Genomic DNA, 57,076 nt, shown 5'->3' with positions numbered 1-57,076 from the left:
GTGGTCCGACAGCAGTTGCCAACCGTTTGTTACCCACTCTCGGCAGTGGATCATAACTTTGTGGCGCACCGCATAGCTCGTCGCACGGGAGCACACGGGGGCGCATGGCCGGATCTCGCGGTTGGCGTGCGCGGGGCTCACCGGCGGGCGGGTGACACACTCCCCCCATGACGCAAGCGCTCTCGTTCCCGCGGCAGTACGCCCGCACGCAGCGGTTCTCGCTCGGCGCCCCGCGCGCCTTCACCGTGTCGCCGGACGGCGACCGGGTCGTCTTCCTGCGCTCCCGTTCCGGCACCGACCGCTCACACCTGCTGTGGGTGCTGGACCCGCAGTCCGGCGCCGAGCGGGTCGCGGCGGACCCCGCGGTGCTGCTGTCCGGCGCGGCGGAGGAGCTGTCGCCGCAGGAGCGGGCGCGCCGGGAGCGCAGCCGGGAGGGCTCGGCCGGGATCGTCGGCTACGCGACCGACGACGCGGTGGAACTGGCCGCGTTCGCCCTGTCCGGCCGGCTGTTCACGGCGGAGCTGCGGGCGGGCACCGCCCGGGAGATCGCCGTGCCGGGCCCGGTGGTGGACCCTCGTCCGTCGCCGGACGGCCGCCTGGTGGCCTACGTGGCGGACGGCGCGCTGCGGGTGGTGGCCGCCGACGGCGGCGGGGACCGTGTGCTGGCCGCGCCGGAGGGACCGGACGTCACCTACGGCCTGGCCGAGTTCATCGCCGCCGAGGAGATGTCCCGCAGCCGCGGCTACTGGTGGTCGCCGGACGGCACTCGCGTGCTGGCGGCCCGGGTGGACGCGTCTCCGGTTCGGCGCTGGTGGATCGCCGACCCCGCGAACCCCGGGCAGGCACCGGCCGAGGTGGCCTACCCGGCGGCGGGCACGCCCAACGCCGAGGTCACGCTGGCGCTGCTGACCCTGGACGGCACGGCCACCGCGGTGGAGTGGGACCGCGAGCGCTACCCGTACCTGGCACAGGTGCACTGGTCGGCGGCGGGTCCGCCGCTGCTGCTCGTCCAGACCCGCGACCAGCGCGAGCAGCTGTACCTGGCGGTGGACACCGCCACCGGAGACACCCGGGAGGTGCACCGGGACCGCGACGGAATCTGGCTTGATCTTTTCGCCGGGGTGCCCGCGTGGATGTCCGGCGAGCGCCTGGTCCGGATCTCCGACGAGAACGGCTCGCGGTCGCTGTTCGTCGGCGAACAGCCTTGGACGGGGCCGGAGTTGCACGTACGTGCGATGCTCGGAAGGGATGGCGACGGCATCCTGCTGTCGGCCTCCGCGGGGCACGGGGCCAAGGACCCGGAGATCGGCGAGATCCATGTGTACCGGGCCGACGGGGGACCGGGCGGACCGGTCCGGCTGAGCGACGCGCCGGGCGTGCACTCCGCGGTGCGCGCCGGCTCCGTCACGGTGCTCTCGTCCGCGTCGCCGGGGTCGGCGGCCACGGCCGTGCGCGTGCTGCGGGACGGCGAGCGGGTGGCGGAGATCGCCTCCCACTGCGAGACCCCGGTCCTCACCGCGCGCCCGGCGCTGGTGAGCGCCGGCGAGCGCGGCGTCCCGGCGGCGGTGCTGCTCCCCTCGGGGCACAGGGAGGGCGACGGGCCGCTGCCGGTGCTGATGGACCCGTACGGCGGGCCGCACGGCCAGATGGTGGTGAGCGCGCAGCGCGGCTATCTCCAGGCGCAGTGGCTGGCCGACCAGGGCTTCGCGGTGGTCGTCGCGGACGGCCGGGGCACCCCCGGGCACTCCCCCGCCTGGGAGAAGGCGATCGCCGGCGACTTCGCGGGCGTCACGCTCGACGACCAGGTCCACGCGCTGCACGCGCTGGCCGGCCACTACCCCCTGGACCTCGACCGGGTGGGCATCCGCGGCTGGTCCTACGGCGGCTACCTGGCGGCGCTCGCGGTGCTGCGCCGCCCGGACGTCTTCCACGCCGCGGTGGCGGGCGCCCCGGTCACGGACTGGCGGCTGTACGACACGCACTACACCGAGCGTTACCTCGGCCACCCCGAGGAGGAGCCGGCGGCGTACGCCGCCAACTCCCTGGTCACCGACGCCGGTCTGACCGACCCGGCGGACGAGGTCCGGCCGCTGATGATCATCCACGGCCTGGCCGACGACAACGTGGTGGCCGCCCACACCCTGCGGCTGTCCTCCGCGCTGCTGGCCGCCGGCCGCCCGCACGAGGTGCTGCCGCTGTCCGGGGTCACGCACATGACGCCGCAGGAGGAGGTCGCCGAGAACCTGCTGCTGCTCCAGGTCGACTTCCTCAAGCGCTCCCTGGGCATCTCGCGGGGTTAGGCCCGGTCAGGGGCCGCCCCGAGGCGGGTCCTGCAGGTAGGCCGCCCGTGCCTCGGAGGCGGGGCCGGGCGGTGGCTGCCCGTGGGAGCCGAAGACGGGGAGGACGGCGGTCTGCTCGTACAGCGGCATGGACAGGTTGTCGGCGGCCGCCGGGATCTCCGCCTCCGCGTACGGGTCGCCGCCGGGCACGCCCACCGCGGCCAGGTCCCCGGGGACGAGCAGAAGCGTCACCACCAGGGCGGCGCCCACCGCGAAGGCGGCGGCGAAGTCGTCGGCGCCCGGAGCGTCGATCCGGGAGGTCCCGATCACCGGGACCGCGGTCACGGTCGCCAGCGCGGCCACGGAGATGCCCAGCGGACGGGCGAACGGGGCCCGCGCGAACGCGGCGAGGCCCGCGGCCGCGGCCAGCCCGGCGGTCGCCCAGACCAGCCACTCGTAGGGCGCCCCCAGTTGGGAGCCCACCAGGTAGCCGCCCTTGGCGGTGCGCCAGAAGAAGCCCGGCGGCAGCGGCGGCAGCGGCGCCTGCGGGTCGGAGCGCCGGGAGAACTCCAGGACACCGGCGATGAGCGCGACCACCAGCAGCAGCATCCCCGCCAGCACGCCCGCCGCGGGCCGCGGCGGGGCGGGCGCGTCCTCGCCGGTGCGCCGTACGACGAGGAGCAGCACGAGGGCGCCGGCGATCTGCCCGCCCGCGGTCAGCAGCAGCGCCCCCTGCAGTCCGGGCGGCCCGCCGCCCGCGGAGGGGGCCAGGAGGTACACCGTGGGGGTGCGCAGCGCGAGGGTGACCACCGCGGCCGCCCCGAGGACCCCGACGCCGCCGGGTTTGAGGGACGCGACCGCTGCGGCCACGTAGAGCCCGAGGAGCAGCAGGTCCACGGTGGAGGTCACCAGCGGCGCCCCGCCGACCGGCACCGCGAGTCCCGCCCACACCCTGACGGCGCCCTCCGCCCGGAACTGCACGAGGTCCTGGCCCAGCCAGACCGCCTCGGCGGCCCCCAGGGCGGCGCAGACCGTTCCTCCGAGCCGATACGCCTGCCGCATGGCCACCTCCCCGGCCTTCCGGCAGCACTGTCGTTTGGCCTTCGCAGGGGATACGCAGCGGACCGCCCGAGCGTTCACCGCGGACGCACGGCGGCCGGCCGGGGTGATGCGTGATCACCCCGGCCGGCCCACGGCACCCGCACGGCCGTACGCTGCTCAGCGTGGCACGTTCGTATATCGGTGATGCGTCGGGCAAGTTGCCTGCGTGTAAATGAGTTTCATCCTGAATCCTCCGTATTCGCCGAGGGAATGCGGAAGGTGTCAAGCACGCGTTCACGACAGTATCCAAAACCTTGCCCCAAGATACCGGGGATCTTGTCTCTCGATCGCTTCACCCCCTTGACTGGCCGCCAAATCCATTGCCCAATACCGGCTAGCTAGCCACGGGCGTTCACAGGCGCCACCAAAACTCCTTGGTGCGGGGGCAGATGAGCATGTCCAGTCCGAGCACGGCCGCGAAGGAGCCGGAACCCGTTCCGGCAGAGGCGCCCGCCCCTGTCGAGGGCACCGGGAAGCAACCCTCGGAACTCGTCGGACGCTCCCCCGGTCAGCTCGCCTGGCTGCGCTTCCGGCGCGACCGCACGGGCATGGTCTGCGCCGGCGTCGTCATCTTCTACCTGGTCGTGGCGCTGGCCGCGCCGCTGATCTCCAAGGTGTACGGGAAGAACCCGTACGAGCTGTACGGCCAGGACCTCGGGCTGCTGAACAGCTACGGGATCCCGCTCAAGCCCAACGGCGGCATCGACGGCGACTTCTGGTTCGGGCTCGAACCCCAGCTCGGCCGGGACGTGTTCACCCTGCTGATCTACGGGATCCGCACCTCGCTGGGCATCGCCCTCGCCGTGACCACGGTCTCCGTCGTCGTCGGCGTGCTGATCGGGCTCGTCCAGGGGTATCTCGGCGGGCGCACCGACTACTTCGTTGGCCGGTTCTCGGACCTGATGCTGTCCTTTCCGCAGCAGCTCTTCTTCATCGCCTTCACGCCGGTGATCGTCGCGCTGTTCGTCTCCCCGCGCGACGAGGAGCCGACCTACGTGCGCATCGCGGCACTGGTCATCGTCCAGTTCGTGCTCGGCTGGATGAGCGTGGGCCGGCTGGTCCGGGCCCAGGTGCTGAGCCTGCGCGAACGCGAGTTCATCGAGGCCGCGCGGATCAGCGGCGCCTCGTCGGGGCGGATCATCCGCAAGGAACTGCTGCCCAACATCTGGTCCACGATCCTCGTCCAGTCGACCCTGCTGCTCCCGGTGAACGTCACGGCCGAGGCGGGCCTTTCCTATCTCGGCGTCGGAATCCTGCCGCCCACCCCGGACTGGGGACTGATGTTCCAGCAGGCCGCGGCGTACTACGAATCCGACGTCACGTTCATGTTCTTCCCCGGCATCGCCATGGTGATCTTCGTGGTCGCCTTCAACCTGCTCGGGGACTCGGTCCGGGACGCACTCGATCCCAAGACCGTGCGCTAGGTGTCCAAGCCGCCGCGCCGGGCCCCTGTGGGGGGAGACCGGGCACGTCGGTATCCGCAGTTCGGTTCACTGACAGGCAGGGATCAATGAGAATTCGCAAGGCGCGTCATGCCTCCGCGTTCCTGGCGTTGGGAGCTCTGACGCTGTCCGCCGCGTGCAGCAGCGGTGGCGGCGGGGGGACGGGCACCGGCGGCGGCGAGGGCAAGCAGGCCACCGTGCAGAACTTCGGCATCGGCACGGCCGCCGACTCCAAGGGCCCCGCCCCGGAGGTCCCGGGCGCCGCGAAGGGCGGCACTGCGTACGACCTCGACCAGGCGGGCTTCGACTACCTGGACCCCGGCCAGCAGTACGTCAGCGACCAGCTGTCGGTACAGCTGCTCTACAACCGCTCGCTCACCGGCTACAAGATCGACGCCAAGACCGGGAAGACGATCCTGGTCGGCGACCTCGCCACCGACACCGGCAAGTCCTCCGACGGCGCGAAGACCTGGACCTTCACCCTCAAGGACGGCCTGAAGTTCGAGGACGGCACGCCGGTCACCTCCAAGGACGTCAAGTACGGCGTCGAGCGGCTCTTCGCCGACTACCAGACGCAGGGCCCGCAGTACATCCAGAAGTGGCTCTACGGCGCCGACTACCGCAAGGCGTACACCGGCCCCTACGAGGGCAAGGAGATCCCCGCCGACAAGATCGACACGCCGGACGACAAGACCATCGTCTTCCACTTCCTGGAGGCGCACGCCGACGCGCCCTACGCGGCCGCGATGCCGAACATCTCGCCGGTGCCGAAGGCCAAGGACGACAAGCAGAAGTACAACAACCACCCGGTCGCGACCGGCCCGTACAAGATCGCCAGCTACAAGCCGGGCAAGGAGCTGGTCTTCGAGCGCAACGCCAACTGGGACCCGAAGACCGACCCGATCCGCAACGCCTACCCGGACAGCTGGAACTTCCAGCTCGGCATCGCCGAGCCCGGCCTGACCAACCGGCTCGCGGCCGAGGACGGCAACGACAAGTACGCGGTGAACCTCTCCGGTTCCTCCGACCCGTCGAAGATGCAGACCCTGACGACGGACCCGCAGTACAAGTCGCGGACGGTGAACCAGTACCAGCCGTACGTCGAGGTCATCAACATCAACACCAAGCGGATCACCGACCCGAAGGTCCGCCAGGCGATCATGTACGCCTTCCCGATGACCCAGGTCCAGCAGGCCTTCGGCGGCGGCGCGCAGGGCGAGCTCGGCACCACCCTGCTGAGCCCGACGGTGGCCGGCTGGAAGAAGTACGACCCCTTCGGCAAGCTCGACAAGCCCACCGGTGACATCGAGAAGGCCAAGGAGCTGCTCAAGGAGGCCGGCGGCACCGGCAAGGTCAAGCTCTCCTACGCCTACGCCAACACCCCGCGCTGGCAGAACGTGTCGCTGACCATCGAGAAGGCCCTGGAGAAGGCCGGCTTCGACGTCCAGCGCAAGGCCATCGACCCGACCTCGTACTACACGGTCGTCGGCAAGCTCGACACCCCGTACGACCTCTACCGCACCGGCTGGGGCGCGGACTGGCCCAGCGCCTCGACCGTGGTCCCGCCGACCATGGACGGCCGCAACCTCGCCGACGGCACCAACAACTACTCGTTCCTCAACGACGAGCACGTCAACTCCGAGATCGACCGGATCCTGGCGATCACGGACATCAAGAAGCAGAACGACGAGTGGCGGACCCTGTCGGAGTACGTGCTGAAGAACGACACGTCGCAGATCCCGTTCGTCTTCGACAAGTACTTCAACATCCACGGCTCGGGCCTCGGCGGCGTCACCTACAACGAGGTCTACGGGACCATCAACCCGAACACGATCTTCGTCAAGCAGTAGCCACAGTGCACCCGCGCCGGTCCCGGCCTCTCCCCGGGCCGGGACCGGCGCCCCGACGGAACCGACGGAGAGCCTGACCCATGCTGCGTTTCCTGGTACGCCGTGTGCTGGGCGCGCTGGTCATCCTGCTGCTGATCAGCGCCATCACGTACTTCCTCTTCTTCTTCCTGCCGTCCGACCCGGCACTGCTGTCCTGCGGCAAGAACTGCAGCCCGCAGAACGTGGCCCTGATCCGCAAGAACCTCGGCCTGGACCTGCCGATCTGGACCCAGTACTGGCACTTCATGGTCGGCATCTTCGCCGGCCGGGACATGCCCATCGGCCACTGCCCGGCGCCCTGCTTCGGCTACTCCTTCGCCGACCAGCAACTCGTCTGGGACACCATCGCCGACCGCTACCCGACCACGCTGTCGCTGGCGATCGGCGGAGCCGCCGTCTTCCTGTGCGTCGGCGTCGGTCTCGGCCTCGTCTCCGCCTGGCAGCAGGGCAGGGCCTTCGACCGGATCGCCAGCGGCGTCTCGCTGGTCGGCAACTCCGTGCAGATCTACTTCCTCGGCCCGATCGCCATCGGCCTGCTCGCCTCCAGCTGGCACGTGCTGGACCGCGGACACGACCCCGACTGGTCGCACGATCCATGGGGCTCGGTGCAGGGGCTGATCCTGCCCTGCCTGGTGATGTCTGTGATCTTCTGGTCCAACTACAGCCGCCAGACCCGCTCGCTGATGGTGGAGCAGATGTCCGAGGACCACATCCGGGCCGCCCGCGCCAAGGGCATGTCCTCCCGGTACGTGTTCCTGCGGTACGCGCTGCGCGGCTCCGCCGCCTCCATCATCACCATCTTCGGCATCGACCTGAGCTCCGTCCTCGGCGGCGCGATCATCACCGAGGTCACCTTCGGACTGCACGGCCTCGGCCTGCTCTCCGTGCAGGCGGTGCTCCGCAGCGACCTGCCGCTGGAGATGGCCGTGATGCTGATCGGCGCCACGATCATCGTCGTCTGCAACATCGTCGTCGACGCCGCCTACGCCCTCATCGACCCGCGGATCAGGCTGTCGTGAGCCGGGACGCCTGCCGGCACGCAGAGGAGAAGCACCGTTGAGCATCCTCACCAAGACCGAGGCCGGGCCGCCCGGGCCCGGGGACCCCGCGCCGTCCGGGCCGTTCCTGTCGGTCCGCGACCTGTACGTGCAGTTCGCCACCGAGGACGGCGTGGTCAAGGCCGTCGACGGCCTCTCCTTCGACCTGGAGCGGGGCAGGACCCTGGGCATCGTCGGCGAGTCCGGCTCGGGCAAGTCGGTCACCAACCTGGCCGTCCTCGGTCTGCACAACCCGCGCAACACCACCATCCGCGGCGAGATCGTGCTGGACGGGCAGGAGCTGACGGGCGCCTCCGAGCGGACCCTGGAGCGGCTGCGCGGCCGGAAGATGGCGATGATCTTCCAGGACTCGCTCACCGCGCTCTCCCCGTACTACACGGTCGGCCGGCAGATCGCCGAGCCCTACATGAAGCACATGGGCGCCTCGCGGAAGGCCGCCCGGGAGCGGGCGATCGAGATGCTGGCCCGGGTGGGCATCCCGCAGCCCCGGCTGCGGGTGGACGACTTCCCGCACCAGTTCTCCGGGGGGATGCGCCAGCGCGCGATGATCGCGATGGCGCTGGTCTGCGACCCGGCGCTGGTCATCGCGGACGAGCCGACGACGGCCCTGGACGTCACCGTGCAGGCCCAGATCCTCGACCTGCTGAAGGACCTGCAGCGGGAGACCGGCACGGCGATCGTCATCATCACCCACGACCTGGGGGTGGTCGCCGACACGGCGGACGACGTGATGGTGATGTACGCGGGGCGCTGCGTGGAGCGCGGCACCGTGCGCGAGATCCTGAAGTCGCCCGAACACCCCTACTCCTGGGGCCTGCTGACCTCCATCCCGCGGCTGTCGGCACCGGTGGACCTGCCCCTGTCCCCGATCCCCGGCACCCCGCCCAGCCTGCTCAACCCGCCCTCCGGGTGTCCCTTCCACCCGCGCTGCGCCTTCACCGAGGAGGTCGGCGGCGGGCGCTGCACGTCCGTGCGGCCCGGCATACCCGAGGACGAGCGGCGCGGCTCCGCCTGCCATCTGGGCCGGGAACGGAAGCGGGAGATATTCACCGGGCAGATCCAGCCGCGGCTGAGCGGGGGTGCGCGGTGAGCGCCCCGCAGCAGGACCACGCGCCGGGGGAGACCATGAGCCCGCTGCTCGAAGTGACCGGACTGCGCAAGTACTTCCCCGTGCGGGGCGGCTTCCTGGTCAAGCGCCATGTGGCGGACGTACGGGCGGTCGACGGCATCGACTTCACCATCGCCGAGGGCGAGAGCCTCGGGCTGGTCGGCGAGTCGGGCTGCGGCAAGTCCACCACCGGGCGGCTGGTGACGAGGCTGCTGGAGCCCAGTGCGGGACGGATCGCCTACCGCGGCCGGGACATCACCCACTCCTCGCGCAGGGAGATGGCCCCGATCCGCTCCGAGATCCAGATGATCTTCCAGGACCCGTACGCCTCGCTGAACCCGCGGCAGACCGTCGGGCACATCGTGTCGGCACCGCTGGAGATCAACGGGATCAACCCGCCGGGCGGCCGCGAGAAGCGGGTCCGCGAGCTGCTGGAGACCGTGGGTCTCAACCCCGAGCACTACAACCGCTTCCCGCACGAGTTCTCCGGCGGCCAGCGGCAGCGCATCGGGGTGGCCAGGGCGCTGGCGCTGGAGCCCAAGCTCATCGTGGCGGACGAGCCGGTCTCGGCACTGGATGTGTCGATCCAGGCCCAGGTGGTCAACCTGCTGCAGCGCCTGCAGCGGGAACTGGGGATCGCGTTCCTCTTCATCGCCCACGACCTCGCGGTGGTACGGCACTTCTCGCAGCGCGTGGCCGTGATGTACCTCGGGCGGATCGTGGAGGTCGGCGAACGCCGGGACATCTACGAGCGGCCCCGCCACCCGTACACCCACGCGCTGCTGTCCGCCTCCCCCGAGCCGGACCCGGACGACCGGGACGCCACCGAGAGGATCCGCCTCGCCGGTGACGTGCCCTCGCCGGTGTCGCCGCCGTCCGGCTGCCGCTTCCGTACGCGCTGCTGGAAGGCGCAGGACAAGTGCGCGGCCGAGGAACCGCCCCTGGCCCGCCTGGAGGGGAACCGGGAGGGGCACCTGAGTGCGTGCCACTTCCCCGAGGAGCCGACGACCGCGGCACGGGGCGAGGACATCGTCCTCGACCCCGCACTGGCCGCGCTCGAGGAGACGCCCGCCGACAAGACCCTTTGACCCGGCCCGACCGACGTCTCCGTTCGGAGCCCGGTCCGCGCCCACACCCCTGCACCACCGGGCGCGGGCCGGGTCCTTTTCCGGGGCCCGGTTCGCCTCGGGGCGCCCCGGCGGGCGCCGGCGCGGCGGCCGGGCCCCTTCGGCTCACTCGCCCCGGGCCTCGGGCGGCACCACCGTCTTCTCCTCGGCGAAGTGGCAGGCGCTGTCGTGCGCCGCCGGGGAGTCCACACCGCGGAACACCTCGGGCACCGCCAGTGCCGGCACCTCCAGGGTGCAGCGTTCCCGCGCCTTCCAGCAGCGGGTGCGGAAGCGGCAGCCGGACGGCGGATCGGCGGGCGACGGGACGTCACCGGTGAGGATGATGCGCTCGCGGTGCTCGCGCGCCTCCGGGTCCGGCACCGGCACCGCCGACAGCAGCGCCTGGGTGTACGGGTGGGTGGGGTGCTCGTAGATCTGGGTGTCCTCGCCGGTCTCGACGATCCGCCCGAGGTACATCACCGCCACCCGGTCGGAGATGTGGCGGACGATGGACAGGTCGTGCGCGATGAAGATGTAGGACAGGTCGAACTCGTCCTGCAGCCTCTCCATCAGGTTGACGACCTGTGCCTGTACCGAGACGTCCAGCGCCGAGACCGGCTCGTCGGCGACGATGACCTCGGGGCGCAGGGCCAGGCCGCGGGCGATGCCGATGCGCTGCCGCTGGCCGCCGGAGAACTGGTGCGGATAGCGGTTGAGGTGCTCGGGGTTGAGGCCGACGACGTCCAGCAGTTCGCGGACCCGGCGGCGCCGGTCGCCCTTGGGCGCGACGTCCGGGTGGATCTCGTACGGCTCGCCGACGATGTCGCCCACCGTCATCCGCGGGTTCAGCGAGGTGTACGGATCCTGGAAGACCATCTGGATGTTCCGGCGCACGGCCTTCAGCGCCCGGCCGGACAGCCTCGTGATGTCCTCGCCCTTGTAGAGGATCTGCCCCTTGGTGGCCCGCTCCAGGTGCACCAGCAGCCGGGCCACGGTGGACTTGCCGCAGCCGGACTCGCCGACGACGCCCAGGGTCTCGCCGCGGTACAGGTCGAGGTCCACGCCGTCGACCGCCTTCACGGCCCCGACCTGCCGCTTGAAGAGGATCCCCTGGGTGAGCGGGAAGTGCTTGTACAGCCCGCGCACCTGGAGCACGGGCTCACCGCTGCTGCTCACCGAGGCACTCCCTCCAGAAGTGGCAGGCGCTGCCCCGCCGGGCGCTGACCTGGTACAGCTCCGGCTCATCGGTGGCGCACACGTCGCGGGCCAGCGGGCAGCGCGGATGGAAGGCGCAGCCGGTGGGGATGCGCAGCAGGTTCGGGGGCAGGCCCTTGATCGCGTAGAGCTCCCGGCCCTTCTGGTCCAGGCGCGGGATCGACTCCAGCAGGCCCTTGGTGTACGGGTGCGCCGGGCGCTTGTAGATCTCGTGCACGGGCGCGGTCTCCACGATGCGCCCGGCGTACATCACCGCGATGTGGTCGGCGACGTCGGCGACCACGCCGAGGTCGTGGGTGATGAGGATCAGGCCCATGCCGTACTCGCGCTGCAGCTCCGCGAGGAGCTCCATGACCTGCGCCTGCACCGTGACGTCGAGCGCGGTGGTCGGCTCGTCGGCGATGATCAGCTCGGGCTCCAGGGCGAGCGCCATCGCGATCATGACGCGCTGGCGCATACCGCCGGAGAACTGGTGCGGATACTGCCCGACGCGATCGCGGGCGGCGGGGATGCGCACCCGGTCCATCAGCTCCACCGCCCTGGCCCGGGCGTCCTTGCGGGACATCCCCCGGTGCACCCGGAACATCTCGCCGAGCTGCTCGCCCACGGTCAGCACCGGGTTGAGGGCGGACAGCGCGTCCTGGAAGATCATCGCCATCCTGGCGCCGCGCACCCTGCGGCGCTCCTCGGCGCCCATGGTGAGCAGGTCCTGGCCGCGGAAGAGGATCTCGCCGCGGGTGACGAACCCGGGCGGCGAGTCGAGGATGCCCATGACGGCCTGCGCGGTCACCGACTTGCCGGAGCCGGACTCGCCGAGGACGGCGAGCGTCTGGCGGGGGCGCACCGCGAAGGAGACCCCGTTGACGGCCCGGGCGACGCCCTCCCGGGTGCGGAACTCCACGTGCAGATCGCGTACGTCGAGCAGGGGCGGCTCGTCCCGGGCCGCGGCGGCGGTCGTCGCTCCTTCGTCCATCAGCGCAGCTTGGGGTCGAGGGCGTCGCGCACCGCGTCACCGAGCATGATGAACGCCAGCACCGTCACGCTCAGCGCGCCGGCCGGCCAGAGCAGCATGTGGGGGGCGTTGCGGATCTGGGTGGAGGCCTGGGAGATGTCGATGCCCCAGGAGACGGTGGGCGGTTTCAGCCCGACGCCGAGGTACGACAGGGTGGCCTCCAGGGAGATGTAGGTGCCGAGCGCGATGGTCGCGACGACGATGACGGGCGCGACGGCGTTGGGCGCGATGTGCCGCAGCAGCACCCGGGTGTGGCCGGCACCGAGGGCGCGGGCGGCCTGGACGTAGTCGTTCTGCTTGGCGCTGATCACCGAGCCGCGCGCGATGCGGCCGATCTGCGGCCAGCCGAGCAGCACGATGAAGCCCACCACCGGCCAGACGGTGGTGCCGGTGACGACGGACAGGAAGACCAGTCCGCCGAGGACGATCGGGATGCCGAAGAAGATGTCGCTCACCCGTGAGAGCACCGCGTCCGCCCAGCTCCCGTGGTAGCCGGCGAGGCCGCCGAGCAGCGCGCCGAGCAGGGCGGCGCCGATGGTGGCGCAGACGCCGACGGTCACCGAGGCGCGCGCCCCGTGGACGACCCGGGTGTACACGTCGCACCCCTGGGTGTCGAAGCCGAAGGGGTGGCCGGGCGCGGAGCCCTTCTGGGAGTTGTCCAGGTTGCAGCTGAGCGGGTTGCCGGGGGCGATGAGCCGCGGCCAGACGGAGATGACGACGAGGAAGAGGATGACCAGCGCGGCGATCACGAAGACCGGGTTGCGGCGCAGGTCCCGCCAGGCGTCCGACCACAGGCTGCGCGGCCGGTCCGCGCCGGGCCGGTCGACCGGGACGACCGGCGCCGTGCCGGGGCCGGGCGCCCGCTCCAGGCTGCGCGCCTCGTCCTGGCCCAGCCCCATGGCGGCCCCCGTCCCGCCCGCCGGCTCCACGGCCTCGTCGGGGTGGTTGCGCGGCTCAGGCATAGCGGATCCTCGGGTCGAGGACGGCGTAGAGGAGGTCGACCAGCAGGTTCGCGAGGAGGAAGACGATGACCAGGATGGTCACGAAGCCCACCACGGTGGCCGAGTCCAGCCGGAGGATGCCCTGGTAGAGCTGGTAGCCCACGCCGTGGATGTTGAAGATGCGCTCGGTGACGATGGCCCCTCCCATCAGCGCCCCGATGTCGGTGCCGATGAAGGTGACCACCGGGATGAGGGAGTTGCGCAGCAGGTGACGGGTGATCACCCGGCGGCGCGGCAGCCCCTTGGCGACGGCGGTCCTGACGTAGTCGGCGCGGACGTTCTCCACGACGGAGGTGCGGCTGAGCCGGGTGACATAGGCGAGCGAGGTCAGGGCCAGCACGAGCGCCGGCACGATCAGCTCGTCGAACCGGGCCTCGGAGGAGACCGAGGGCGCGATGAGGTTCCACTTGACGCCGAGCAGATACTGCAGCACGTAGCCGGTGACGAAGGTCGGCACGGAGATGACCACGAGGGTGCCGAGCAGTGTCGCGGTGTCCGCGGGACGGCCGCGGCGCAGCCCGGTGAGCACACCGAGGGTGATGCCGATGACGATCTCGAAGAGGATGGCGAGGACCGTCAGCCGCAGCGTGACGGGCAGGGCGGAGGCCAGCAGCTCGGTGACCGGCCGGCCGTTCCAGGCGACCCCGAAGTCACCCCGGAAGATCTGCCCCATGTAGTGCAGGTACTGCTGCCACAGCGGGTGGTCCAGGTAGAGGTCGTGGCGGATCTGCGCGGCCGTGGCGGGGTCGCAGGCGCGGTCCCCGCAGCGGGCCTGGACCGGGTCGCCGAGCGCGTACACCATGACGAAGATCAGCACGGTGGTGCCGGCGAAGACCGGGATCATCTGCAGCAGACGGCGGATGACGTACCGTCCCATGGGCGTCAGCCGACCTTGATCTGGCTGAAGACGGGGACGCTGAAGGGGTTGAGGGCGACCCGCGAGAGCCGCTGCGACCAGCCCGCGCTGCCGTTCTGGTACCACAGGGCGATCGCCGGGACCTGCTGCGGCAGGATCCGCTCGGCCTCCTTGAAGGTGTCGACGGCCTTGGCGCGGTCGCTCTCGGCGTTCGCCCGGTCGATCAGCCGGTCGAAGCGGGGGTCGCTGAAGTGGGCGTCGTTGGAGGAGGCGCCGGTGTAGTAGAGCGGCTGCAGGAAGTTCTGGATCAGCGGGTAGTCCATCTGCCAGCCGGCCCGGAACGGGTTCCTCATCTGCCGGCCCACGATCTGGTTGCGGAAGTCGGCGAAGGTGCCGACGGGGTCGCCGACGCAGGCGTCGTCCTTGCCCAGCGCGTTGTTGATGCTGTTGCAGACCGCGTCGACCCAGTCCCGGTGGGAGCCGCTGTCCGCGTTGTACGTGATCCTCATGCTGCCGCCGGGGAGGCCGCCGCCCTCCTTGACCAGCTGCCTGGCCCGGGCGGGGTCGTACTCGCAGACCCGGCCGCAGAGCGTGTCGTCGAAGCCGCCCTCCGCGCCGAGCACGGGTGAGGTCCAGTCCCGCGCGGGGATGCGGGTGTTCTGGAAGATCTTCCGGGTGATCTGCTTGCGGTTGATCGCCATGGAGATGCCCTGGCGGAGCTTCTCCGAGTCCTCGCCCGACCAGGCCTTGTCGTACAGCGGGAAGGCGAGGGTCTGGATGATGCCGGCCGGGGTGTTGAGGTAGCGGCCGTCGAGATCGGCCCGCACGTTCTTCAACTGGGCGGCGGGGACGTCGTCGACCAGGTCGAGGTTGCCGGCCTGCAGGTCGGTGTAGGCGGTGTTGCTGTCCGTGTAGACCTTGAGGTCCACGCCGCCGTTGACGGCCGCGTCGTCGCCCTTGTACCCGTCCCACGCGCGCAACTGCATGCCCTGGCCCTTGGTGTAGGACTCGACGCGGTACGGCCCGTTGCCGACGGGCTTCCTCAGCCAGGCGGCGTGGTCGGTGAAGAAGACCCGGGGCAGGGGCATGAAGGCGGCGTAGCCCAGGGTGTCGGGCCAGGTGGAGAACTTCTGGTCGAGCTCGACGGTGAAGTTCAGGTCGTCCTGTCTGGTCAGGCCGGAGAGCTTCCGGGCGACCGGCTTCCCGGATTCCGGATGGACCTTGTCGTAGCCCTTGATGTACCGGAAGAAGGATGCGTTGATCTGCTTGTTCGTCACGAGCGCCGCGTAGTTCCACGCGTCGATGAACGAGGCGGAGGTGACCTTCTCGCCGTTGCCGAAGGTCCAGCCGTCCTTGAGCCTGATCCTGAACGTCCGCTGGTCGGTGGTCTCGATCGAGTCGGCGATGACGTTCTCCGCGGCCGCCGTCCTCGGGTTGTACTTCTTCAGGCCGCGGAAGATCATGTCCAGCACCTTGCCGCCCTGCACCTCATTGGTGTTGGCGGGCTCCAGCGGATTCTGCGGATCGGTCCACGAGGCGCTGAGCACCCCGGAGCCGTCCGTCACACCGCCGCCGTCCCCACCTCCGCAGCCCGTCGCCACCAGGGCGGCCACGGCCGCGCCGACGGCCCACCTCGCCGCGCTCCGTCGCATCGGATGCCTCCTCGGGGAGCTCTACGCCATGAAGGACACGAGGCTCACCATGACATCGCAAACCATGACATATTGCACAGCGGCTCACCGGCCCGCGGGCCGCCCCGAGACGGACAGAGGGTTTTCCCTCTGCGCCGGGCAGTCAACAGGGACCATCCCGATAGTCGGGTTAATTTCGACCAAGCCGATGCTCAAGGCGGTCGGCGTCGCGAAGGGGCACCGAACGCCCGAGGGGCGCCCGCGCGGTGTTCTCGCGGGCGCCCCTCATGGGTGGTGCGGGTGGTGCTCAGTTCACCGCGTGGACGACGTCCTTCTCCTCGGCGAAGTGGCACGCCGACTCGTGCGCGGCCGGGGTGTCGTCACCCGCGAAGCGCTGCGGGATGGCCAGCAGCGGCTCCTCGGTGGCGCACCGGTCCTGGGCCTTCCAGCAGCGGGTGCGGAAGCGGCACCCGGACGGCGGGTTGGCNGGCGACGGGACGTCACCGGTGAGGATGATGCGCTCGCGGTGCTCGCGCGCCTCCGGGTCCGGCACCGGCACCGCCGACAGCAGCGCCTGGGTGTACGGGTGGGTGGGGTGGTCGTAGATCTCGGTGTCGGTACCGATCTCGGCCATCTTGCCCAGGTACATCACGCCGACGCGGTCGGAGATGTGGCGGACGATCGACAGGTCGTGCGCGATGAAGATGTAGGACAGGTTGAACTCGTCCTGCAGCTTCTCCATCAGGTTGATGACCTGCGCCTGCACCGAGACGTCCAGCGCCGAGACCGGCTCGTCGCAGATGATGATCTCCGGGTTGAGCGCCAGGCCGCGGGCGATGCCGATGCGCTGCCGCTGACCGCCGGAGAACTGGTGCGGGTACCGGTTGATGTACTCCGGGTTGAGGCCGACGACGTCCAGCAGCTCCTGCACCTTGCGGCGCCGGTCGCCCTTCGGGGCCACCTCGGGGTGGATGTCGTAGGTCTCGCCGATGATGTCGCCGACCGTCATGCGCGGGTTCAGCGAGGTGTACGGGTCCTGGAACACCATCTGGATGTTCCGGCGCACGGCCTTCAGGGCGCGGCGGGACAGCTTGGTGATGTCCTGCCCCTTGTAGAAGACCTCGCCGGCGGTGGCCCGCTCCAGGTTCATCAGCAGCTTGGCGACGGTGGACTTGCCGCAGCCGGACTCGCCCACGATGCCCAGGGTCTCGCCCTGGTACAGGTCGAAGGAGATCCCGTCGACCGCCTTGACGGCGCCGATCTGCTTCTTGAAGAGGATGCCCTGGGTCAGCGGGAAGTGCTTGACCAGGTTGCGCACCTGGAGGATCGGCTCGCCGCGCTCGACCGGCTTGGCGATCGCGGCCTCCACCGCCGCCACCTCGTCGGAGACGGCCTCGTCGTTCTTGGTGACGTCAGCCATGGATCGTCTCCTTCCAGAAGTGGCACGCGCTGCCGCGGCCCGGCAGTTCGCTGCCGTCCTGCTCGGTCACCCGGTGCAGCGTGGGGACCTCGGTGCGGCAGATGTCCTGCGCCATCTCGCAGCGCGGGTTGAAGGCGCAGCCGGTGGGGATGCGCAGCAGGTTCGGGGGCAGGCCCTTGATCGCGTAGAGCTCCTGGCCCTTCTGGTCCAGGCGCGGGATCGACTCCAGCAGGCCCTTGGTGTACGGGTGCGCCGGGCGCTTGTAGATCTCGTGCACGGGCGCGGTCTCGACGATCCGGCCCGCGTACATCACGGCGATCTTGTCCGCGACGTCGGCGACCACGCCGAGGTCGTGGGTGATGAGGATCAGGCCCATGTTGTACTCGCGCTGCAGGTCCGCGAGCAGGTCCATGACCTGCGCCTGCACCGTGACGTCGAGCGCGGTGGTCGGCTCGTCGGCGATGATCAGCTCGGGCTCGAGGGCGAGCGCCATCGCGATCATGATGCGCTGGCGCATACCGCCGGAGAACTGGTGCGGGTAGTCGTTGACCCGCTCCTTCGCCGCCGGGATGCGGACCCGGTCCATCATCTCGATGGCCTTGGCCCTGGCGTCCTTCTTGGACAGGCCCTGGTGGACCCGGAACATCTCGCCCAGCTGGTAGCCGACGGTGAGCACCGGGTTCAGCGAGGACAGCGCGTCCTGGAAGATCATCGCGATCTTGCGGCCGCGGATCTTCCGGCGCTCCTCGCCCGACATCTTGAGCATGTCCCGGCCCTGGAAGAGGATCTCGCCCTGCGGGATCCTCCCGGGCGGCATGTCGAGGATGCCCATGATCGCCTGCGCGGTGACGGACTTGCCGGAGCCGGACTCACCCAGCACCGCCAGGGTCTCACCGGCCGACACCGTGTAGTTCACGCCGTTGACGGCCTTGGCGACGCCGTCCCGCGTGTGGAACTCCACGTGCAGGTCGCGCACTTCCAGCAGCGGAGCGGCGGCGTCCCCGGTACGGGGCGCGGGCACGTCCGCGTTCTTGTCGATGATGGTCACGTACGCCTCCCTCAGCGCAGCTTGGGGTCGAGGGCGTTGCGGACCGCATCGCCGAGCATGATGAACGCCAGGACCGTGATGCTCAGCATGATCGACGGGTACAGCATGATGTGCTGAGCCGTACGGATCTGCGCGGCACCGCCGGAGATGTCCTGGCCCCAGGAGACCACGGACGTGGGCAGACCGAGGCCGAGGTAGGACAGGGTCGCCTCGGCCGAGATGTAGCCGCCGAGAGCGATGGTGGCGACCACGATCACCGGGGCGACGGCGTTCGGAAGGATGTGCTTCATCAGGATCCGGGTCGTGCTCGCACCCAGAGCCTGGGCCGCGTGCACGTAGTCGGCCTGCTTGATCGTGATCACCGAACCGCGCATGACGCGGGCGATCTGCGTCCAGCCGAGGAAGGCAAGGGCACCCGACACCACCCAGACGGTGCGGTCCGTGAAGGAGTTCAGGACGACCAGCGTGCCGAGCAGGAAGGGGACCGCGAAGAAGATGTCGGTGATCCGGGAAAGGATCGTGTCGACCCAGCCGCCGAAGTAGCCGGCGATCATGCCGACGAAGCCGCCCAGCACGGTGACCAGGAGGGTCACGCTGATGCCGACCGTGATCGAGGCGCGGGTCCCGTAGATCACACGGGCGAAGACGCTGCGGCCCTGCCCGTCGTAACCGAGCCACCCCGCGGAGAAGACCTTGCCGTACTCGGGCTTGCCCAGGTAGTGGTTCCGCAGGTCGGCGTAGGTCGGCGAGGCGCTGGTGAACAGGCCCGGGAAGACCGCGATCAGCAGGAGGAGCAGGATCAGGACGCCGGAGACCACGAAGTAGGGGTTGCGGCGCAGGTCCCGCCAGGCGTCGCCCCACAGGCTGCGCGCCTTCTCCGCCGCGGGCGCGGGCCCTGTGGCGGCAACGGCGTCCGCGGCCGTGGCGGCCATCGGGTCCGCGTTCTCGACGGCGGTCTTGGTGACGTCAGGCATAACGGATCCTCGGGTCCAGGACCGCGTAGAGCAGGTCGACGAGCAGGCTGGTGAAGAGGAACACCAGCACGAGGACGGTGACGAGGCCGACCAGCGTCGTCCCCTCACGGCGCAGGATGGACTCGTAGATCGTGCCGCCGACACCGTGGATGTTGAACAGGCCCTCGGTGACGACCGCGCCGCCCATCAGGGCGCCGATGTCGGTGCCGAGGAAGGTGACGACGGGGATCATCGAGTTGCGCATCAGGTGCACACCGATCACGCGGCGCCGGGGCAGGCCCTTGGCGACGGCGGTCCGCATGTAGTCGGCGCGCAGGTTCTCGGCTATGGAGGTACGGGTCAGACGCGCCACGTACGCCAGCGAGAGGGCGGCCAGCACGATGGCAGGCATCAGCAGCTGGCTGTAGTTGCTGTCGTCCTGGACGTTCGGTGTCATCCACCCGAGCTGGAAGGCGAAGACCAGCTTGAAGATGAAGCCGAGGACGAAGACCGGCACCGAGATCAGCAGCAGGGTGAAGATCAGCACCATCGAGTCGGCGAGCTTGCCCGCACGCATGCCGGCCCAGACACCGAGGGCGATGCCCACGACCAGTTCGATCGCGAAGGCGAGCGAGGCGAGCCGGATCGTCACCGGGAAGGCATCGCCGAGCACTTCCCGCACCGGCCGACCGCTGGCGATCTGGTTGCCGAAGTCGAAGTGCAGGATGATGCCCGTCATGTAATCCCAGTACTGCTTCAGGATCGGCTGGTCGAGCCCAAGGTCGTGACGGATCCGCGCCACGGTCGCCGGATCCGCGCCCTTGTCACCGAAGAGCGCCCGTACGGGGTCGCCGGGGAGGGCGTAGACCATGAGAAAGATGAGCAGAGTCGTCCCGATGAAAACCGGGATCATCTGGAGCAGTCGCCGCGCGACGTAACGCCCCATCGTGCCTCCATGTCAGTCGCTATGGCAGCAGAGATGGGCCCTTCCCCCGTCCTCCTCTTCGGGAAGACGGGAGAAGGGCCCCCCAGCCGTTGCCTGCACCCTGCGCGTCCGACGTCTCCGTCAGCCCCGCGCCGGCGTGCTCACTACGCGATGGTTACTTCTTGACCTCGACGCCGGTCAGGATCGGGTCACCGTTCTGGGCGTACTGGACGTTCGAGACGTTCTCCGAGTAGCCGGCGTTGACCTTGTAGTACCAGAGCGGGATGGCGGGCATGAGCTCGACCATCTTCTTCTCGGCGTCCTGGTAGTCCTTGACCGAGTCCTCGAGCGAGGGCGCGGTGTCGGCCTTCTTGATCAGCGCGTCCAGCTCCTTGTTGGAGAAGCCGGACTGGTTGCCCGCCGAGGTGGTGCCGTACAGGTCACGGATGAAGTTGGCGTTCACGGGGTAGTCGAGCACCCAGCCACTGCGGTAGATCGACTTGACCTCGTGGGCCTCGCGGGCGTCCAGGTCGCTCTGGAAGTCGGCCTTGGAGTCGCCGGCGCACTTGATGCCGGTCGCGTTGGTGATGCTGTTGCAGACGGCCTCCACCCACTCCTTGTGGCCACCGTCGGCGTTGTACTGGATGGAGATCTTGTTGCCGGGGACGCCGCCGCCGGCCTTGATGAGCTCCTTGGCCTTCGCGGGGTCGTACTTGAAGACGTCGCCGCCCACGTTGTCCTGGTAGCCGAGAACGCCCTTGGCGACGAAGCCGGTGGCGGGCTCACGGGTGCCCTGGAGAACGGTCTTGGTGATGGTGTCGCGGTCGATCGCCATCGACAGACCCTGGATGACCTTGGGGTCAACGTTCTTCCACTGCTTGGAGTAGAAGGCCGGGACGATGGACTGGATGGCGGAGTACGCCTGGTCCACGGCGCGGTCGCCGAGGTCGTCGCGGTAGACCGGGAGGTCCTTCGGCGCGATCTGACGCAGGACGTCGACGTTGCCGGACTTCAGGTCCTCGTACGCAGCCTCGAGGCCGGTGTAGTTCTTGAAGATCACACCGCCGTTCTTCGCCTTGTCCGGGCCCTTGTAGCCGTCGAAGCGCTTGACCTCGATCTGCTTCTTGTGGTCCCACTTGACGAACTGGTACGGGCCGTTGCCGACCGGGTTCTCGCCCGCGGCCTTCGGGTCCTTGTAGAAGGACTCCGGCAGCGGCGAGAACACCTCGTAGCCGAGCTTGTACACGAAGTACGGGATCGGGGTGGTGAGCTCGATCGTGAAGGTCTTGTCGTCGACGACCTTCAGGCCGGACATGGTGTCGGCCTTCGGCTTCGCGCCCTCCTTCTCCGGGTGGACGTCGGAGAAGCCCTTGATGTCGGCGAACCACGACGCGTTGGTCTGGGCGTTGTTGATGTTGGCGGCCCAGTTCCACGCCTTGACGTAGGACTCCGCGGTCACCGGGGTGCCGTCGTGGAAGGTCCAGCCGTCCTTCAGGGTGACCGTGTAGGTCTTGTTGTCCTTGGTGTCCACCGACTGGGCGTTCACCATGACGATCTTGCCCTGGGGGTCGTAGTCCACGAGCTGCGCGAACAGCGAGCGGACGACGATGCTGCCGTTGGACTCCATGGTGTTGGCAGGCTGCAGGGGGTTCTGCGGCTCGCCGACCTCGACGGAGAACTTGCCGTTGGGGTTGACGCCGCCAGCGTCGTTCTTGCTGCCCTTGTCGCCGCCGCCGCCACCGCAAGCGGTAGCAGCCATAGCGACGATGATCGCACCTGCGACCCAAGTGGCGCTCTTGGCACCGCGCATGGGTTTGCCTCCTCAGGAGTCACTGTTCTTACGTGAAAGGGCCGGCCTCACTGACACCCCTGACAGTGATTCCGGTCACCTGTGCTCGTGAGTCGGCGCTCCCCATAAGCGCTTGGACCCATTGACCCGAGCTCAACGGCTCCAACTATCGGTCACGTTGGGCCTACGAACCACACACTTACGATCTCGTTTTGGTCACAACCGGTCCAAAACAATCCCGCAATTCGGACATTTAGATTGTAGACAGACACCGACGAAACGGACTTGTAACACAAGTACCGGTGAACGCCGTCCGGTATCCGGACGTCGCCGGACTGAAATCCGGTTGCCCTCAAAGCGCGTAGATTCCACGCGAATGTACGTGCCTGACGGGCCGACAGGGAACGAGCTGTCGCGCCCACGCCACTGGCGCAACCGCGACACATCGGCACCCTGGCGGCCGCGCCTCGCGCGGCGCGCGCCGTGCCGGTGAGTTCGGTCACATCGGACCCCGGAAGGGGCCCCCGGTGTGACCGGCTTCACGGAGACCGGCGCTCCGGCCGCTCCGGAATCACCACAGATGTGCCGCCATGTCGTACATACGTCACCACTGACCGTGAGCCGCCGTGAAGCGGCCCGGCCGCCCCCGTGGGACCGGGGACGGCCGGGCCGGTGTCTCCACCGCCGGGAGCCCGGTCCGCGCCCGGCCGGGCGCGGACCGGGACGGCCTCAGCGCTTGGCGCGGGACGCGGTGCGGCCGCGCTCCTTCTGGTCCAGGACGACCTTGCGGATACGGACGGTCTCCGGGGTCACCTCGACGCACTCGTCGTCGCGGCAGAACTCCAGCGACTGCTCCAGGGAGAGCTTGCGCGGCGGGACGATCGCCTCGAACGAGTCGGCCGACGAGGACCGCATGTTCGTGAGCTTCTTCTCCTTGGTGATGTTGACGTCCATGTCGTCGGCGCGGGAGTTCTCGCCGACGATCATGCCCTCGTACACCTCGGTGCCCGGCTCGGTGAAGAGCACGCCGCGCTCCTGCAGGTTCGTCATCGCGAAGGCGGTGACGGCACCGGCGCGGTCGGCGACCAGGGAGCCGTTGTTGCGGGTCACCAGGGGACCGAACCACGGCTCGTGGCCCTCGTGGATGGAGTGGGCGATGCCCGTGCCGCGGGTGCCGGTCAGGAACTCGGTGCGGAAGCCGATCAGACCGCGGGAGGGCACGACGAACTCCATGCGGACCCAGCCGGAGCCGTGGTTGGACATGTTGTCCATGCGGCCCTTGCGGGTGCCCATGAGCTGCGTCACGGCGCCCATGTGCTCCTCGGGCACGTCGATCGTGATGCGCTCGACCGGCTCGTGGACCTTGCCGTCCACCTCGCGGGTGACCACCTGCGGCTTGCCGACGGTCAGCTCGAAGCCCTCCCGGCGCATGGTCTCCACCAGGATGGCCAGCGCCAGCTCACCGCGGCCCTGCACCTCCCAGGTGTCGGGGCGCTCGGTCGGCAGCACGCGGAGGCTGACGTTACCGATCAGCTCGCGCTCCAGACGGTCCTTGACCAGGCGGGCGGTGACCTTGCGGTCCTTGACCGCCGACTTGTCGGCGCCCTTGCCGCCGGGGCCCCGGCCGACCAGCGGCGAGGTGTTGGCGCCGATGGTCATGGAGATCGCCGGCTCGTCCACCGTGATCAGCGGCAGCGCGATCGGGTTCTCCGGGTCCGCCAGCGTCTCGCCGATGGTGATGTCGGCGATACCGGCGACCGCGCAGATGTCGCCCGGGCCGGCCTTCTCGGCGGGCTTGCGGGTGAGCGCCTCGGTCATCATCAGCTCGGTGATGCGGACGTTCGCGATCGAGCCGTCGCGCTTGATCCACGCGACGGTCTGGCCCTTCTTGAGCTCGCCCTGCTCGACGCGGAGCAGCGCGATACGGCCCAGGAAGTTGTCGGCGTCCAGGTTGGTGACGTGCGCCTGCAGCGGGGCGGCCTCGTCGTACACCGGTGCCGGGACGTGCTCCAGCAGCGTGGAGAAGAACGGCTCCAGGCTGTCGCTGTCGGCCGGGACGGTGCCGTTCTCCGGCTTGGTCAGCGAGGCCACGCCGTCACGCGCGCAGGCGTAGACGATCGGGAACTCGATCTGGTCCTCGTCCGCGTCCAGGTCCAGGAACAGGTCGTACGTCTCGTTGACGACCTCGTCGATCCGGGAGTCCGGGCGGTCGGTCTTGTTGATGCACAGGATCACCGGCAGCTTCGCGGACAGCGCCTTGCGCAGCACGAAGCGGGTCTGCGGCAGCGGGCCCTCGGAGGCGTCCACCAGCAGCACGACCGCGTCGACCATCGACAGGCCGCGCTCGACCTCGCCGCCGAAGTCGGCGTGGCCGGGGGTGTCGATGATGTTGATCGTGATGGGTTCGCCGCCACCCTTGGGGTGGTACTTCACGGCCGTGTTCTTCGCGAGAATGGTGATGCCCTTCTCGCGCTCCAGGTCGTTGGAGTCCATCATCCGGTCGTCCAGATGCTGGTGCGCGGCGAAGGCTCCGGCCTGCTTGAGCATGGCGTCCACCAGCGTCGTCTTGCCGTGGTCGACGTGGGCGACGATGGCGACATTACGAATGTCGTTACGCGTGGGCATACTGGGGCGCTTCTCCCGGGTAGGTAGGTGGGGCGGCGTGCCCTCGTCGGCACACCTAGCCCGCCGGGCGAGTCAAGCCACGGCCTCACCCCATGGTACGGGGCCCGCGCGGCAAGGACCGCCCGGGCATGATCGTCCGGCTTCCGGCCACGGTCCGTGAGGCCCTCGCCCGGGCGTGGAGGGCCAGGGCCGTCGGTCCGTCCGCTCGACGGCGTCCGCGTCCGGCCACCGCACGGATCGTCCCGGGCCGGTCCCGGCCATGGCGCCCATGACAAAGGTCACAGGCGTGGGGCGCGGCGCGGCACAGGGCCGGGGCCGCGACGACGACGTCACGACCCCGGCCCTGTGCCGCGCCCCACGGCGCTCCGCTCACTTCCTGAAGCCGATGTCCTGGAAGCGCGGCGTCGCGAAGCCGAAGGCGCCCGCGTTGAGGACGTCCTTGCGCAGGGCCACCAGCTCGGGGCGCTGGTAGAGGGGGATGGAGCCGGCGGCCGACCAGATGCGGGCGTCGGCGCGGGCGGCGTAGTCGCGGGCCTTGGCCGGGTCGAGCTCTCCGGCGGCCTGGTCGAAGAGCTGGTTGATGAGGTCGGTGCCGACCCGGGGGTAGTTCTGCTCGACGACCAGCGAGCCGTCCGGCGCGGGCTCGGGCTTGGCGAAGATCGGGCGGGTGTCGGTCGCAGGGAAAGGGGTGCCGGGCCAGCCGTAGAGGGCGAGGTCGAAGTCGCCGGCCGCGACGTGGTCGCGGAAGAAGCTGTCGTCGGCGACCCGCTGCAGCTCGGTGCGGACGCCGATGCCCGAGAGCATGGTGGCGATCCGGTCGCCGACCGCGTTGAGGGTCGCCGAGGACTTGGGCAGGACGAAGCGCAGGGTCAGCGCCTTGCCGTCCTTGCGCAGCACCGTCTTGGCCGGTTCGACGACACTGACCTCGACCTTGTGCGCGGGCGCCGCCTGGTTGCGCTCCGCGGCCCCGGCGCCGCTGCCGGCCGCTGCCCCGGAACCGGGGTCCAGGGCGGTGCGCTGCCAGCCCGCGGCGGCGAGCATGGCGCGCGCGGCCTTGGTGTCGGAGGTGCCCAGAGCGGAGCTGTGGTCGGCGTACCCGGACTGGGTGAGCAGCAGCAGATGGTTGCCGAGCGGCTCGTCGGGCAGACCGAGCGGCCCCAGCACCGCCTTGGCGATGGCCCGCCGGTCCACCGCGCGGGCCACGGCGTGCCGCACCTCCTCGTCGGCGAGCGGCCCGGTGGAGCCGTTGAGCGCGAGCTGAGTGTAGGAGGCGGCGCGCGTCCGGTAGACCGCCACGTTCTTGCCGCTCACGTCGCGGTCGACCTCCGCCACGTCCAGCGCGCCGGAGGCCAGGTCGGCGGCCCGCCGGTGCGCGGGCGTGGCGGTGAGGACCAGCTGCGACAGCTTGGCTCGGTCGCCCCACCACTTGGTGTTGCGGACCAGCGTGACGGACTTGTCACTCGCGCTGCGCACGGAGAAGGGGCCGCCGGACACCTTCAGCGCGCGGCGCGCCCCCTCGTTGAATGCCTTGGCGGTGCCGGTGACGGTCTTGGGGTAGAGCGGGGTGAACAGCGACTGCCAGTCCCCGTACCGCTTCTTGAAGGTGACCTTCACCTCGTGCGCGTCCTTGCCGGCCGAGACCGAGGAGATCCGGTCGTACCCGGCGTTGCGCGCGGTCCAGTACGCGTCGTCGGCGCCGCGCAGCGCCTTCCACTGGGCGGTGAAGTCGGCGGCGCCGATCGCGCGGCCGTCACTCCAGACCGCCTTGGGGTTCAGTTGGTACGACACGACCTGCCGCGGCTCGGTGCGCACCACCTTCGCCGACCGCAGCAGGTCGGTGTCCGGCTGCGGACGGCCCTGGCCGTCCAGCCGGAAGGCGGCCGGCAGGGTGGCCCCGGCGACCAGGGAGGTGGTCTCGTTCGCCCCGGCCTGGAACGCGTTCAGGGTGCCGGGGGCCGCGTCCACGGCCCAGCGCAAAGTGCCTCCGTCGCGTACCCCGTCCCGGGGCGCCGAGGCGAGGTCGGTCCCTGCGAGGGGGTCGTCCTTGCCGGCCGTGCACCCGGCGGAGGCGGCGACCACGGCGGCGAGTGCCACGGCGGTCGCGGAGCGGATCAAGGTGGCGCTGCGGGCCATGCGTGCGTACCTCCGCGAGGGGCCATGATCACGGGGCGGTCTATTTGCCGCTTATCGCACCTACTGAAAGCCATTTCGCGATCCTTACGCCCCCGACACGTCGCGTGCCCCCGCCCTCCCACCCGCCCGGCGCAACGCCTCCGCGGGCTCACGCCCCCGAGCACCGGAGAGCGCCCCGCACGGGTGCGCGGCCTTCGGGGGAATCGCGCGCCGCGGCGCGTTCGCACCGGGCGCGCGCCACCCGTAGGTGGGAGAATCCCTGCAGATCTCTTCCCAAGCGCGACTGTGACGCGCGACACTCGCTTGGCGCCAGCGTCGTGCACCCGCAACGTGGCGGAGGTGAGGACAGCCATGTCCCTGCAGGACGAACTTGCTTCGGTACAGCGCCGGCTGGATGAACTGGGCCGGGCCGTGTCCAAGCTGGAGCAGCACGTCGGCGACAGCCTGGACATGAGGCGTGTGCGTGCCGACACCAAGCACCTCAGCGACGATCTCGCGCTGCTGCGCGACAGCGTCGGCACCACCCCGGCCGGGCAGAAGCCGCGGCAGGAGATGGTGACGATCCCGGATACGCCGTACGACCCCAGTCTCTGGTCCGGCGCGGAAGACGAAGGGCTGGGGGCGCCGGACCGCCGAGCGCCCTAGGGAGTAGTCCTTGGCCACCGACACACAACCCCCCGCTCCACCGACTCCACCCGCTCCACCCGCGCGCCACGGCGTCCTTTCCGCCGGGCGCGCGGCCATTGCGGCACGACATCTGCGCACCGACCGCTGGTGGCTGCAGCCCCTGCTGACCGCGCTCGGCCTGAGCGCCTTCGTCGTCTACTCGACCTGGCGGGCCTTCGCGAACGCGCACTACTACGCCGAGCCGTACGTCTCGCCGTTCTACTCGCCCTGTCTGGGCTCGAACTGCGTGGACATGCCCCTCGGCGCCCGCTGGCCGCTCTTCGGCGACTGGTGGGGGCTGTCCCCGGCCCTGCTGGTGCTGATCTTCCCGCTGGGCTTCCGCCTGACCTGCTACTACTACCGCAAGGCGTACTACCGCGGCTTCTGGGCCTCGCCGCCCGCCTGCGCGGTGGCCGAGCCGCACGAGAAGTACACCGGTGAGACGCGGTTCCCGCTGATCCTGCAGAACATCCACCGGTACTTCTTCTACTTCGCCATCCCGGTCGCCGTGATCCTGTCCTACGACGTCGTGCTCGCCTTCCGGGACGAGCGCGGGGCGTGGGGCCACATGGGCCTGGGCACCCTGGTGCTGCTGGTGAACATCGTCCTGATCTGGGCGTACACCTTCTCGTGCCACTCCTGCCGGCACATCGTCGGCGGCCGTCTGCGGCACTTCTCCAAGCACCCGGTGCGCTACCGCATGTGGACCTGGGTGGGGAAGCTCAACTCCCGCCACATGCTGCTGGCCTGGCTGTCGCTGGTGAGCGTGGCGCTCGCCGATCTCTATGTCTACCTGGTCGCCAGTGGGGCGTTCGACGATCCGAGGTTCTTCTGATGGCACAAGTCGAACGGCACGCGTACGACGTCGTCGTGGTCGGCGCGGGCGGGGCGGGGCTGCGCGCCGCCATCGAGGCGCGCGAGCGGGGCATGCGTACCGCCGTGATCTGCAAGTCGCTCTTCGGCAAGGCGCACACCGTGATGGCCGAGGGCGGCATCGCCGCGAGCATGGCCAACGTCAATCCGCACGACAACTGGCAGGTCCACTTCCGCGACACGATGCGCGGCGGGAAGTTCCTCAACCAGTGGCGGATGGCGGAGCTGCACGCCCGTGAGGCGCCGGACCGGGTGTGGGAGCTGGAGACCTGGGGCGCGCTCTTCGACCGCACGAAGGACGGGAGGATCTCCCAGCGCAACTTCGGCGGCCACGAGTACCCGCGCCTGGCGCACGTCGGCGACCGCACCGGCCTGGAGCTGATCCGCACCCTCCAGCAGAAGATCGTCTCGCTGCAGCAGGAGGACCACCGCGAGCACGGGGACTACGAGGCACGGCTGAAGGTCTTCCAGGAGTGCACGGTCACCCGGGTGCTCAAGGAGGACGAGGGAAGCGGGACAGGGGAGTCCCCCGGCGGGGGGCGCGGGGGGAAGGTCTCCGGCGTCTTCGGCTACGTCCGGGAGTCGGGCCGCTTCTTCGTCATCGAGGCCCCGGCCGTGGTGCTGGCGACCGGCGGCATCGGCAAGTCCTTCAAGGTGACGTCGAACTCCTGGGAGTACACCGGCGACGGGCACGCGCTGGCGCTGCTGGCCGGGGCCCCGCTGATCAACATGGAGTTCGTGCAGTTCCACCCGACGGGGATGGTCTGGCCGCCGTCGGTGAAGGGCATCCTCGTCACCGAGTCGGTCCGCGGCGACGGCGGGGTGCTGCGCAACTCCGAGGGCAAGCGGTTCATGTTCGACTACGTCCCGGACGTCTTCAAGGAGAAGTACGCGCAGAGCGAGGAGGAGGGCGACCGCTGGTACGAGGACCCGGACAACAACCGCCGGCCGCCGGAGCTGCTCCCCCGGGACGAGGTGGCCCGCGCGATCAACTCCGAGGTCAAGGCCGGGCGTGGCTCCCCGCACGGCGGGGTGTTCCTGGATGTGTCGACCCGGCTGTCCGCCGAGGTCATCCGGCGCAAACTGCCGTCGATGCACCACCAGTTCAAGGAGCTGGCGGACGTCGACATCACCGCCGAGGCCATGGAGGTCGGCCCCACCTGCCACTACGTGATGGGCGGTGTGGACGTCGACCCGGACACGGCGGCGGCGACCGGGGTACCGGGGCTGTTCGCCGCGGGCGAGGTGGCCGGCGGCATGCACGGCTCCAACCGGCTGGGCGGCAACTCGCTGTCCGACCTGCTGGTCTTCGGGCGCCGGGCGGGCCTGCACGCGGCCGAGTACGCGGCCGGGCTCGCCGGCGCGCGTCCGGCCGTCGTGGAGTGGCAGGTCGACGCCGCCGCCGCCGAGGCGCTGCGGCCGTTCAGCGCGGAGGCCGGGGCCGTGCCGGACGGCGTCCCGGAGAACCCGTACACGCTCCACCAGGAGCTGCAGCAGACGATGAACGACCTGGTCGGCATCATCCGCCGGCAGGGCGAGATGGAGGAGGCGCTGACCCGGCTGGACGCGCTGCGGGTGCGGGCCAGGCGGGCCGGCGTCGAGGGGCACCGGCAGTTCAACCCGGGCTGGCACCTCGCCATCGACCTGCGGAACATGCTGCTGGTGAGCGAGTGCGTGGCCCGGGCGGCGCTGGAGCGCACGGAGTCGCGGGGCGGTCACACCCGGGACGACCACCCGGAGATGGACCGCCGTTGGCGCAAGCTCAACCTGGTCTGCGAACTCTCCGATCCGGCCGACGCGTTCGGCGAGGTGTCGGTCGGGCGGCGCGAGATGGACCCGATCCGGCCCGACCTGCTCGCGCTCTTCGAGAAGGACGAGTTGCTCAAGTACCTGACGGACGAGGAGCTGGACCGGTGAGCACGTACACGGCGCACTTCAGGGTCTGGCGCGGCGACGCGGACGGCGGCGGGCTGCGGGACTACCGGGTCGAGGTCCACGACGGGGAGGTGGTCCTCGACATCATCCACCGGCTGCAGGCCACCCAGGCGGGCGACCTGGCGGTGCGCTGGAACTGCAAGGCCGGCAAGTGCGGCTCGTGCAGCGCGGAGGTCAACGGCAGGCCGCGGCTGATGTGCATGACCCGCATGTCGGTGTTCGGCCGGGACGAGACCATCACGGTCACGCCGATGCGGACCTTCCCCGTGGTGCGGGACCTGGTGACGGACGTGTCCTTCAACTACGACAAGGCGCGGGAGGTGCCGTCCTTCGTCCCGCCCGAGGGCGTGGCGCCGGGTGAGTACCGGATGCTGCAGGAGGACGTGGAGCGCTCGCAGGAGTTCCGCAAGTGCATCGAGTGCTTCCTGTGCCAGGACACCTGCCACGTGGTCCGTGACCACGAGGAGAACAAGAAGGCGTTCGCGGGTCCGCGCTTCCTGATGCGGGTGGCGGAGCTGGACATGCACCCGCTGGACGCGGCGGAGGAGCAGGGCCTGGACCGCAAGCGGTCGGCCCAGGACGAGCACGGGCTCGGCTACTGCAACATCACCAAGTGCTGTACCGAGGTCTGCCCCGAGCACATCAAGATCACCGACAATGCGCTCATCCCGCTGAAGGAGCGCGCGGTGGACCGCAAGTACGACCCGCTGGTCTGGCTCGGCGACAAGATCCGCCGCAGGACCTGAGCCGCCGGTTCTCCCGCGTGGTGGAGGCGCTGCTCGAAAGAGGCCTCAGAAGAGGCTGAGCAGCGCCTCTATCGTGTCCTCGCCCGTGCTGCCCCCGCCGTCCGAGGGCAGGTCCAGCTCGAACCAGACGGTCTTGCCGCGGTGGGTGCGGCGGGAGCCCCAGCGGGCGCTGAGCAGGGAGACCAGTTGCAGTCCGCGGCCGCCCTCGTCGGTGGCGCGGGCCCTTCGGCGGCGCGGCTGGGCGAGGGCGTCGTCCCATACCTCGCAGACCAGCGTGCGGTCGCGCAGCAGGCGCAGCCGGATGTCGCCCTGGCCGTGCCGCAGCGCGTTGGTGACCAGTTCGCTGACGAGCAGTTCGGTGGTGTCGACCAGCGCGCCCAGGTCCCAGGACACCAGGCAGTCGCGGGCGAGTTCGCGGGCGCGGGCCACGGAGCGGGGGTTGGGCTCCAGCGTCCAGTCCCCGACGGAGTCGGCGGGCAGGCCGTGGACGCGGGCCATGAGCAGGGCGATGTCGTCCTCGCCGTGGGCGGTGTCGAGCCGGGCGAGTATGTGGTCGCAGACGTCCTCCAGCGGGCGCTGGGGTTCGTCGAGCGCGGCGCGGAAGGCGCGCAGGCCCTCGTCGAGCGGGTGGTTGCGGGACTCGACGAGGCCGTCGGTGTAGAGGGCGAGGAGGGCGCCGTCCGGCAGGTCGACCTCGACCTCCTCGAAGGGCTCTCCACCGACGCCCAGCGGCATGCCGGTGGGCACCTCCAGCATCATGGCCTGCTCGCCGGGTTCGACGAGGACCGGCGGCAGGTGGCCGGCGTTGGCGATGGTGACCCGGCGGGTGATGGCGTCGTAGACGGCGTAGACGCAGGTGGCGAGGTAGACCTCGGACAGGTCCGAGGTGTCGCCCCCCTTGCCGCGCCGGCTGCTGCGGCCGTCACCGCTGCCGCCGAGCCCGCGGGCGACCTCGTCGAGGGCGGAGAGCACGTCCGCGGGTTCGATGTCCAGCAGCGCCAGGGTGCGTACGGCGGTGCGCAGTTCGCCCATCGCGACGGCGGCGCGCAGACCGCGGCCCATGACGTCGCCGACGACGAGCGCGGTGCGGTGGCCGGGGAGTTCGATCACGTCGAACCAGTCGCCGCCGACCTCCGTCTCCATGTTGCCGGGCAGATAGCGGCAGGCGATGTCGAGTCCGGCGGCCTCGGGGTTGCCGGGCGGGAGCAGACTGCGCTGCAGGATGAGGGCGCGTTCGTGCTCGCGCCGGTACAGCCGGGCGTTGTCGATGAAGACGGCGGCGCGCGCGGCGAGTTCCTCGGCGAGCATCCGGTCGCGCTCGGAGAAGGGCTCACTGCCCTTGGCGCGGGCGAACTGGACCAGGCCCAGCACGGTGTCGCGGGCGACGACGGGCACCGCGAGGGTGGACTGCACCAGGCCACCGCCGAGTTCGCCGAGCTCCACCTCCCCGTCGCCGCCGTCGGCGCCTATGACCTGGGTCTGGGCGGTGCGCAGGGCGCCCGCCCAGGGCGAGTTGAAGGGGTAGCGGTGGACGGCGCCCACCGAGACCGGGCCGCCCGCGTGGCCGCCGTCCAGGGGGGTCACGGGCGCGTCGGAGACGGCGCTGGCGAAGGCGACCCGGCGGACCTCGCCGCTGCCGTCGGCGGTGCCGACCGGGCCCTCCTCGCCGACCAGGAGCGCCTGGTAGAGGTCGACCGAGGCCAGGTCGCAGAAGTGCGGCACGGCGACGTCGAGCAGCTCGCGGGCGGTGGTCTCCAGGTCCAGGGAGCTGCCGATGCGCCGGCTGGCCTCGTTGAGCAGGGCGAGGTTGCGGCGGGTGTGCGCGGCCTCCCGCTCGGCGCGCTGGCGTCCGGTGACGTCCTGGGCGACGCCGGCGACGCCGATGGGCCGTCCGCTGCCGCTGTGCAGCCGGTACAGGGAGATAGCCCAGCGCCTGCGGTTGTTGGTCCCGGACCCCGAGGGGACGGTACCGACGATCGTCATGTCCAGTACCGGGTCGCCGCTGTCCAGCACCTGCTTGAGGGCGGCAGTGAGCCGGTCGGCCTCGACGCGGGAGAGGAAGTCGTGCGGGGTGCGGCCGCGGTGGTCGCCGGGGCTGCGGCCGAAGACGGTGGAGAAGCGCTGGTTGACGCGGAGCAGCTTGAGGTTGGTGTCGAAGAGGATGAAGCCCATCGGCGACTGGCCGAACACCGCCTGCGAGGAGGCGAGGTCGGTCTCGATCTGGCGCAGCACGCGGACGTCCACGGCGATGCAGAGCGCCCCGCGCCGGCCCGTCTCGCTCCGCGAGGGCATGACGTAGACCTCGGCCAGGCCCTCCTGGCCGGCCTTGTCGCGGTACGGCACGGTGCCGATCCACTCGCGCCCGTCGAGGATCTCCGCGACCCGCTCGTGCGCCCGGGTGCGCTGGTCCTCGGGGACGAAGGCGGTGATGGGGTCCTGGCCGAGCGCTTCGGACGCGGATACGCCGAAGAACTCCTCGGCGCGCTCGCTCCACTGCTCGATCCGCCCGTCGGGGCCGAGGGAGAACGAGGCCACCCGGATGTAGTCGTAGAGGGAGCCGGGCGGACTGGACTGCCAGGCGCTCTGTGTCACGGCCTCAGCGTTCCGGGGCCCAACAACCCCCGACGGCTCATCGCTCACGCCCGACCCCTCCAGCTCACACATACGGACCGGCTGGTGCCGAGTATTCAGCATTACCCCCGTTCCGCACATGCACTTGTCGATCACAGCATCATCTCGAGGCGTACGAATTCCGCCGACGCCCCACTTCAACTACCCTGCTCCGGCCCGCCGAACCGTGCGTGACCGGTCATCCGCGGGGGCCGCCCGCGGCGTTCGCCGCGGCGGGGAGCGCGAGCTCGAACCAGACCGTCTTGCCCTGCGCGCCGTACCGGGTGCCCCAGCGCCGGGAGGTGTGGGCGACCAGGTGCAGCCCGCGGCCGCCCTCGTCCTCCTCGCCGGCGGCGCGCCGGCGGGGCGGGTCGGGCAGCGGGTCGGAGACCTCGACCAGGAGCGACGTGCCGCGCACCATGCGCACCCCGATCGGGCCGCGGGCGTACCGCGCGGAGTTGGTGACGAGTTCGCTGACGAGCAGCGCGGTGACGTCGGTGAGCTCGCGCAGCCCCCACTGCGCCAGGGTCTCCGTCACGTGGCGCCGGGCACGGCGTACGGCGCTCGGCTCGGCCGTGAACACCCAGTGGGCCGTGCTGCCCTCCGGGAGGCCGCCGAGGCGGGCCACGAGCAGGGCCACGTCGTCGGGCTCGCGTCCCTGGGCGAGGGTGGCCAGCAGGTCGTCGCAGGCCTGCTCCAGGGAGCGCAGCGGCCGGCGGGCGAGCACCGACCGCAGCCGGTCCATGCCGACCCCGATGTCCTCGCCGCGCGCCTCGACCAGCCCGTCGGTGTAGAGCACGAGGACGGAGGAGTCTGGCACGTCGAGCTCGACGGACTCGAAGTCGACGCCGCCGACGCCCAGCGGCACCCCGGCCGGGGACTCCAGCAGCCGGGCCCGGCCGCCCCCGCGAATGGCGGGCTCCACCAGGACGGGTGGCGGATGCCCGGCGCGGGCCACGGCGAGCCGCCGGGTGGAGGGGTCGTAGACGGCGTACACGCAGGTGGCAGTCCAGCCCTCGGCGGTGCCCGCGGCGAGGTCGTCACCGAGGTCGTCGACGCGGCGCAGCAGTTCCTCCGGCGCCATCTCCAGCGCGGCCAGGGTCCGCACGGCGGTGCGCAGCCGACCCATCGTGGCGGCGGCGCGCAGCCCGTGGCCGACGACGTCCCCGACGACGAGGGCGACCCGCCCGCCGGCGAGCGGGATGACGTCGAACCAGTCGCCGCCCGCCGCCGCCCCGCTGCTGCCGGGGACGTAGCGGAAGGCGAGGTCGACACCGGGCGGCTCGGGCACGCTGCGCGGCAGGAGGCTGCGCTGCAGCATCAGGGCGCCCTCGCGTTCGCGGATGTAGAGGCGGGCGTTGTCCAGGGCGGCCGCGGAGCGGTCGCACAGTTCCATGGCGAGCTCGACATCGTCCTGGTCGAAGGGGTCCCGGCCGCCGGCGCGGCTGACGACCAGCAGCCCGAGGACGATGCCGCGGGCGCGCAGCGGGGCGACCAGCAGCGAATGGATGCCGAGGTCCAGGGCGGCCTGCACCTTGGGGTCGCCGGGGAAGGTGGCGACGGTGTCGCGCAGTTCGTCCGCGCTGCGCACCAGGGCGGGCCGCGCGCTGTGCAGCACGGAGCCGAAGACCGACGCCCGGTCCACCTCGACGACCTTGCCGATGCCGATCATCCGGTCGACCAGGGGGCCCTCCCCGATCGCCCCGATGCCGAGCTGGCGCATCCGCGTGCGCTCCCCGTACGGGGCGCCGGGCAGCTCCCCGCCGTCCGGCACGGCCGCGTGCAGGATCACCCCGCTGTAGTCGCTGAACCGCGGGACGACGGTTTCGGCCAGCTGCTCGGCGATGCGCCGTACGTCCAGCAGGTCCGCCAGGCGCGAGCCGACGTCGTTGAGCAGTGCCAGCCGGCGCCGGGTGCGCTCGATCTTCTCTGCGCTGTGCTGGCGCTCCGTCACGTCCATCACGCTGCAGCTGATCCCCAGCACCCGGCCCGCGCGGTCCTCCAGCCGGTGGTACGACACCGATCGCCAGCCGCCGGACGGTCCGGGCACGACGACGTCGATGACCGGGCGGCCGGTGTCCAGAACGTGCCGCTGGAGGGTGGTGAGCTCGTCCGCGGCTCCGGCGGTCACGATCTCCTCGACGCGGTGGCCGAGGGTCTGCGCGGCGGGGACCTCGTTCATCCGCGCCAGGGCGTCGTTGACACGGACGTAGCGCAGCTCGGTGTCGAAGATCGCGACGCCCAGGGGCGAGGAGTCGAAGAGCGAGTCCAGTGCCGCCAGGTCGTGCTCCATGCCGCGGATCCGGCTGGTCTCGGCGATCGACACCAGGACGAAGGACCGGCCGTCGCCGTCCACGAGGAGCGAGGCCCCTGCCTCGACCCGCACCCGATGGCCGTCGCGGTGCCGGACGCCGAGGACGCCGTCCCAGCGTCCGGTACGCAGCAGTTCGGCCAGGATCGGCTCGACGGGTCCGGGGCGCTGCGCGGAGGCCGTCCGGCGCCCGGCGGGCGCGGCCTTCCCGGGCCGCTCCGCCCGTACGCCGTCCTCGGCGGGGTCGATCAGGGCGGAGACCCGGCGGCCCACGATGTGCTCGCCCGACCAGCCGAGCATCTCCTCCGCGAGGGGGCTCCAGAGCAGGACCCTGCCCGAGGTGTCCAGGACGACGACGGCCGGCCGCAGGGTGTCCATCAGGGCCCCGGAGGCGGTGGGCGCGCCCGGCGCCGGTCCCGCGGATCCGGGCCGGAGCCAGGCGTGGGCGCGCTCGTGCGCGGCCGGGGACTCGGGGTGCCCCGGGTCCTCGCCCTTCGCAGTGCCGCCCTCGCTCCCGTTCACGTGTGGGGACCCCAGACCAGTGCAGGGCCGGCCGGCTCGGGGCCGGGCGACCGTCTTCGGATCAATCCCCACATACCCGATATTCCGCGCCGTATATCCGTCCTGGCGTGCCACGGGGGCGGTCCCGGGCGGTCCGCGCCGCGGTCAGCCCCGGGTCGGGTCCTGGGCGGCGGCCCGGGCCGCCGCCCAGGCGGCCGCGGGACGGTCCTGGTCGAGCCAGTCGACCTCGTCGAGGCGGTCGGGGGTGAGCCAGCGCAGCTCGTCGTGGTCCTCCAGGGGCCGGGGCTCCCCGGAGAGGATGCGCGCGGTCCACACCTGCAGGACGTAACCGGGCTTGAGCGGCCATTCGCCGGGGACCCGCTCCAGTGCCTCGGCCTCCACGCCCAGTTCCTCGCGCAGTTCCCGGATCAGCGCCTGCGGCGCCGTCTCACCCGCCTCGAGCTTGCCGCCGGGCAGCTCCCAGCGCCCCGCCAGCTCCGGCGGCGCGCTGCGCCGCGCCGCGAGCAGCCTGCCGCGGTCGAGCACGGCCGCGCCGACCACCACCGTCACGTCGTGCGTCGTCATGGGCCGCACCCTATCCGGGGCGGCCGTCCCCGGCGGCTTCCGCGGCCGCCGTCGCCGGCGGCCCCCGGGGGGCTTGCCCGGCTGACGGCTGGGCCTGTCGTCACATGCCCTCCCCCGGCCTTCGACCGGGGTGCCCCCACTCGGCGGCGCCTGGCACGGCACTCCCCCAGCTCCGCTGGGAGGTGCCCCCACGCTGCGTTGTCGCATCGTCCGAGCAGCCCCCTACGAGGACGATCCTCCGCCTTGCGATGCACCGCACCTGGGGCCCCTCCCACCGTCAGCCGGGGGAGCTCATGTGACGACAAGGCCTAGGAGGCGCGCCGGTCGATGCGCTCGATGAGGTAGAGCTGCTTGTGCCCGCGCGCGTCGAGGGTGTCGGCGACCTGTTCGGCCTCCTGCCGGGTGGCGTAGCGGCCGACCCGGTAGCGGTTGCCGTTGTCGTCCTGGCGTATGACGACCCAGACCAGCTCGCTCATCGGATCTCCTCCAGGTGCGCCACGTTGGCCCGGTCGTCGTCCTCGCCGCTCGGGGCGCCGGCGAACCAGGCGTCGAGGATCTCCCTGAGCAGGGGCTCGCTGGTCAGACGCAGGCTCAGGGCGAGGGCGTTGGCGTCGTTCCACTTGCGGGCGCCGTCCGCGGAGTACGCGTCGGCGCAGAGGGCGGCGCGGACGCCGGGCACCTTGTTGGCGGCGATGGACGCTCCCGTGCCCGTCCAGCAGCACACGACGGCCTGGTCGGCGCGGCCCTCCGCGAGGTCCTGGGCGGCGCTCTCCGCGCTCCAGGCCCAGTCCTCGCGGTCGCCGGCGCGCAGGGCTCCGTGGGCGATCACGGTGTGGCCGCGGCGGCGCAGTTCGTCGACGAGCAGCCGCGCAACCGGCTCGTCCATGTCCGAGGAAACGGCGATGCGCATATGCCGGAGCCTACGCCCGAACGTGACGCGCCGGACACGTTCGGGCAGTATTCGACTCGATCGGGCCATGTTCGATTGGGAGTTGACTCAGAAGGGGCTCTTGTCCGCGCCGTTCGCGCATCGGCGTGCGCCCCGGCGCCGCCCCGCACGGCCCGCGCACCTCCGGCACCGCGCCGGCACCCGGCCCACCAGCGGGCTTGCCGGCGAGGGCGCACAAGGGGCGCGGCCCGCGGTACGGGCCCGGACCAGGCCGCCCCACCCCGCCGGAGCCGCCCGGCGTCCGGGCGGGGTCACTTCACCGGCATCCGGTACGACACCCGGTAGCGGTCGGCCGGGATGACGAGGTCCGCGGTCTCGACGGGCAGACCGGACGCGTAGTAGGTGCGGCGGATCTCGATGACCACGTGCCCGGGCACCCCGCCCAGCACCGCGGTCTCCTCCGCGAGCCCGGGCCGGGCGCCGACGTCCTCGGCCACGTTGTCGACCACGACGTCGAGCGCGGCCATGCGCTCCACCACTCCCTGCCCGGCCAACGGGCCCTCCTCCGGCAGCAGGACGGGCGAGCGGCCGGTCACCGACAGCGGCTCCCAGGAGGTGGCGAGCATCATCGGCTCGCCCTCCGTCCGGTAGAGGTAGCGCGTGCGCATCACGCGGTCGCCCGGCTTGATGCCCAGCCTGTCGGCGATGCGCGCGGTGGCCGTGTCCTGGAAGCTGTTGGACTCCCAGGTGCCCTTGAAGCCCTCGTCGGCCTGCTCCTGCCGGAACGGCGTCGCCTGGCCGCTCCCCGGCCGGTAGCCCGTGCGCACGACCAGCCGCGGGTCGGGGCGCTCGCGCACGTACGTGCCGGAGCCGGACCGGCCCTCGACGAAGCCCTCGGCCATCAGCACCTTGCGGGCTTCCAGGGCGACGGTGTCCGACACCCCGTACTCCGCGCGGATGCGGGCCTGCGACGGCAGGCGGGTGTGCGGAGGGAGGCTGCCGTCGAGGATCTTCCGGCGGAGATCCTCGGCGACGCGCAGGTACGCGGGCTGCTCACCGAAAGGCACGTGCCCCTCCCTCGGGTTGACTGTGTGCAACAGCTTGACAACTGAGGGTTGCCACCCGCAAGCCTTCCGCAAGGCTTTACCCGTGTCGCGTCACCCGGGCAGCAGATCGAAGGCCGCCAGAACCACCCTCGCGTGCTGCTCCGCCTGCTGACGCACCGGGATCCAGCGGGCCCGGTGCGCCGTCTCGTACGCCTCGCACCACTCCGCCACCAGCCGCTCCAGCATTTCCCGGACGGCGGCCAGCGGGACGGGCGGGAGCTCGGCGGCACGGACCACCCGCAGCAGCATCGCGGCGGCGCGCAACGGCAGTCGCTGCGCGTAGATCTCGACACTGCTGACCCGGGCCCGGGTCATCGCGGGCAGCGGCGGAGCCGCCGCCGTGCGCAGCGCCGGGTCCCAGTCCGCGGCGAGCGCCGGGCCGACCGCGACGATCTCCTGCGCGGCGCGCAGCAACGGCCCGCCGTCGTCGGGCAGGTGCGGCCGCACCTGCCCGATGAGCCCGCCGACCAGCAGGCTGGCACTGCGCAGCGCCTCCCCCGCCGTGCGCAGCGCGCGCTCGGCACTCGGGTGCGGCGAGGTGTCGGCGGCGCGGTCGCACGCCCACATGGGCACCTCGGCGATCGCGGTGACACCGCCGTACCGGTGGGCGTACGTCCAGGTGGAGTTGGAGGCGTCCTCGCGCGGGCCGCCCGGCGGCGGCAGCACGTACACGCCGGGGCCGGGGCTCGGCCAGTGGAAGGCGTCGGAGGACCCGGCCTCCAGGGGGATGTCGAACTCGGCCGCGGACTTGGCGATCCGCTCCGCGAGCCGCGGGATGTCCCGGGTCACCTGGATGAAGGTGCCGCCGACGTCGATGCCGTGCAGCGAGCACTGCAGCACGGGTCGCAGCTCGTCGATGACCCCGATCAGCGCCCGGGTCTCGGGCAGGGCCCCGTCCAGCGTGCCGTCGTCCGGCAGCCACTCGGGCTGCTCCGCGGCGCGCGGGCGGAAGAAGTGCCGGTAGTGGCCGAGCATGGTGAACCGGGCGTCCGGGACCGCCTCGTTGAGCCGGGCGCCGTCCGGGTCCGCGCAGAGCAGGAAGTGCCAGGCGGCGTCGGTGCCGTCGCGCAGCACGGGGTCGGCGGTGACCCGCCGGGCCAGCACCAGAGCGGTGGCGCCGCCGACCATCTCGTTGGCGTGCGGGCCGGCCACCACCAGGACGTTGCGGGACCCGTGCCCGACCGAGAGCAGCAGCAGCGGCTCCCCGGCACGGGACAGGCCCACCGTCCGCAGCCGGCAGACGTCGGGACGGCGGAGCGCCAGGGCCCTGGCCGCCGCGGCGACCTCGTCCACGGTCGGGTAGCGCTCGCCGACAGCGGTCTCCCCCGGAGATGTCATGCAGCCCCCCGCATCGGTCCCTGTGGTCAGGTTCGGATTGTTCCAATCCGTACGGAGCCGGGGCTAGGCCCTGTCGTCAAAGTGGCTCCCCCGGCACGCGGCCGGGGGAGCCACTTCGACCACGGGGGCCTCGAGCGCGTCGGGCGGCGGTCCGGCCCGGCACGACGGAGGGGTACGGCCGCCGACGCGGCCGTACCCCTCCTGCGCTCGGCGCGTGTCAGTGCCGGCGGGCGGCCTGACGGCGACGGGTCGCGAGGACCACACCGCCACCGGCGGCCAGCAGCACGGCCGCGGCGGCCGAGAGCATGCCCACGTTGCTGCTGCCGGTCTCGGCGAGGTCGCCCGAGCCGCCGTTGGGGGACTCGGAGGTCTCGGCCTCGACGGACTCGGACGGCGCGGCCGAGGCCGGCGCCGACTCCGAGGCCGGGGCGGTGGCCGAGGGGGTCTCGGTCGCGGCGGGGGTGGTCTCCTCGCCGCCGGCCGGAGTGGTCTCGTCACCGGCGGGGGTGGTCTCGTCGCCCGAGGGGGTGGTCGGGGTGGACGTGGCGGGGGTGGACGGGACGGTCTGCGTGGTGCAGTCCTTCGTGCCGCCGTTCCACCAGGCGATCTTCTTGTCGCCGATGACCGCGTGGTTCGGGCCCTCGGGCAGGTCGCCGTGCTCGTAGCCGTCGTTGGCGTCCAGGACGCCGTCGTACTTCTTGTTGCCGTAGTACAGGTCGACCTGCGCGAAGCAGGTGACGTCCGGCACGGCCACGTCGAGCGTGTCGGTGCTGGTGGTGATCTTCACGGTGTCCCAGTCGTGGAACACCTGCTTGCCCGAGGTCTGGAAGGTGGGACCGTGGGTGCGGTAGGAGGCGAGGGACACGGTGCAGGACGCGGAGCCGTCCGCGACCCGGACCTTGACGTGGACCTTGCCGTCCTCGCCGGGCTTGAGGTTGACGTCGTCGACCTTGACCGACGGGTACCAGGCCGTGCCGTCGAGCGAGAACTCGCAGCGGTCGGTGGAGGTCTTGGTGCCGCCGCCCTGGCCGGGCTTGTAGCCGTGGTGGCCACCGCGGTCCCAGCCCTTGCCGCCCGGGCAGTCGCCGGCCCAGGCGGAGGTGGCACCCACGGCGGTGAGGGCGACGGCCGCGGCGCTCACGCCCAGCAGCCGTCCGACGGTGACACGTCGCGATATGGACATGCAGAACCCAATCTTGGCGTTGCGTGGCCCGGCGGGCGCGGCTGACGGCAGCTCTCCCCGTATGTGAGCAGGCCGAGGCGTCACCGGGCGAGTGGTCGAAGTGCACACGGGGCTCATCGGCCCCAGTGGCACCACGCATCGTCGTGGCTCTGTCAATGGGCTGTCAACCTGGGGCGACGCAAAGGCTCGTGACCGAGGTCTCGATCCGGCACACCGCGGCCATGGCGCCGAAGGCCAGCACCCGCACCAGATCGGCGTCGTAGGGGTCCGGATCGGCGATCCGCCAGGCCTCCGCGTCCGCCTCGGTGATCCGGTACGGGGCGAGGGCGGCGAGCAACGCCAGCCGGGCGCCGGGCCGTTCGGCGGCGGGCACCCCGGCGAGCGCCGCGGCGGTCCGGTCGCCGCCGAGCGGCTCGGGCGTACCGTCCCAGGCGTCCACGGCGGCCACCACCGCCTCCCGGGCGGCGTCGCCGAGCCGTCGCCCTCCCACGGCGGCGGCCCGCCGCAGCGCGGCGAAGGCGGTGCCCACCGGGGCGTCCTCGGCCCACTGCGGCGCGGGCCCGGCCGGACCGCGCAGCAGCGGCAGGCTGGCCCCGGGCGGCAGCGGCCTGCGGACGGTGCGGGCCAGGGCCCGGCCGCCGAGGCTGCGCACCAGCCGCAGCCGCTGCAGCCCGCCGGGCAGCAGGTCCTCGGTCAGCAGCGCGGACACCATCCGGTTGACGAAGTGGAAGGCGAGGGCGGTGCCGACGAACTCCGGCGCGTCCCGCGGGCCGAAGGGGCGCTCCGCGGCCGCCGGACGGCCGGGGGCCGCTGTCGCCCTGCCCCAGGCGACCAGCGCGGCCCGGCGGGGGTCGTCGGGCGTGCCGCCGCGGGCGACGGTCTCGGCGAGGCGGTGGTCGCCGGTGGCGTGCAGCAGGACGGTGTGCGCGTCCACGCAGAAGGGGCAGCGGTTCGCGGCCGACACCCCCAGGGCGACCAACTCCTTGTCGGTGCGCGGGACCCGGCCGGCGAGCAGCGACTCGCGCAGCACCGCCCAGGCCGCCGCGAGCAGGTCGGGGGCGGCCGACAGCGCCACGAAGGTCGGCGCGTGGCCCACGCCGAAGTCGGCGGCGAGCTGGGCGTAGACCTCGGCGGTCCGGCCGGTGGCGTCGCCGGGCGGCGCGGGAGTGGTGAGACGGAAGGGCGTGGCCATGGCCGGGCCTCCTCGCTGGACGGCTCGTGGACGGTGGTGTTCGCGTCGGGTCGATCGTGGCCGCCCGGGGGCCGTCCGGTCGTCGTCCGGGGGAAGGGGTCCGGCACTGCTCCGGGCACCGGGGCCGCGGGCGGGACTACTCCACCGGGAGTAGCCGCGGAGCCGTCTTCGGGGAGGACGTGCCGCCCGGGGCGGCGGCGTAGGGTGCGGGCATGGGTGGCACGCTGATCGGGCGTCAGGGGTTGGCCGGGCTGCGGGGGTGGCGGGGCGTCGCCTTCGACGCGGTGATCGGCGTCGTCCTCGCCGTCGACGTCCTGCTGCTGCCCGGGGTGCCGCGCCCCGCGAACGCCCTCGACCTCGCGCTGGGTCTGGTGGGCGCGCTGGCGGTGGCGGGGAGCCGCCGCCGGCCCGCGGCGGCGCTGCTGCTGTGCACCGGCTGCATGCTGGCCTACGCGCTGCGGGTGCACCCCGGCCCCTCGGCGGCGTTCCCCGTGCTGGTCGCGATCCACATGGCGGTCAGGGCGGGCGGGAAGCGGCTGCCGGCGCAGTTGTCGGCGCTGGCGTTCCTCGCCGGCTATCTCGCCTCCGGGCAGCCCGCGCCCACGTCGGCGCAGTCCACCGCGCTGCTGCTCGGCTGGTTCCTGGCCTCGGTCGCCATGGCCGTGGTGGGCCGGCACCGCCGGGCCTACCTGGAGCAGCTGGAGCGGCGCGCGCTGGACGCCGAACGCACCCGCGAGGAGGCGGCGTTGCGCCGGGCCGGCGAGGAACGGCTGCGGATCGCCCGGGAACTGCACGACTCGCTCACCCACAGCATCTCGATCATCAAGCTGCAGGCCGGGGTCGCCGTCCATCTGGCCCGCAAGCGCGGCGAGGAGGTGCCCGACGCGCTGCTGGCGATCCAGGAGGCGAGCGGGGAGGCGATGCGGGAGCTGCGCGCGACCCTGGAGGTGCTGCGCGGCACCGGGGGCGGCCACGGGCTGGACCGGATCGAGGACCTGGTCGAGCGCTCGCGAACGGCCGGGCTGCCGACCGGCGTCACGGTCGGCGGACGCGAACGGCCGCTGGACGACGCGGTCGACCGGGCGGCGTACCGCATCGTGCAGGAGGCGCTCACCAACGTCGCCCGGCACGCCGGGCCGGAGCCCCGGGCCACCGTCCGCATCGAGTACGGCGACCGGGAGCTGGTGGTGCAGATCGACGACGACGGCACGGCGGCCCCCGGCGACGGCCTGGTGCCCGGGGTCGGGCTGACCGGGATGCGGGAGCGGGTGACCGCGCTCGGCGGGCGGCTGCGGGCCGGGCCGCGGTCCGGGGGCGGCTTCTCCGTACGGGCCGAACTCCCCCTGGACCCCCTGCCCTCGGCCGACGGCGGGACGACGGCCGGGGCCGCCGGGGCGTCACTGGAGGAGGTGTCGTGATCCGCGTGCTGATCGTGGACGACCAGGCGCTGATGAGGGCCGGTTTCCGCGCCCTCCTCGACGCCGAGGAGGGCATCGAGGTGGTGGCCGAGGCGGGCGACGGGCAGCAGGGCGTCGAACTCGCCCGGCGGCACGTGCCCGACGTGGTGCTCCTCGACGTCCAGATGCCCGTGCTCGACGGGATCGGCGCGACCCGGCTGATCGCCGCCGATCCCCGGCTTGCCGGGGTGCACGTGGTCATCCTCACCAACTACGGCCTGGACGAGTACGTCTTCGACGCGCTGCGCGCCGGAGCCAGCGGCTTCCTGCTGAAGGACACCGAACCCGCCGACCTCGTCCAGGCCATCCACGTCGCCCAGCGCGGCGACGCGCTGCTCTCCCCCGCGATCACCCGCAGGCTGATCGGCGAGTTCGTCTCGCGGCCGCCCGACGCCACGCACGCGGCGGGGCTGGAGGCGCTGACCAACCGGGAGCGCGAGGTGCTCGCGCTCGTCGCCCGCGGGCTCGCCAACGACGAGATCGCCGGGCGCATGGTCATCAGCCCGCTGACCGCCAAGACCCACGTCAGCCGGGCGATGACCAAGCTGGGCGCCCGCGACCGCGCCCAACTGGTCGTCTACGCCTACGAGTCCGGGCTGATCACACCGAAGGGTTCGCCGCAGCGACCGTCGTGGCCAGCCCCAGCGCCTCCCGCGCCCTGACCGCCTCCCCGTGGCCGCTGTGCGCGTCCGCGTCCTCGTAGTGCTCGTAGTAGGCGTCCGCGTCCTTCGCCTCGGCGGCCTTGGCCCAGTCGGCGCGCGCCTTCCCGGCCTCCGCCGCGAGCGCGGCGACCGGTTCCGCGGCGCCGGCCGGCCAGTCGTGGGCCCGCAGCGCCCGGGCCTCCACGGCGAGGGCCACCGTGACCTCGCCGGCCCACTTCCGGTAGCCCTCCAGGTCGTCCTCCACGTACTCCTCCTCCGGCCCGGCGGCCATGGCCTCGTTGAGCGCGTTGGCGGCCTCCAGATAGGCGACCTGGTGGGCGTCGAGCGTGCTCGCGTCCTGCCGCAGGGAGCCCTCGAGTGTGCCCTTCTCCTTGCCGAACACGCAGGTAACCTGGCGGTCGCCGAGCTTCCAGGTCTGCCGGTCCGGGGCGTAGTAGTACACCTTGACGTCCGCCGGCACCGCCCAGGCGTCCATGGCGTAGCCGTCGGCCAGCCGCTGGCAGCGTTCCTCCACGCGGTCCCGGAGCGCCGCGTCGCCCGGGTAGGCCTGCGCCCCGGGCAACCGGAACGTCCCGACCACCTCGGCGGTGTGCCTGCGCGCGCAGGGCACGGTGTCCCTGCCGGCGGCCGGGGCCCGCAGGCCGCCGCCGGGGGTGTCGAAGCACTCGCCCCGGCGCAGCGAGAAGGCGCCACCGTCCCGGGCCCCTTCCCTGGCGCCCTCCTTGAAGCCCTCGACGAAGGCGCCGACGCCGCCGACGAGCACGAGCGTGCACAGCAGCGTGCCGACGGCCGAGAGCACCAGCCCGGTCACGGCCATGCCCTTGCCGCGCGCGCCCGTCCGCCCGATCTGCACGAGCGCGATCGCCCCGAGCACGACCCCCACCACCGGCACCATGCACAGCAGCCCGGTCACCAGCGCGGCCACGGCGAGCCCGTTCAGCGGCGCCCGCCGCGGCGCGGCCGGCAACGCGTTCGGCAGCGCGGGCTGGTGGGGGTACGGGGGATACGGCGGAGGCTGCACGGAACGGCTCCTCACGGACGGGCGAACGTGGCGAACGGCCGCGCGAATATATCCCGGCCCTCGACGCGGAGATCACCGGGGACGCCTACAGCGGCTCCTTCTGCTTTCGCAGGCCCGTGGGCTGGTCCTCTTCTGCTGCGTCAACCCGGTGGCCGCCGCCCCGTCGCCGTAACCGTAACGGGAGTCAGGATGTGCAGAGCGTCCGCTTCAGCACCTCGTTGACGGCCTTGGCCTGCTCCTCGGTGACCTGGTGGCCGGCGCTGCCGAACCGCGACTGCGCGGCGGCCACCGCGTTGCCGCCCCCGGTGATGGTGGCGCACTGCTGACGCGCGTTGGCGACGGCCCTGTCCGCGTCGGCGGCCAGGGCCGGGTCGACGGCCTTGAGCGCGGCGAGGAGCGCCGCGCGCTCGACCCCGGTCGGCTCCTCCGGGATGCCCTCGCTGATGTCCGGCACCTTCGAGCCCGGCGCCCCGGTGGACGGCGTGGCGCCGCCCCCGGGCTTGCCGCCGGCGTCGTCGTCGGTGCCGGAGGTGCAGGCGGGGACCGCGAGGAGCACGGCGGCGAGGAGCACTGCGGTACTGAGGCGTGTGGACATGCCCGCCATGGTGGCCCGCGGCACGCCCGGCCCCCGCCGGTGCGCTGTTTCCGTCTCCGTGCTGTGACCTACGGGGCTCCTCCTGGGACCTGTGGGAGGGCGGTCCGCGGCCGTCTCAGGACGACCGGGAAGGCGGTCACCCCATGACGATCTCGTGGCCCGGGCCACGCCGAGTCGCTACGGTTTAACCATGACCGCACTGCCCGACTGGATGCGCCCGCCGCGCGAGGAAGGCTGGTTCGCGGAGGACCTGGACCGCCTCCCCGAGGCACCCCGCCACACCGAGCTGATCGACGGAGCCCTCGTCTTCATGATGTCGCCCCAGCGGTGGTGGCATGGCCACCTCGTCACCATGCTCACCGTGGCCCTCATGGACCAAGCGCCCAGCGATGTCAGCGTCGGCCGTGAGATGACGGTGAAGCTCGATGAGCGAAACCGGCCCGAACCCGATCTGCTCTTGACGACGGCCGCCTACGACGACGACCGCACCTGGTTCGCGCCCGATGAGGTGCGACTCGTCATCGAGGTCGTCTCACCCGAGTCCGCGCACCGGGACCGCACGGTCAAGCTCCGCAAGTACGCGGAGGCCGGCATCCCGCACTACTGGTGCATCGAGGACGAGGACGGCGCCCCGGTCGTCCATGTCTACGAACTCGACGAGCCGACCGGCGTCTACGCGCCCGCCGGCATCTTCCGGGGCACCCTGAAGCGGCCTGTGCCTTTCGAGATCAGCCTGGATCTCGACAAGCTCACCCCGCCGAGGAGCGAGTAGGAGTCAGCGCCGCGTCGGCACGGAAACGCGATGGGGGCCGGGCTCACAGAGCCCGGCCCCTTCTCACGTGCGCGCTTGACGGATCATCCGGCACACCGCGACGAATCGCTCACACGTTGAAGCGGAACTCCACGACGTCGCCGTCCTGCATGACGTAGTCCTTGCCCTCCATGCGGGCCTTGCCCTTGGCGCGGGCCTCGGGGATGGAGCCGCACTCGACGAGGTCTCCGAAGGAGACGATCTCCGCCTTGATGAAGCCCTTCTGGAAGTCGGTGTGGATGACACCGGCGGCCTCGGGCGCGGTGGCGCCCTTCTTGATCGTCCAGGCGCGGGCCTCCTTGGGCCCGGCCGTGAGGTACGTCTGCAGGCCGAGGGTGTCGAAGCCGACGCGCGCGAGGGTGGCCAGACCCGGCTCCTCCTGCCCCATGGACTGCAGCAGCTCCAGGGCCTCCTCGTCGTCCAGCTCGATCAGCTCGGACTCGATCTTGGCGTTGAGGAAGATCGCCTCGGCGGGCGCCACCAGGGCGCGCTGCTCGGCCTTGAACGCCTCGTCGGTCAGCTCGTCCTCGTCCACGTTGAAGACGTAGAGGAAGGGCTTGGTGGTCAGCAGGTGCAGCTCGTGCAGGAGGCCGGCCTTCTCCGTGCCGGCGGTGATGCCGGCGGAGAACAGGGTGCGGCCGTCCTCGAGGATCTGCTGGGCCTCCTGGACGGCGGCGAGCACCGCCGCCTTCTCCTTCTGCAGCCGCGCGTCCTTGGTCAGCCGCGGCAGGACCTTCTCGATGGTCTGCAGGTCGGCGAGGATCAGCTCGGTGTTGATCGTCTCGATGTCGTCCTTGGGGGACACCTTGCCGTCGACGTGCACCACGTCCGGGTCGACGAAGGCGCGGATGACCTGGCAGATGGCATCGGACTCGCGGATGTTCGCGAGGAACTTGTTGCCCAGGCCCGCGCCCTCGCTCGCGCCGCGCACGATGCCGGCGATGTCGACGAAGTCCACGGTCGCCGGGAGCTTGCGCTGCGAGTCGAAGATCCCGGCGAGCTTGTCCAGGCGGGGGTCGGGGACACCGACGACGCCGACGTTGGGCTCGATCGTGGCGAACGGGTAGTTGGCCGCCAGCACGTCGTTCTTGGTCAGGGCGTTGAACAGGGTCGACTTGCCGACGTTCGGCAGGCCGACGATTCCGATCGTGAGCGACACGTGACGACTTCCCAGGGCGAGAGGTGGGTGGAATGGGCCGCCGCGCCCGGGCGGGGCGACCGGCGGACCGATCCACCAGTCTACGGAACGCACCGGCCCTCGGGCGGGCCGCGCCCCTAGCGGCCCCCTCAGGCGGTGAAAAGTCGTGTCCTGCCCCCGTTTTCCCCCTCTCCGGCGCCTACGTTGGGTGCGTGGAGCAACACAGTGCGCGCACACCCCACAAGAACAGCGGTGCCCCCACCGCCGCCTCCCCGCTGCCGCGGCCGGCCCGCCCGCAGCGCCGCCCGCAGGGCGCGACAGCCGTCCGGGGCGGTCTGCCCCGGGGGCCGCTGCTGCTGCGGGCCGCCCGGCTGCGCCGGACGGAGCCCCGGCTGACCGGACTGGGGACGGGGGTCTTCGTCACGCTGGCCGCCCTCGCCGGAGGCGCCGCGGACTCCCTGATCACCGGTGAGCCCGGCACCCTCTTCGGGGTCGTCTTCCTGCTGGCCTGCCTCGCCGCAGGCCTCTTCGTACGGCCGTACGACCTGTCGGCGGCGCCGGTCTGCGCGCCCATCGCCTTCACCATCGCGCTGGCCGTGACGGCCGACGGCGAGGGCGGGGGCTTCACGGGCCATGTGATGGGCCTGCTGACGGGGCTCGCCACCCTGACGGGCTGGCTGTACGGGGGCACGGTCGGTGCCGCGATGATCGCGGCCGGGCGGAAGGTGGCCTATGTGATGCGCGAACGGCGCCGCTGAGCGCCCTCCGCCCCCCGGCCCCGGAGAGGCCGGGGGGCGCCCCAGAGGGCACCGTTCCCCGGCCGTCTCCCGCCGGCCGCCGTGGTCAGGAGCGGACCGCGGCCGCCGCCATGCCCGCGCCCACGATCCCCGCGTTGTTCTGCAGCGCGGCCGGCACGATCTCGGCCCTGATGCCGGTCAGCAGCGGCAGGAACTTGTCGGCCTTGCGGCTGACCCCGCCGCCGAGGATGAACAGCTCGGGCGAGAAGAGCATCTCGACGTGGGCCAGGTACTTGTCCAGGCGCTTGGCCCAGTGCTCCCAGGTGAGGCCCTCGTCGTCCTTCGCCTTGGTGGAGGCCTTCTTCTCGGCGTCGTGGCCGTGCAGTTCCAGATGGCCGAGTTCCGTGTTGGGCAGCAGGTTGCCGTCGACGAAGACGGCGCTGCCGATGCCCGTGCCGAGGGTGAGCACGATGACCGTGCCCTTGCGGCCGCGGCCCGCCCCGTACTCCATCTCGGCCATGCCCGCGGCGTCCGCGTCGTTGAGCAGGGTCACCGCGCAGCCGACCTTCTGGGACAGGAGCCCCGCGGCGTCCATGTCGATCCAGCCCTTGTCGACGTTCGCCGCCGTACGCGTCATGCCGTGCGTCACCACTCCGGGGAACGTGGCCCCCACCGGGCCCGTCCACCCGAAGTAGTCGACGACCTGCTTCACGCACTCCGCGACGGCGTCGGGGGTCGCGGGATGCGGGGTGAGCACTTTGAAGCGCTCCTCCGCCAGTTCACCACGCCCGAGGTCGACCGGGGCACCCTTGATGCCCGATCCGCCGATGTCCACACCGAAAACGCTCATGCCCCAACGCTACGGCGTGGCACGGTCGGTCACCCCTCGGAGGTGTCTCCCCGCATCAGTTCGCCGGCCTCGGCGCGAAGGTCCCGGCGGAGCTCCTTGGGCAGCGAGAAGGTGATCGACTCCTCGGCGGCCTTGACGATCTCCACGTCCTCGAAGCCGCGGGCGGCCAGCCACTCCAGCACCTGCTCGACGAGCACCTCGGGCACGGAGGCACCGGAGGTGACGCCGACCGTGGAGACGCCGTCCAGCCACGCCGGGTCGATCTCGTCGGCGAAGTCCACCAGGTACGAGGCGCGGGCGCCGGCCAGCTTGGCGACCTCGACCAGGCGCACGGAGTTGGAGGAGTTGCGCGAGCCGACGACGATGACCAGGTCGGCCTCGGCCCCCATCTGCTTCACGGCGAGCTGGCGGTTCTGCGTGGCGTAGCAGATGTCGTCGCTCGGCGGCGAGATCAGCAGCGGGAACTTCTCCTTGAGCGCGTCGACGGTCTCCATGGTCTCGTCCACGGAGAGCGTGGTCTGCGAGAGCCAGACGACCTTGGACGGATCGCGGACCTCGACCTTCTCGACGTCGCCGGGGCCGTCGACCAGGGTGATGTGGTCGGGGGCCTCACCGGAGGTGCCGATGACCTCCTCGTGGCCCTCGTGGCCGATCAGGAGGATGTCGTAGTCCTCGTTCGCGAACCGCACGGCCTCCTTGTGGACCTTGGTGACCAGCGGGCACGTCGCGTCGATCGTGGCGAGCCGGCCCTTGGCGGCCTCCTCGTGCACGACCGGGGCGACGCCGTGGGCGGAGAACATGACGATCGACCCCGGCGGCACCTCCTCCGTCTGCTCGACGAAGATCGCGCCCTTCCGTTCCAGGGTCTGCACGACGTACTTGTTGTGGACGATCTCGTGGCGGACGTAGATCGGGGCCCCGTACTGCTCAAGGGCCTTCTCGACGGCGATCACGGCACGGTCCACACCCGCGCAGTAGCCTCGCGGGGCGGCGAGCAGGACGCGGCGGGAAGTCGTAGCGGTCATGTGCCCATCGTACGGGGCCCGGACGGGGCCCCACCGCTGCCCCGGGTGCCCCGGCCGGGGGTGCGGGGGCGGTGCCGGAGCGTCCCGGGGCGCACGCGACGGACCCGCCCGGACGGGCCGGACGGGGCGCGGGACGCGGGGCTCAGCGGCAGCCCCCCGGGCCCCGGGCGGCACGGCGGGCGGCGAGCACCCACCCGGCCGCGAGGGCGGCCCCGGCCAGGGGCAGGCAGGCGAAGCAGCCGCAGCCGGGACCGTAGCGGCCGACGCGGAACCCTGCGTGGACGCGCGGCGGTCGTTCGGACGGCGGGCAGCCGTGCCGGCCGGGTCGGCGCATGGGACCTCCCAGGACACCTGCCGGCGACGCGGGCGTCACCGGCGACACTCCTGCCCAGCCTGCGCGGCGGCGCGCCGGGAGGACAGCGGGGCGCGCCATTCGGGTCGGACGGGAGGGCGTCACTGTCCGTGGCGGGGGCTAGTCTCGGCGCATGGCTGTGAACACGTCCGCGGAGACGCCGATCCCGGTCGGCGAGGTGTCCCGGCTGATCGGCGGCTGGATCGACCGGCTCGGCCCGGTGTGGGTCGAGGGGCAGATCACCCAGTTGTCACGGCGCCCGGGGGCGGGCGTGGTGTTCCTGACGCTGCGCGATCCGTCGCACGACATCTCGATCGGCGTGACGTGCCGCCGGGCGGTCTTCGACGCCTTCGACGGGGCGGTCGGCGAGGGCGCCCGGGTCGTGGTGAACGCCAAGCCGGAGTGGTACGCGCCGCGCGGCCAGCTGTCGCTGCGCGCGGCGGAGATCCGCCCGATAGGCGTCGGCGACCTGCTGCTGCGGCTGGAGCAGCTCAAGAAGCGGCTGGCGGGCGAGGGCCTGTTCGCGCTGGAGCGCAAGCGGCCGCTGCCGTTCCTGCCGCAGCTGATCGGGCTGGTCTGCGGCCGGGCCTCGGCCGCCGAGCGGGACGTGCTGGAGAACGCCCGGCTGCGCTGGCCCGCGGTCCGCTTCGAGGTGCGCAACGTGCCCGTCCAGGGGGCGTACGCGGTGCCGCAGGTGATCGAGGCGGTGCGCGGCCTGGACGCCCGCCCCGAGGTCGACGTGATCATCGTGGCGCGGGGCGGCGGCAGCGTGGAGGATCTGCTGCCGTTCTCGGACGAGCGGCTGGTGCGGGCGGTGGCGGAGTGCCGTACGCCCGTGGTGTCGGCGATCGGGCACGAGCCGGACACCCCGCTGCTGGACCTGGTGGCGGATCTGCGCGCCTCGACGCCGACCGACGCCGCCAAGCGTGTCGTGCCGGACGTGGGCGAGGAGCTGGCCCGGGTCGGGCAGTTGCGGCAGCGGTCGCTGCGGGTGATGCGCGGGCTGCTGGACCGGGAGGAGCGGGGGCTGGCCGCCGCGGTGAGCCGGCCGTGCATGGCGCGGCCGCACATGATGGTGGACGAGCGCGAGGAGCAGGTCGCCGCCCTGCTGGAGCGGTCCCGCCGCCATCTGCGGCACCGGCTGGAGCGGGCGGACGACGAGCTGGCGCACACCCGCGCCCGGGTCCTCGCGCTCTCCCCCGCCGCGACGCTGCAGCGCGGGTACGCGGTGCTGCAGCGCGAGGACGGGCAGGTGGTGCGCGCCGCGGACGAGGTGGCCGAGGAGGAGAAGCTGCGCGCCCGGGTGGCCGAGGGCGAGTTCGCCGTCCGCGTCACACGCTGACCGGGCGCCGCGTGCCCGGCCGCCGTGTCGGAGGGCGGCCCTAGGCTGGTGCCATGGCAGATCAGGACACGCTGGGGTACGAGCAGGCCCGCGACGAGCTCGTCGACGTCGTTCGCCGTCTGGAGGCCGGCGGCTCCACGCTCGAGGAGTCCCTCGCCCTGTGGGAGCGGGGGGAGCAGCTCGCCAAGGTGTGCCGCGACTGGCTGGAGGGCGCTCGCGCCCGGCTGGACGCGGCCCTGGCGCAGGAGTCAGGCGGGGCCGGGGAGGGTCCGGAGGCCGCCGCTGAGGAGTGAGCGGGTGAGCGGTGCGCGGGCGGCGTGACCCGCTTCACGGAGTGATAGTTGAAAGTTTGATTGAAAATTCATCTATGGTGGGAGGGAGTTCCGACACGCCTGTCCCCAGGGCGCTGCTCCACACCCCCACCGAGGTACCCCATGACGCTCCAGCTGGACCCCGCCGCCCAGAACCTCCTCTTCCGCGAGGCGCGCACCGCCAACGCGTTCACCGACGAGCCGGTGACCGAGGAGCAGGTCCAGGACGTGTACGACCTGGTCAAGTACGCCCCCACCGCCTACAACCAGCAGCCGCTGCGCATCGTGCTGGTGCGCTCCCCCGAGGCCCGCGAGCGCCTGGTGCGCCACATGAACGAGGGCAACCGCGCGAAGACCGCCGCGGCGCCGCTGGTCGCGGTCCTGGCCGCCGACAACGAGTTCCACGAGGAGCTGCCGGCCCAGTTCCCGGCCTTCCCGCAGGCCAAGGAGGTGCTCTTCGGCGAGCGCCCGGCGCGTGAGGCGTCCGCGGGCTTCAACGCCGCCCTGCAGGTCGGCTACTTCATCCTGGGCGTGCGGGCCGCGGGCCTGGCCGCCGGCCCCATGACCGGTTACGACGCCGGTGCCATCGACAGGGAGTTCTTCCCCGACGGCGACCACTCCGTGCTGGCCGTGGTCAACATCGGCAAGCCGGGCGAGAACGCCTGGCGCGAGCGCGGGCCGCGCCTGGCGTACGACGAGGTCGTCACCACCGTCTGACGGGAACCGCCCCCGTCACCGAAACCGTCACCGCCGCCGGCCCGAGGCTGGCGGCGGTGACGCGCTTCAGTCCTGCCGGCCGCCCCGCTCGTCGAGCGCGGCCGCCAGTTCCTCGAGCCGGGCCATCGGGGCCGTGCCGGTGACCATCGTGGTGACCCCGCCCTTCTCGCGCACGAGCGCGTCGTACTTGTCGCCCTCGTAGCGCTGCCAGGTCTCACCGTCGACGGTGCGGGTGCCGACCCGCTTCGCCTGGTGGCTCTTGATCGCGACGAACTTCTCCGTGGCCTCGTTGCTCTGCTCGACGGCCGCGTACTCGTTCTTCGGGTCGACGAAGCCCAGGTGCCACCGCACGGCCTCCGGGTCGGTGGACTCGTACGTCACCGAGGTCGCCCGCCAGTCCTTGCCGAGCCCCTCCGGAGCCGCCACCCCGTAGGGGGCGTCGCGCCGTGCCTGGTCGAGTTCGACCCGGTAGCCGACGACCTTGACGGGGTCGTGGTTCTCATCGTGCGGGATGAAGAGCCAGATGACCCCGGCGACGACCCCGATCGCCGCCATCGAGAGCACCATGTCCCGCAGTGTTTCCGTGCCGCGCTTCTTTGCCACGCCCCCTATGGTCCCCCATGCCCCGGGCCGTCCGGCCGCCCGGGGTCGCGCCCGGCGGGAAGTCCGCTCATGTGACGGGCGCCCTGCTCATCCTGGCGGGGTCCGGATAAGGTCGTAACACCCTCTTATCCCGGCCGTCCTCGTACAGAAAGGTGCGCTGAGATGACCGAGCAGCACGAACACCACAGTCTGCCGCCGCAGCTCGAGGTGAATCCCGAGGCCCCCGACCGCAACCTCGCCCTGGAACTCGTCCGGGTGACCGAGGCCGCCGCCATGGCGGCCGGCCGCTGGGTCGGGCGCGGTGACAAGAACGGCGCGGACGGCGCGGCCGTCAAGGCCATGCGCACCCTCGTCTCCACCGTGTCGATGAACGGCGTCGTCGTCATCGGCGAGGGGGAGAAGGACGAGGCCCCGATGCTCTTCAACGGTGAGCGCATCGGCGACGGGAACGGCGCGGAGTGCGACATCGCCGTGGACCCGATCGACGGCACCACCCTGACCGCCAAGGGCATGCCCAACGCCATCGCGGTGCTCGCCGCCGCCGACCGCGGCACGATGTACGACCCCTCGGCCGTCTTCTACATGGACAAGCTGGTCACCGGCCCCGAGGCCGCCGACTACGTCGACATCACCGCCCCGCCCTCGGTCAACATCCGCCGGGTCGCCAAGGCGAAGGGCAGCGCCCCCGAGGACGTCACGGTCGTCATCCTCGACCGTCCCCGTCACGAGGGCATCGTCAAGGAGGTCCGGGAGACCGGCGCGCGCATCAAGTTCATCTCCGACGGCGACGTGGCCGGCGCGATCATGGCCGTCCGCGAGGGCACCGGCGTCGACATGCTGATGGGCGTCGGCGGAACGCCCGAGGGCATCATCGCGGCCTGCGCCATCAAGTGCCTCGGCGGCACGATCCAGGGCAAGCTGTGGCCGAAGGACGAGGCGGAGAAGCGGCGCGCCCTGGACGCGGGCCACGACCTGGAGCGGATCCTGCACACGGACGACCTGGTCAGGGGCGACAACGTGTTCTTCGTCGCCACCGGCATCACCGACGGCGAACTGCTGCGCGGAGTGCGGTACCGCGCCGAGACCGCCATCACCCAGTCGCTGGTCATGCGCTCGAAGTCCGGCACGATCCGCCAGATCGACTCCACGCACCGCCTGTCGAAGCTGCGCGCCTACAGCACCATCGACTTCGACCGCGCGCGCTGAGCCGCCGCGGCCCGCGCCGCGCACCGGCGCACGAGGACGGGGGCCCCGCCGCGCGGCGGGGTCCCCGTCCTCGTGCGTCCGTTCAGCCCGCCGCGGCGATCCGCGTCCCGGGCCTTTGCAGTTCCGCCTCCCGGCGGCGACGCCGGGCCAGTACGACCCTGCGCTCCGCGGCGGTCATCCCGCCCCACACGCCGTAGGGCTCGGGCTGGAGCAGCGCGTGTTCGCGGCACTCCAGCATCACCGGGCAGCGCGCGCACACCCGCTTGGCGGCCTCCTCCCGGGACAGCCGCGCCGCTGTCGGCTCCTTGGACGGCGCGAAGAACAGACCCGCCTCGTCACTGCGGCACGCCGCCTCCGAGTGCCATGGGCCGCCCAGGTCCCGGGGGTGACTCAGGGAGGACCTGGAGGCTGCCGGGGGCTCGATCGGTTGAAGCACGGGATACTCCTGACGACGGCTCGGCTTGGTGTCACCCTTGCCCGTCGCTGCGGTGCCGGTGCGTCTCCACGGGTCTGTCGGCGTGAGGAGGGCTGCGGCCAGCGACGTGTCCCCTTGCCCTACCCGCTGTACGCGCGTTCATGCGCACAGCGCCGGGCGCGACGCCCACCGGGCCGGTGCCGTGTGCCGCCGATCCCCTTGCGCGGCACGGGAGTTGGTCCGCGCCGTGGTCAGCCGTCGAGTTCGGCGGGGCCGAGCCCCTTCTTCTTCACGCGCTTGCCGCGGCGCGGCTTGGCCTCGACGCCGCCCCAGAAGGCGAAGCCCTGCACCTTGATGACCGGGGCGTTCGGGTCGGGCGCCTCGTACGCCTTCACGTCGGAACCGCCCATGATCCCCACGACTCCGCCGCCGTGCAGCGTGACGTTCTCCGGGACCTTGATCTCGACGCCGCCCATGATGGCGGTGCAGTTGATGACCAGCTCGGGGCTGGTGAAGGTGGCCTCGGTCAGGTCGATGACGACGCCGCCCAGGATGGCGACGGCGTTGATCCTCGAACCGACCCGCCAGCGGCCCTTGCGCTCGGCGCCGCCAAGGATGCCGATCAGGTTGGGGTTCTCCCCGGAGCCGTCGGGCACCCAGTGGTGCGCCCCCGGCGACGGCGCGGGCGCGCCGGCGGTGCGCCCCGCGGGGAGGTCTCGGACGTACGGCTCCAGTTCGCCGACGGTCTTGGCCGCGTAGACCCCGTCGAGCCGCTCGGAGTGCTCCTCGGTGGTCAGGCGGCCCTCCGCCAGGGCATCGCGAAGGATGTCGGCCACCCGGTCGCGGTCCGCGTCGGACGCGCGGATATCGGCTTCGGCCACGGGGCGCACGGGGTGCTGTTCACGCTTCTGGAGCGACGACTCATCCACCCGACTACCGTACACAAACGCGATAGATCGCGACTAGGCCCGGTGAGGGTCACCTCACACATCCGGCACCCCGCGAACGTTCTACGCTTGTTGGGCTTCTATGACGCAGCGCCAGTGAGGATGTCCCTTATGCCCGAGTTCGCCTATACGGATCTGCTCCCCCTCGGTGAGGACACCACTCCGTACCGTCTGATCACCTCCGAGGGCGTCAGCACCTTCGAGGCCGACGGCCGGACGTTCCTCAAGGTGGAGCCGGAGGCGCTGCGCAAGCTCGCCGCCGAGGCGATGCACGACATCTCCCACTACCTGCGGCCCGCGCACCTCGCCCAGCTGCGCCGGATCCTCGACGACCCCGAGGCGTCCCCCAACGACCGCTTCG

The 57,076-nt window shown here is 71.7% G+C and carries 50 protein-coding genes (1 of these 50 running past the window's edge); 19 read left to right on the top strand and 31 right to left on the bottom strand.

Features of this window, described 5'->3' with window-relative positions:
• The first annotated feature begins 167 nt into the window (after window positions 1-167).
• The gene (locus B085_RS0125550) at window positions 168-2,300 is read left to right on the top strand and encodes a S9 family peptidase (protein WP_018561450.1); all 2,133 of its coding nucleotides are present in this window, start codon (window positions 168-170) and stop codon (window positions 2,298-2,300) included.
• Between the two features lie 6 nt (window positions 2,301-2,306).
• Here the strand turns inward: B085_RS0125550 and B085_RS45875 are convergent, their stop codons facing one another.
• The gene (locus B085_RS45875) at window positions 2,307-3,341 is read right to left on the bottom strand and encodes a hypothetical protein (RefSeq protein ID WP_018561449.1); all 1,035 of its coding nucleotides are present in this window, start codon (window positions 3,339-3,341) and stop codon (window positions 2,307-2,309) included.
• Between the two features lie 434 nt (window positions 3,342-3,775).
• Here B085_RS45875 and B085_RS0125540 point away from each other — a divergent pair, with 434 nt between their 5' ends.
• The 5 genes from B085_RS0125540 to B085_RS0125520 all read left to right on the top strand — a co-directional run bounded on the left by B085_RS0125540 (window position 3,776) and on the right by B085_RS0125520 (window position 9,965).
• Window positions 3,776-4,804: an ABC transporter permease gene (locus tag B085_RS0125540; protein WP_018561448.1), complete on the top strand. Its 1,029-nt coding sequence runs from the start codon at window positions 3,776-3,778 to the stop codon at window positions 4,802-4,804.
• A gap of 86 nt (window positions 4,805-4,890) precedes the next feature.
• Window positions 4,891-6,672, top strand: coding sequence for an ABC transporter substrate-binding protein (locus B085_RS0125535; protein WP_026251430.1), 1,782 nt, complete (start codon window positions 4,891-4,893; stop codon window positions 6,670-6,672).
• A gap of 80 nt (window positions 6,673-6,752) precedes the next feature.
• Window positions 6,753-7,730: an ABC transporter permease gene (locus tag B085_RS0125530; protein ID WP_018561446.1), complete on the top strand. Its 978-nt coding sequence runs from the start codon at window positions 6,753-6,755 to the stop codon at window positions 7,728-7,730.
• 37 nt (window positions 7,731-7,767) lie between these two features.
• On the top strand, window positions 7,768-8,859 hold the full coding sequence (locus B085_RS0125525; RefSeq protein ID WP_018561445.1) for an ABC transporter ATP-binding protein: 1,092 nt from the start codon (window positions 7,768-7,770) through the stop codon (window positions 8,857-8,859).
• A gap of 35 nt (window positions 8,860-8,894) precedes the next feature.
• A complete protein-coding gene (locus tag B085_RS0125520) occupies window positions 8,895-9,965 on the top strand; it encodes an ABC transporter ATP-binding protein (RefSeq protein WP_051102166.1) in 1,071 nt (356 codons plus the stop codon).
• 144 nt (window positions 9,966-10,109) lie between these two features.
• Here B085_RS0125520 and B085_RS0125515 read toward each other — a convergent pair whose 3' ends face one another.
• The 12 genes from B085_RS0125515 to B085_RS0125460 form a co-directional block, all read right to left on the bottom strand.
• Window positions 10,110-11,159 carry an ABC transporter ATP-binding protein gene (locus B085_RS0125515; RefSeq protein WP_018561443.1) on the bottom strand — a complete coding sequence of 350 codons (1,050 nt, stop codon included), beginning with the start codon at window positions 11,157-11,159 and terminating at the stop codon, window positions 10,110-10,112.
• The gene (locus B085_RS0125510) at window positions 11,143-12,171 is read right to left on the bottom strand and encodes an ABC transporter ATP-binding protein (RefSeq protein WP_018561442.1); all 1,029 of its coding nucleotides are present in this window, start codon (window positions 12,169-12,171) and stop codon (window positions 11,143-11,145) included. The genes B085_RS0125515 and B085_RS0125510 overlap by 17 nt, the downstream gene beginning before the upstream one ends.
• Entirely contained in the window at window positions 12,171-13,172 is a 1,002-nt protein-coding gene (locus B085_RS0125505; protein ID WP_018561441.1) for an ABC transporter permease, read from the bottom strand. Before B085_RS0125505 ends, B085_RS0125510 begins: the two co-directional genes overlap by 1 nt.
• A complete protein-coding gene (locus B085_RS0125500; protein ID WP_018561440.1) occupies window positions 13,165-14,088 on the bottom strand; it encodes an ABC transporter permease in 924 nt (307 codons plus the stop codon). Before B085_RS0125500 ends, B085_RS0125505 begins: the two co-directional genes overlap by 8 nt.
• Window positions 14,089-14,093: 5 nt before the next feature.
• Window positions 14,094-15,719, bottom strand: a complete 1,626-nt coding sequence (locus tag B085_RS0125495; RefSeq protein WP_018561439.1) for a peptide ABC transporter substrate-binding protein — start codon at window positions 15,717-15,719, stop codon at window positions 14,094-14,096.
• A gap of 286 nt (window positions 15,720-16,005) precedes the next feature.
• Complete coding sequence (locus tag B085_RS0125490) at window positions 16,006-17,118, bottom strand: ABC transporter ATP-binding protein (protein ID WP_018561438.1); 1,113 nt, start codon at window positions 17,116-17,118, stop codon at window positions 16,006-16,008.
• Window positions 17,111-18,166, bottom strand: a complete 1,056-nt coding sequence (locus tag B085_RS0125485; RefSeq protein ID WP_018561437.1) for an ABC transporter ATP-binding protein — start codon at window positions 18,164-18,166, stop codon at window positions 17,111-17,113. Before B085_RS0125485 ends, B085_RS0125490 begins: the two co-directional genes overlap by 8 nt.
• An 11-nt stretch (window positions 18,167-18,177) precedes the next feature.
• Complete coding sequence (locus tag B085_RS0125480) at window positions 18,178-19,140, bottom strand: ABC transporter permease subunit (protein WP_018561436.1); 963 nt, start codon at window positions 19,138-19,140, stop codon at window positions 18,178-18,180.
• The gene (locus B085_RS0125475; RefSeq protein WP_018561435.1) at window positions 19,133-20,065 is read right to left on the bottom strand and encodes an ABC transporter permease; all 933 of its coding nucleotides are present in this window, start codon (window positions 20,063-20,065) and stop codon (window positions 19,133-19,135) included. Before B085_RS0125475 ends, B085_RS0125480 begins: the two co-directional genes overlap by 8 nt.
• Before the next feature lie 154 nt (window positions 20,066-20,219).
• Window positions 20,220-21,854, bottom strand: a complete 1,635-nt coding sequence (locus B085_RS0125470) for a peptide ABC transporter substrate-binding protein (protein WP_026251428.1) — start codon at window positions 21,852-21,854, stop codon at window positions 20,220-20,222.
• A gap of 708 nt (window positions 21,855-22,562) precedes the next feature.
• Entirely contained in the window at window positions 22,563-24,458 is a 1,896-nt protein-coding gene (typA, locus tag B085_RS0125465) for a translational GTPase TypA (protein WP_018561433.1), read from the bottom strand.
• Window positions 24,459-24,827: 369 nt separating this feature from the next.
• Window positions 24,828-26,591: an ABC transporter family substrate-binding protein gene (locus B085_RS0125460; protein ID WP_018561432.1), complete on the bottom strand. Its 1,764-nt coding sequence runs from the start codon at window positions 26,589-26,591 to the stop codon at window positions 24,828-24,830.
• A gap of 351 nt (window positions 26,592-26,942) precedes the next feature.
• Between B085_RS0125460 and B085_RS0125455 the strand changes: the two genes are divergently transcribed.
• Genes B085_RS0125455 through B085_RS0125440 form a run of 4 tightly spaced genes read left to right on the top strand, consistent with a single transcriptional unit; the run spans window position 26,943 to window position 30,811 of the window.
• Entirely contained in the window at window positions 26,943-27,236 is a 294-nt protein-coding gene (locus B085_RS0125455) for a hypothetical protein (protein ID WP_018561431.1), read from the top strand.
• A 10-nt stretch (window positions 27,237-27,246) separates the two neighbouring features.
• A complete protein-coding gene (locus B085_RS0125450; RefSeq protein ID WP_018561430.1) occupies window positions 27,247-28,092 on the top strand; it encodes a hypothetical protein in 846 nt (281 codons plus the stop codon).
• Complete coding sequence (locus B085_RS0125445; RefSeq protein ID WP_018561429.1) at window positions 28,092-30,047, top strand: fumarate reductase/succinate dehydrogenase flavoprotein subunit; 1,956 nt, start codon at window positions 28,092-28,094, stop codon at window positions 30,045-30,047. Before B085_RS0125450 ends, B085_RS0125445 begins: the two co-directional genes overlap by 1 nt.
• Window positions 30,044-30,811, top strand: coding sequence for a succinate dehydrogenase/fumarate reductase iron-sulfur subunit (locus B085_RS0125440; protein ID WP_018561428.1), 768 nt, complete (start codon window positions 30,044-30,046; stop codon window positions 30,809-30,811). The genes B085_RS0125445 and B085_RS0125440 overlap by 4 nt, the downstream gene beginning before the upstream one ends.
• Before the next feature lie 45 nt (window positions 30,812-30,856).
• On the opposite strand, the gene B085_RS0125435 is transcribed toward B085_RS0125440, so the two are convergent.
• The 9 genes from B085_RS0125435 to B085_RS0125395 form a co-directional block, all read right to left on the bottom strand.
• Entirely contained in the window at window positions 30,857-33,475 is a 2,619-nt protein-coding gene (locus B085_RS0125435) for a SpoIIE family protein phosphatase (RefSeq protein WP_078620052.1), read from the bottom strand.
• A 145-nt stretch (window positions 33,476-33,620) separates the two neighbouring features.
• The gene (locus tag B085_RS0125430) at window positions 33,621-36,254 is read right to left on the bottom strand and encodes a SpoIIE family protein phosphatase (protein WP_018561426.1); all 2,634 of its coding nucleotides are present in this window, start codon (window positions 36,252-36,254) and stop codon (window positions 33,621-33,623) included.
• A 144-nt stretch (window positions 36,255-36,398) separates the two neighbouring features.
• On the bottom strand, window positions 36,399-36,818 hold the full coding sequence (locus B085_RS43725; protein ID WP_018561425.1) for a (deoxy)nucleoside triphosphate pyrophosphohydrolase: 420 nt from the start codon (window positions 36,816-36,818) through the stop codon (window positions 36,399-36,401).
• A gap of 308 nt (window positions 36,819-37,126) precedes the next feature.
• Window positions 37,127-37,294, bottom strand: a complete 168-nt coding sequence (locus tag B085_RS49530) for an SPOR domain-containing protein (RefSeq protein ID WP_018561424.1) — start codon at window positions 37,292-37,294, stop codon at window positions 37,127-37,129.
• Window positions 37,291-37,728: an RpiB/LacA/LacB family sugar-phosphate isomerase gene (locus B085_RS0125415; RefSeq protein WP_018561423.1), complete on the bottom strand. Its 438-nt coding sequence runs from the start codon at window positions 37,726-37,728 to the stop codon at window positions 37,291-37,293. Before B085_RS0125415 ends, B085_RS49530 begins: the two co-directional genes overlap by 4 nt.
• A gap of 290 nt (window positions 37,729-38,018) precedes the next feature.
• Window positions 38,019-38,774 (bottom strand): GntR family transcriptional regulator, encoded by a 756-nt coding sequence (locus B085_RS0125410; protein ID WP_018561422.1) that lies wholly within the window; start codon window positions 38,772-38,774, stop codon window positions 38,019-38,021.
• A gap of 90 nt (window positions 38,775-38,864) precedes the next feature.
• Window positions 38,865-40,151 (bottom strand): M14 family zinc carboxypeptidase, encoded by a 1,287-nt coding sequence (locus tag B085_RS0125405; protein WP_018561421.1) that lies wholly within the window; start codon window positions 40,149-40,151, stop codon window positions 38,865-38,867.
• A gap of 217 nt (window positions 40,152-40,368) precedes the next feature.
• Complete coding sequence (locus B085_RS0125400; RefSeq protein ID WP_018561420.1) at window positions 40,369-41,334, bottom strand: LAETG motif-containing sortase-dependent surface protein; 966 nt, start codon at window positions 41,332-41,334, stop codon at window positions 40,369-40,371.
• Window positions 41,335-41,497: 163 nt separating this feature from the next.
• On the bottom strand, window positions 41,498-42,526 hold the full coding sequence (locus B085_RS0125395) for a carboxymuconolactone decarboxylase family protein (protein ID WP_018561419.1): 1,029 nt from the start codon (window positions 42,524-42,526) through the stop codon (window positions 41,498-41,500).
• 212 nt (window positions 42,527-42,738) lie between these two features.
• Here B085_RS0125395 and B085_RS0125390 point away from each other — a divergent pair, with 212 nt between their 5' ends.
• Together B085_RS0125390 and B085_RS0125385 are read left to right on the top strand one after the other, a co-directional pair.
• The gene (locus tag B085_RS0125390) at window positions 42,739-43,944 is read left to right on the top strand and encodes a sensor histidine kinase (RefSeq protein ID WP_018561418.1); all 1,206 of its coding nucleotides are present in this window, start codon (window positions 42,739-42,741) and stop codon (window positions 43,942-43,944) included.
• Window positions 43,941-44,645: a response regulator gene (locus tag B085_RS0125385; RefSeq protein WP_018561417.1), complete on the top strand. Its 705-nt coding sequence runs from the start codon at window positions 43,941-43,943 to the stop codon at window positions 44,643-44,645. Before B085_RS0125390 ends, B085_RS0125385 begins: the two co-directional genes overlap by 4 nt.
• On the opposite strand, the gene B085_RS0125380 is transcribed toward B085_RS0125385, so the two are convergent.
• Together B085_RS0125380 and B085_RS45870 are read right to left on the bottom strand one after the other, a co-directional pair.
• Window positions 44,584-45,666, bottom strand: coding sequence for a DUF4190 domain-containing protein (locus B085_RS0125380; RefSeq protein ID WP_018561416.1), 1,083 nt, complete (start codon window positions 45,664-45,666; stop codon window positions 44,584-44,586). The genes B085_RS0125385 and B085_RS0125380 overlap by 62 nt on opposite strands.
• 184 nt (window positions 45,667-45,850) lie before the next feature.
• On the bottom strand, window positions 45,851-46,261 hold the full coding sequence (locus tag B085_RS45870; RefSeq protein WP_158689824.1) for a hypothetical protein: 411 nt from the start codon (window positions 46,259-46,261) through the stop codon (window positions 45,851-45,853).
• A 190-nt stretch (window positions 46,262-46,451) separates the two neighbouring features.
• Between B085_RS45870 and B085_RS0125370 the strand changes: the two genes are divergently transcribed.
• A complete protein-coding gene (locus B085_RS0125370) occupies window positions 46,452-47,033 on the top strand; it encodes a Uma2 family endonuclease (protein WP_018561414.1) in 582 nt (193 codons plus the stop codon).
• 109 nt (window positions 47,034-47,142) lie between these two features.
• Here the strand turns inward: B085_RS0125370 and ychF are convergent, their stop codons facing one another.
• Window positions 47,143-48,231: a redox-regulated ATPase YchF gene (ychF, locus tag B085_RS0125365; protein ID WP_018561413.1), complete on the bottom strand. Its 1,089-nt coding sequence runs from the start codon at window positions 48,229-48,231 to the stop codon at window positions 47,143-47,145.
• Between the two features lie 191 nt (window positions 48,232-48,422).
• On the opposite strand from ychF, the gene B085_RS43715 reads away from it, so the two are divergent.
• Window positions 48,423-48,968 (top strand): DUF6542 domain-containing protein, encoded by a 546-nt coding sequence (locus tag B085_RS43715; RefSeq protein ID WP_018561412.1) that lies wholly within the window; start codon window positions 48,423-48,425, stop codon window positions 48,966-48,968.
• A gap of 85 nt (window positions 48,969-49,053) precedes the next feature.
• On the opposite strand, the gene ppgK is transcribed toward B085_RS43715, so the two are convergent.
• The 3 genes from ppgK to B085_RS49525 all read right to left on the bottom strand — a co-directional run bounded on the left by ppgK (window position 49,054) and on the right by B085_RS49525 (window position 51,156).
• The gene (ppgK, locus tag B085_RS0125355) at window positions 49,054-49,797 is read right to left on the bottom strand and encodes a polyphosphate--glucose phosphotransferase (RefSeq protein WP_026251425.1); all 744 of its coding nucleotides are present in this window, start codon (window positions 49,795-49,797) and stop codon (window positions 49,054-49,056) included.
• 29 nt (window positions 49,798-49,826) lie between these two features.
• The gene (locus B085_RS0125350; RefSeq protein ID WP_026251424.1) at window positions 49,827-50,822 is read right to left on the bottom strand and encodes a 4-hydroxy-3-methylbut-2-enyl diphosphate reductase; all 996 of its coding nucleotides are present in this window, start codon (window positions 50,820-50,822) and stop codon (window positions 49,827-49,829) included.
• A 142-nt stretch (window positions 50,823-50,964) separates the two neighbouring features.
• Window positions 50,965-51,156, bottom strand: coding sequence for a hypothetical protein (locus B085_RS49525; RefSeq protein ID WP_158689823.1), 192 nt, complete (start codon window positions 51,154-51,156; stop codon window positions 50,965-50,967).
• A 151-nt stretch (window positions 51,157-51,307) separates the two neighbouring features.
• Between B085_RS49525 and xseA the strand changes: the two genes are divergently transcribed.
• The 3 genes from xseA to B085_RS0125335 all read left to right on the top strand — a co-directional run bounded on the left by xseA (window position 51,308) and on the right by B085_RS0125335 (window position 53,544).
• Window positions 51,308-52,516, top strand: coding sequence for an exodeoxyribonuclease VII large subunit (gene xseA, locus B085_RS0125345; RefSeq protein WP_026251423.1), 1,209 nt, complete (start codon window positions 51,308-51,310; stop codon window positions 52,514-52,516).
• A gap of 53 nt (window positions 52,517-52,569) precedes the next feature.
• A complete protein-coding gene (locus B085_RS0125340; RefSeq protein WP_018561408.1) occupies window positions 52,570-52,809 on the top strand; it encodes an exodeoxyribonuclease VII small subunit in 240 nt (79 codons plus the stop codon).
• Window positions 52,810-52,950: 141 nt separating this feature from the next.
• Window positions 52,951-53,544 carry a malonic semialdehyde reductase gene (locus B085_RS0125335; RefSeq protein ID WP_018561407.1) on the top strand — a complete coding sequence of 198 codons (594 nt, stop codon included), beginning with the start codon at window positions 52,951-52,953 and terminating at the stop codon, window positions 53,542-53,544.
• A gap of 66 nt (window positions 53,545-53,610) precedes the next feature.
• Here the strand turns inward: B085_RS0125335 and B085_RS0125330 are convergent, their stop codons facing one another.
• Window positions 53,611-54,147, bottom strand: a complete 537-nt coding sequence (locus B085_RS0125330) for a DUF4245 domain-containing protein (RefSeq protein WP_026251422.1) — start codon at window positions 54,145-54,147, stop codon at window positions 53,611-53,613.
• 162 nt (window positions 54,148-54,309) lie between these two features.
• On the opposite strand from B085_RS0125330, the gene glpX reads away from it, so the two are divergent.
• On the top strand, window positions 54,310-55,353 hold the full coding sequence (gene glpX / locus B085_RS0125325; protein ID WP_018561405.1) for a class II fructose-bisphosphatase: 1,044 nt from the start codon (window positions 54,310-54,312) through the stop codon (window positions 55,351-55,353).
• Between the two features lie 82 nt (window positions 55,354-55,435).
• On the opposite strand, the gene B085_RS0125320 is transcribed toward glpX, so the two are convergent.
• Together B085_RS0125320 and B085_RS0125315 are read right to left on the bottom strand one after the other, a co-directional pair.
• Complete coding sequence (locus B085_RS0125320) at window positions 55,436-55,789, bottom strand: WhiB family transcriptional regulator (RefSeq protein WP_018561404.1); 354 nt, start codon at window positions 55,787-55,789, stop codon at window positions 55,436-55,438.
• Window positions 55,790-56,019: 230 nt separating this feature from the next.
• Window positions 56,020-56,697: a DUF1707 SHOCT-like domain-containing protein gene (locus B085_RS0125315; RefSeq protein WP_018561403.1), complete on the bottom strand. Its 678-nt coding sequence runs from the start codon at window positions 56,695-56,697 to the stop codon at window positions 56,020-56,022.
• 129 nt (window positions 56,698-56,826) lie between these two features.
• Here B085_RS0125315 and B085_RS0125310 point away from each other — a divergent pair, with 129 nt between their 5' ends.
• Window positions 56,827-57,076: the 5' end (the start) of a fumarate hydratase gene (locus B085_RS0125310; RefSeq protein ID WP_018561402.1), read on the top strand. 1,409 nt of this gene lie beyond the right edge of the window; the window shows 250 of its 1,659 coding nt (coding positions 1-250); its start codon is at window positions 56,827-56,829; the stop codon falls past the right edge of the window.

The sequence above is a fragment of the Streptomyces sp. BoleA5 genome (genome assembly GCF_000373665.1).
Lineage (GTDB): Bacteria > Actinomycetota > Actinomycetes > Streptomycetales > Streptomycetaceae > Actinacidiphila.
This window is presented reverse-complemented; position numbering and strand designations above follow the sequence as displayed.

Coding starts and splice junctions, on each gene's coding strand:
- B085_RS45870 (WP_158689824.1), bottom strand. CDS start 46,261: ATGTCCACACGCCTCAGTACCGCAGTGCTCCTCGCCGCCGTGCTCCTC.
- B085_RS0125520 (WP_051102166.1), top strand. CDS start 8,895: ATGAGCCCGCTGCTCGAAGTGACCGGACTGCGCAAGTACTTCCCCGTG.
- B085_RS0125535 (WP_026251430.1), top strand. CDS start 4,891: ATGAGAATTCGCAAGGCGCGTCATGCCTCCGCGTTCCTGGCGTTGGGA.
- B085_RS0125480 (WP_018561436.1), bottom strand. CDS start 19,140: ATGCCTGACGTCACCAAGACCGCCGTCGAGAACGCGGACCCGATGGCC.
- B085_RS0125495 (WP_018561439.1), bottom strand. CDS start 15,719: ATGCGACGGAGCGCGGCGAGGTGGGCCGTCGGCGCGGCCGTGGCCGCC.
- B085_RS49525 (WP_158689823.1), bottom strand. CDS start 51,156: ATGCGCCGACCCGGCCGGCACGGCTGCCCGCCGTCCGAACGACCGCCG.
- B085_RS0125350 (WP_026251424.1), bottom strand. CDS start 50,822: ATGACCGCTACGACTTCCCGCCGCGTCCTGCTCGCCGCCCCGCGAGGC.
- typA (WP_018561433.1), bottom strand. CDS start 24,458: ATGCCCACGCGTAACGACATTCGTAATGTCGCCATCGTCGCCCACGTC.
- B085_RS43725 (WP_018561425.1), bottom strand. CDS start 36,818: ATGACGACGCACGACGTGACGGTGGTGGTCGGCGCGGCCGTGCTCGAC.
- B085_RS0125340 (WP_018561408.1), top strand. CDS start 52,570: ATGGCAGATCAGGACACGCTGGGGTACGAGCAGGCCCGCGACGAGCTC.
- B085_RS0125505 (WP_018561441.1), bottom strand. CDS start 13,172: ATGCCTGAGCCGCGCAACCACCCCGACGAGGCCGTGGAGCCGGCGGGC.
- B085_RS45875 (WP_018561449.1), bottom strand. CDS start 3,341: ATGCGGCAGGCGTATCGGCTCGGAGGAACGGTCTGCGCCGCCCTGGGG.
- B085_RS0125435 (WP_078620052.1), bottom strand. CDS start 33,475: ATGTGTGAGCTGGAGGGGTCGGGCGTGAGCGATGAGCCGTCGGGGGTT.
- B085_RS0125370 (WP_018561414.1), top strand. CDS start 46,452: ATGACCGCACTGCCCGACTGGATGCGCCCGCCGCGCGAGGAAGGCTGG.
- B085_RS0125390 (WP_018561418.1), top strand. CDS start 42,739: ATGGGTGGCACGCTGATCGGGCGTCAGGGGTTGGCCGGGCTGCGGGGG.
- B085_RS0125445 (WP_018561429.1), top strand. CDS start 28,092: ATGGCACAAGTCGAACGGCACGCGTACGACGTCGTCGTGGTCGGCGCG.
- ppgK (WP_026251425.1), bottom strand. CDS start 49,797: ATGAGCGTTTTCGGTGTGGACATCGGCGGATCGGGCATCAAGGGTGCC.
- B085_RS0125470 (WP_026251428.1), bottom strand. CDS start 21,854: ATGCGCGGTGCCAAGAGCGCCACTTGGGTCGCAGGTGCGATCATCGTC.
- B085_RS0125460 (WP_018561432.1), bottom strand. CDS start 26,591: ATGGCCCGCAGCGCCACCTTGATCCGCTCCGCGACCGCCGTGGCACTC.
- B085_RS0125510 (WP_018561442.1), bottom strand. CDS start 12,171: ATGGACGAAGGAGCGACGACCGCCGCCGCGGCCCGGGACGAGCCGCCC.
- B085_RS0125335 (WP_018561407.1), top strand. CDS start 52,951: ATGACGCTCCAGCTGGACCCCGCCGCCCAGAACCTCCTCTTCCGCGAG.
- B085_RS0125530 (WP_018561446.1), top strand. CDS start 6,753: ATGCTGCGTTTCCTGGTACGCCGTGTGCTGGGCGCGCTGGTCATCCTG.
- B085_RS49530 (WP_018561424.1), bottom strand. CDS start 37,294: ATGAGCGAGCTGGTCTGGGTCGTCATACGCCAGGACGACAACGGCAAC.
- B085_RS0125400 (WP_018561420.1), bottom strand. CDS start 41,334: ATGTCCATATCGCGACGTGTCACCGTCGGACGGCTGCTGGGCGTGAGC.
- B085_RS0125540 (WP_018561448.1), top strand. CDS start 3,776: ATGTCCAGTCCGAGCACGGCCGCGAAGGAGCCGGAACCCGTTCCGGCA.
- B085_RS0125550 (WP_018561450.1), top strand. CDS start 168: ATGACGCAAGCGCTCTCGTTCCCGCGGCAGTACGCCCGCACGCAGCGG.
- glpX (WP_018561405.1), top strand. CDS start 54,310: ATGACCGAGCAGCACGAACACCACAGTCTGCCGCCGCAGCTCGAGGTG.
- xseA (WP_026251423.1), top strand. CDS start 51,308: ATGGCTGTGAACACGTCCGCGGAGACGCCGATCCCGGTCGGCGAGGTG.
- B085_RS0125500 (WP_018561440.1), bottom strand. CDS start 14,088: ATGGGACGGTACGTCATCCGCCGTCTGCTGCAGATGATCCCGGTCTTC.
- B085_RS0125415 (WP_018561423.1), bottom strand. CDS start 37,728: ATGCGCATCGCCGTTTCCTCGGACATGGACGAGCCGGTTGCGCGGCTG.
- B085_RS0125395 (WP_018561419.1), bottom strand. CDS start 42,526: ATGGCCACGCCCTTCCGTCTCACCACTCCCGCGCCGCCCGGCGACGCC.
- B085_RS0125475 (WP_018561435.1), bottom strand. CDS start 20,065: ATGGGGCGTTACGTCGCGCGGCGACTGCTCCAGATGATCCCGGTTTTC.
- B085_RS0125405 (WP_018561421.1), bottom strand. CDS start 40,151: ATGACATCTCCGGGGGAGACCGCTGTCGGCGAGCGCTACCCGACCGTG.
- B085_RS0125455 (WP_018561431.1), top strand. CDS start 26,943: ATGTCCCTGCAGGACGAACTTGCTTCGGTACAGCGCCGGCTGGATGAA.